Raw genomic sequence first — 57,671 nt, 5'->3', positions numbered from 1 at the left:
AGCCTATGGAAATCCGTTTCCTAATTTGATTGGATCAGAAGAGCCAGTCCAATACAAGGAGGGAAGGACTCTATCTCTTAGTTTCTCCAAAATTGGACTCCCAGGGGTTCGTTTGGGAATGATTATTTCGAATCCTGATACGATGGAAACCTTATCCTCTTATGCGGCTGTAGGGAATCTCGCTGTGGGAAATTTAGGTGTTTATATGATGGAAATCCTCTTTCGTAAGGACATTCTCACGAACCTTGCAAAAAACATCTTACGTCCGTTTTATGACAAAAAAAGAGAACTTGCCATTTCTATTTTTGAATCAGAATTTCAGAAACAGGGAGTCGAATATGAAATCCATGAACCAATGGGTGGATTTTTTCTTTGGATTCGTTTTCCCAAGTTATCAGTAACCAATCATAAACTGTATCACCTTTGCAAAGATAAACGGCTCTTTATTGTCTCTGGACATTATTTCTTTCCGGGATTAAACTCAGATTTTTCACACACTCAAGATTGCATACGTTTGACATATTGTCGTCCAGAAGAAGAATTAGCCAGGGGAGCCCATATCCTTGCGGAAATAGCAGCTTCTCACCAGGCGAAATCCAAATGAGCGAAGACAGCATTGATCTATCAGACACAGCTTTAGAAAACCCATCGTCCAAAGACGAAAGTTCTAATGATAGACCCTCGGCTCAGTCTTATATTTTTTTGTCTGATTCGGTAGGAAGCCTCACACCCACAGCACGTTGCATTTTAGATGAACTGAAAGACTGGCACAAACGTGTCGAAAAACACGGCAGTAAAGAAAAACATGCTTCTTACCTAATGACCGTAGATAAACTTCCCGAAGCACTCGGCAAGTATACAAACCTCGGAGCCCAAGGCCGTTCCGAAAATTCCATCTACCATGCACTGCGTCAAATTTTAGACATCGACCATCGTGGCCAAAATAGAGCTGCCTATGCTTATCCTTACCTCATTCGTACGGGCAGTAAAATCTCTTCCAAAATTGCACTCGTTGCCCCACAAAACGAAAATAAAACGGACACCCAACCTTATAGACAGGCTTGTTTTCGTTTTTCACAAGAACTCATCAAAGTGTTACTCGAAAACCGAGGTAAAAAAGGAAGGAACTGGGATGATGAAAATCCAGGAAGCCTTCTTTTACAAAAGAACAAAGAAGGAAACACATGGCTTTATCCTAAACTTGGTTCTCTCGAAGCAGAAATTTCTTCTTTGGTAAGAAAGGGATTTGGAAATTTACCTTATATCCCTATGCCAGACTTTCTCCAAGACTTCACTGTCTTTGCAAGAGAACAAAATTTAGCAATTCCCATTTTAGCTGATTACCATATTGTCATAGACGAACTAAACATTCTACCGGATGGAAGTTTCAAACGATTGCCAGAAGTGGTGAACCAAATCCTTGCACAGATGAATGGCTTGGAACATTTCACAAAAGACCAACTCACCAAACTTGCAAAAGACGCTAAATACGAATCTTTTCTTGCCACCTTTAGTGATTATATCTCAAAACCAAAATTTCCTTCTTTAGAATCTAAAATGAATCCAGAAGAAGAAGTGAAAAAGTTTTTATCGATCATCGAAAATTTTCCTTATCCTACAGAAAAAGGAAACAAATCACTTTCCGTGAAAGAAACCATCGATCTCAGTGTCAAAATTTTAAAACGACTTTCGGAAGAAAAAGGATCGGTTCTGACTCGTAAAGATGATAACATTTATGGAACCGTAAAAAATGCTGTTATCTCCCGAATCCCAGAACATACAAAAAACCATAACACATTACTCCGAATTGATTTTGAAGAAGAAGTAGCAAAAGCAGGAATCACTTCTGAAGAAAAAACTAACGAATACATCAAACGCTTGAAAGATGATGTGTTTTCTGATCATTCTTATTATGAAGAAAAACTTCCCGATGGAAAATCGGTTTATTATGTGGTGGATCATGGTTATATGGCCGCGGTCATCCACAAACTAGCGTTTGAAGGTAGAACCAATCCTGAATACAAAAAACAATTGGGTTACGCAAAAATCATCAACCATAAACTTTCCAATCCCAAACACCCGGAACTCAATAACAAACTAAAACCCGAGTTGATTGCAAAACTCAATGCCGATGTCAAAAACATGGAAGTGGAAGAATTGGAAAAAGAACGTTCCAATGAAATCCGCTCAAGGTTTAATGTCGTTCCAGGAATATTAACTTTTGTGGTAAGCACTCTCATTTTTATCACAGGAGCATATTACCTTCGTTCGGCGATGCCAATCTTTTTTGGTGTCCCCTTTTCTGTTGTTCTTGGGTTTATGGCAGCCATCTACTTCCGAGAAAAATCCACAGAGGAAATCCGAGAAGATATCAAAAATTCAGGAAAATTTTCTGGAGTGGGAGATTGGGGAAAACCAACTTACAATTCTAGTTCCACTTCTTCTTACGAAGACGAAGCAGAAACAAACAAAAAAGAAGAAAAACTTTCTCATATCTACAAAGCCGCAGATAACTTCGTATTTCCCAAACGATTCAACAAAATCACTGACAAAGTTTTGGATCCTAAGTCCTTACGTTCCAGGATCTACGAAAACTTGGACAATATCAAACGGAACAATATGACTCTCGGTAAAGAAAAGGATGACGACAAAGTGGCATCTACTGTGGAATACGCAGTTTTGCAGTCGGTTTCCACAATTCTCATTCCCGATGATGTTGCCATTAAGGATCTTCCAAATACCATTCTCATCAATCGTAACGACATGAAGTCTGCACTCTTTCGTGGGCAACTTGCCGACCACTACAGAGAAGAGATGAACAAAAAGAAATTCGATAAAAAACTAGTTAAATACTACACCTACCTCATCAACACAGTTGAGATGGAGTATTATAAATACCTTCCGAAAAAACGGGTCTAAAAACTAAAATCATTTGATTCCCTAGGGGTCACTCTTCCTATGGAGTTGATGTATCAAAACGGTATCGTACAATTTCCTATCATCATCATCGATGAAGATTTTCGTTCCGAAAATGCCAGTGGTCTTGGCATTCGAGCTATTGCAAAGGCCTTAGAAGGCGAAGGGATTGAAGTTCTGGGTGTGACCAGTTACGGAGATTTGACGAGTTTTGTGCAACAACAGAGTCGGGCTTGTGGATTCATTCTTTCCATTGATGATGAAGAGTTCACTCCTGAAACAGAAGGTGAAGTTCCTGATGCTCTCCGCCAACTCAAAGACTTTGTGACTCAAGTACGTCATAGAAACGCCGACATACCGCTGTTTCTTTATGGGGAAACAAGAACCAGTCGTCATATTCCTAATAGTATTTTAAAAGAACTCCATGGTTTCATTCATATGTTTGAAGACACGCCAGAGTTTATGGCTCGTGCCATTCATAGAGAAGTCAAATCTTACTTAGATAGTTTACCACCTCCTTTTTTTCGTGCCCTCACCCAATACGCACATGACGGAAGTTATAGTTGGCATTGCCCTGGTCACTCGGGTGGAGTTGCCTTTTTAAAAAGTCCCGTCGGCCAAATGTTCCACCAATTTTTTGGAGAGAACATGTTACGTGCTGACGTTTGTAATGCGGTGGATGAACTAGGACAACTTTTGGATCATACAGGCCCTATTTCTGCCAGTGAAAGAAATGCCGCACGGATTTTTCAATGTGATAGTTTGTATTTTGTAACGAACGGAACTTCTACATCCAACAAAATTGTTTGGCATAGTACGGTTGCCCCTGGCGACGTTGTGATTGTTGACCGCAACTGTCATAAAAGTATCCTTCATGCCATTACCATGACGGGAGCCATCCCTGTTTTTTTAATGCCCACAAGAAATCATTTTGGAATCATTGGACCCATTCCTAAATCCGAATTCAAATGGGAGAACATCCAGAAAAAAATTGCAGAACACCCGTTTGCCAAAGAGGTAAAAGGAAATCCAAGAATTCTTACCATCACTCAAAGTACTTATGATGGAATCCTTTACAATGTAGAAGACATCAAATCAGAGTTAGATGGAAAAATCTCGACTCTACACTTTGATGAAGCATGGCTTCCGCATGCATCCTTTCATAGATTTTATACGGGAATGCATGCCATTGGATCGGACAGGCCAAGACCAAAAGAAAGTATGATCTTTGCCACACAGTCTACTCACAAACTTCTGGCAGGTCTTTCCCAAGCAAGTCAGATCCTAGTGCAAAACAGTGAAAAAGAAACCTTAGATAGAAACCTTTTTAACGAAGCATTTTTAATGCATACAAGTACCAGTCCACAATACGCGATCATTGCTTCTTGTGACGTTGCCGCAGCTATGATGGAAGCTCCTGGTGGAAATGCACTCGTAGAAGAATCCATTGAAGAAGCCCTCGATTTCAGACGTGCCATGCGGAAAGTCGGCTTAGAACTAGAAGAAGATTGGTGGTTTAGTGTTTGGGGCCCTGAGGCTCTCATCGAAGAAGGTGCCGGAGAAAGAGACGAATGGATTCTGAAAGCCAATGACCGTTGGCATGGGTTTGGTGATATTGCAGAGGGATTCAATATGCTCGATCCCATCAAAGCAACGGTCATCACTCCTGGTATGAGTGTGGAAGGAGAATTTGCTGACTGGGGAATCCCTGCTCTCATTCTCACCAAGTACTTGGCAGAACATGGAATCATTGTAGAAAAAACTGGTCTTTATAGTTTCTTTATCATGTTTACCATCGGGATTACCAAAGGCCGATGGAATACTATGGTGACCGAATTACAACAGTTCAAAGATGATTATGATTCGAACCAACCTCTCTGGCGAGTGATGCCAAAGTTTACGACAACCTATCCTAAATACGATCGGATAGGATTACGTGACCTTTGCCAATCCATGCATGAAGTTTACCGAGCAAATAATATTTCTCACCTAACAACGGAGATGTATTTGAGTCCCATGATTCCTGCGATGAAACCTTCAGAAGCATTTTCCAAAATGGCACACCGTGACATTGAAAGGGTTCCAATTGATGAATTGGAAGGACGAATCACTTCTGTGTTACTAACACCTTATCCTCCAGGAATTCCACTTCTGATTCCAGGAGAAAAGTTCAACATGACCATCATTCGTTACTTACAATTTGCAAGGGAGTTTAACTCTAAGTTCCCAGGTTTTGAAACTGATATCCACGGCCTTGTGGAAGAAAAATCAGAATCCGGCATTGTGACTTACTATGTGGATTGTGTATCTGAATAAAAAATAAAATTCCAACTTCAGGCCAAACAAATTAGCCTGGAGTTGGTTTACTCCCATTCAATCATCTTCACTACATCTTTCAAACAATCTTCCCTAAATTCTTGGTTTGGTTTCAATGTAGGCAATCCAGAATACCACTTGCCATCAGGGTATTTCAAATCCACCCAAAAAGTAAAAAGAGTGGTTTCACCATTGTTATTTTTAATTTCAATGTTTAGAAGTTTTAAATCGGAAACACCTGTTTCTTTATAAAACACTTCTCCATTCCTAGTGCGGATTCGGATTTTTTTAGGAACCACTTCAAAGGTGATTCCTTTTTTTTCTTCTCGTTTTTGTTTCAGTTCCCAAGAGTCAATCCGCACCGAGTCCAGTTCGTTTACATTCAATTTCTTTTTATAAAGAATTCCATCTTTTGAATGTTCAAAAGCCATCGACTGACTGCCGCTAGACGACTCACCACGAACGGTTCGTCCGTCACAAAGAGTCAGGTTTAAAACTTTTGATTCGGAAGAATCTTTGTCTCCACGAGCATTTCTTGGTTCTTTGGACTCTTCCAAAGGGATGGAGGGAAGGTTTGGTTCCTTGGGCAATCGTGGTTCTCCAAGTACCGGAGAAAAAAATCCGAGGGTCCCTACCCAAAGAAAGAGTCGCAGTCGGATGAAGTTTTCCATATTCTGACCTTTATCCATGGATGCATTTCTTACTGCAACTTTTCAAACCCTTCCTTTGCCAGTTCTTTTACTCGTCATCATTGGCTCCATCCTTGTTTTAGGAAAAGCCGCTGACGTTCTAGTCGATGAGGCAGTTTCTCTCTCAACAAGATGGGGAGTTCCCAAAATGATCATTGGGGCCACCATCGTGAGTTTAGGCACAACCCTTCCCGAAGTTTCCGTATCTGTTCTTTCCGCTTTGGAAGGAAATCCAGGAATTGCACTTGGGAATGCCGTTGGTTCCATCATTTGCGATACAGGATTAATTTTAGGAATCGCTATCCTCATTTCCCCACCTGACATTGACAAACGACTAGTCAATCGCCAAGGTTGGATCCAAGTCCTCGCCGGATTTTTACTGGTGTTTGCGGCCCTACCTTGGACAAACCTAACATCCGTTTTTTCTACTGGTGGACGAATTGAGCAAGGAACCGGATTTGTATTTTTAATCCTACTTGCTGTTTATATTTATTTAAGCATTCGTTGGTCTCGATCCAAACCAGGGGAAGTCGAAGCAGGAATTGATGCCACAACCGAGTATGATGAATCTCCTTTTTGGATTGTTTTATTAAAACTAGTAGTTGCCATTACCTTGGTCATTTTATCTTCCAAGGTTCTCATCCCGTCTGTCCAAGAAACAGCCGTTCGCCTGTCCATTCCTGACTCCATCATTGGAGCCACACTGGTGGCATTTGGAACTTCCCTTCCAGAACTAGTAACTGCCATCCAAGCCTCACGTCGTGGGCATTCTGAACTTGCGGTGGGTAACATCATTGGCGCGGATATTTTGAATGTTCTATTTGTTTCCGGTGCCGCTGCTGCCGTTACGAGAAATGGACTTGAAGCTCCCGTTAGTTTTTTTACTTTCTACTTTCCTTCCATGCTCATCGTTCTTGTGTTATTTCGTTTAGGGATTGTTTTCTCTAAAGATAAAATCAAACGACCGTTTGGTGTATTTTTACTTTTTATTTATGTCCTAGCCACTGTCGCAGGATTTGTATTTAAAGGGTAAGGTCTAGATCCCATTTTCCATCTCTTCGAATTCCAGAAGGGATGGTTCGTTTGTTTTTCCATTCTTCATAACTCATCTCCTTACTTTCCAAAACCATTTTTTCTTTTGGGATTTTCATTTCAGAAAATAACCTTTGTGCACCTTGTCTTATGAGTAACCTTCCTCCTTCGTTATCAAATTGTTTGGGATGATCAAAAACAAAGATCTCACGGTTTTGTTCCATCGCACTATAGGCTGTAGAAATGGTTCCCGATTTCCTTCCTGATTCCATAATGTACACTTTGTCCGAAAGACCAGAGATAACACGATTGCGTTTGGGGAAAGTCCATTTGGCAGGTTCTGTTTTGAGTAAAATTTCGGTAATCAGAAGTTGGTTTGGGTCTTCTTTGATTCGTTTGTAAAGATCCCGATTTCCCGGTGGGTATTCCATTCCCAAAGTAGTTCCGAGAACTCCAATCACAGGAAGTCCAAATTCCAAAGCAGATAAAAATGCCTCCCGATCGATCCCAAGAGCCATACCCGAAACAACCGCCAAATCTTTGTTTACCGAAAGTAATTCTACGAGTTTCCTAGTAGCAGAAAGGGAAACTGGCGAAGACTTCCTTGTTCCAACAATGGCAACAAGAGTAGACTGCAACAATTGTACATTCCCCAAACAAACAAAAACGAATGGAGGATCGTAAATTTCCTTTAAATTTTTCGGATATTCAGGGTCATAAAAACTAACGAGTTTCCAATGAGAATCTTTTGATTTTTCCCATTGGATACATTCCGTGAGGCATTGGTTCCAAAAATCTTCTTCAAAATATTGAGGGAGGGTAACATAAAGTTCCGAAAAAGATTCGAAGTTCCGCCAAATTTTTGTTCTGCGAAGAAAAGAAGTAATCCGAGGATGGCCTAAAATCGATACAACCACAAATTAAGAGGTTAGTTTGATTTGTTTTGGGCCCCCAATTGGTTTAAGTTTTTAATGACATTGCGGTAAGAAGAATTTTCATCCAATGGTTCACGGATGGTTCCTTTTTCTTTCATCTCTTCTAATACAGATTTAATCCGCGAGTATTCATCATAAGCTAAATTCGATTTTCCCACTTGGTATAAAAAATTGGCCTTTGCAAACCGAGTGGGAACATTGTATGGCTCTTTGCGTAAAATTTGGTCGAGAAGGGAAAAGGCAGATTCTACTTCATCATAACCATTCGAAAGTTTTCCATTCCAAGCCTCATCCTTTAATGAGGAATCAAAATAAATGAGAGCCAATTGAAAAGGAAACCGAGAATCTTCTTTGTCTAGTTTGGAAAGTTGTTTAAAAAGTCCAATGGCCCGATTTCTTCTGATAGGTTCCCAACCCATATCTTTGGAAGCATTCGCATAAGCCACAGCCGTTTCATATAACAATTGTTTATCTAATTTTCCGGATTGGATGGCTTTTTCAAAAAATGGCAAGGCCGATTCATAAGAATGGATCTCGAATCCACCTTGTTTGGAATTGGGGAGCGTTTCTCCAATTGCCTCTTCATAATAATGGGCACCTAGGTCAGCCGAACCGGCGCGCATATAAGCCCTGGCAATTTTCCAAGAAAGGGCAGCCGATTGGTTGGACTTTTGGACCATTTTTCGAATCCGTTTGTCCATTTCTTCGATTTCCGCTTCTTCCAAAGCCAACTTTTCTTTCCAATTCACTATGTCTTTTTCGGAAGGTAGCTCCCCACCAATTCGTTTGCGGTATTTGGATTCGGTGAGTGATTTCAGATAGTCACAACCAGACAAGCTAAATCCAAGCAGGAGAAAAAGAATCGCCAGTGATAAGGAAACCAAAGAAAACCTGCTGTTTTTTGTGCCCATCAGTTCGATTTTAGTTTCTTTCTTTTGGATGAAAAGAAAAAAATGTGATTATGTCTCATAGTTTTCGAAGGCTGGGTGAATCCGATATTTCCCCACTCCTCCAATGGGAATCGTTATGTTTTCCTGGTGAGGAATGGACAGAAAAAATGATCCAAACTCACCTTGAATTCCATGTGGCTTTTGGTTTGGGAGATCCGGAAACTAAGAGTTATGCTCTTATTTGTGAAACTCCTTGGGAGATTGAAATCTTTAGGATAGCAACTCTTCCCAACTATCGAAAGTTAGGTTTGGCTAAAGAACTATTGTTGGCTCTATTTCTAGAATTTCCGAAAAAAGAATTCTTTTTGGAAGTGAAGGAATCAAATGTAGCCGCCATAAAACTTTATGAGTCTGTCGGTTTTATTGAATTAGAGAGACGTAAAAAATACTATCCGGACGGATCCACAGCTGTCCTAATGAAGAGGAATCCATCAGAATGAAAAATGCATATGTCACTGGCGCATCCCAAGGAATTGGAAAAGAATTTGTTCGTGCTCTTGCGAAAGACTATAATGTCTTTTTAATTTCCCGTACGGAATCCGATTTAAAAAAAGTAATTTTAGAATTAGAGCCAAAAGCTAGGGGGATTTTAAAATACTTCGCTTTGGATCTTACCAAAAAAAAAGATGTAGAAGAACTCGCTGAAATCATAACAAAAGACAAAGATGCAGAACTTCTAGTGAACAATGCGGGATTTGGAACTGTGGGTGAGTTTGCGGCATTACCTCTCGATAAAGAATTAGATGAAGTCAATCTAAATGTAAAAACATTAGTTCACTTAAGTCATGTAGCACTTAACCGATTCAAAAAAAACAAAAAGGGCTATTTGATTAATGTGGCATCTATCGCTGGTTATTTGCCAGCTCCAGGTAGTGCGATCTATGCAGCCACTAAAGCTTTTGTAAAATCATTTACCGAGTCCATCCATGAAGAAGCCAAACCACATGGAATTTATGTCCAAGCACTTTGTCCCGGACTCACGCATTCTGATTTTCACCAAAGAGCAGGAATTAACAAATCCAAATACCCATCGTTTATGTGGCAAGATGCAAGTGTTGTAGTGGAAGAATCTTTGGATGCCCTTCGTTACAATCAAGCAGTCTGTATCACTGGTTCCTTCAACCAAGGTGCCATCACAGTTTCTGAACTGATCCCCAGAGGTTTTCTACGCCGATTGAGTGGGAAATATTTAAAACTAGAAGAGGAATAGGATGGACGTTGCTAAATTAGACACCTGGTATCGTCGGCTCCTTGTCATTTTCTCCATCATAGGTGGAGGATTTCAACTTTACTACGAAGGGAATGTTTGGGTCAACGCTGTCTTTGTGATCCTTATGGCGGGAATGGTGGGATACTTTACCAATTTCCTTGCAATCAAAATGTTATTTCAACCTAAACATGGTAAGGTGCTCGGTTGGTCAGGGCTTGTTCCTAAAAACAAATCAAAAATTGCCAAATCACTTGGTGAAAGTATACAAAGTAACTTACTTCATCCCGATATTATTTTAACTTATATCTACGAACGCAACTTAGTAGAAACGGGAATCCAAAAAATAGTCAAAGAAATTGATGAAGCGATCCATAACGTAGAAATCAGAACGGTGCTTGTGACGAAGATCATTTCTATGTTAAAAGAAAGAGGGCCCGAAATTTTAGAAGTTATCTTCGACTTTTCAGAAGAAACCATGAAAAAAATGGCGGAACGTCCTGAGGAAGTTCAAAAACTTTGGGATTACACAAAAGAACGCCTAACATACTATTTAACGGAAGAAACCAACCGAGAAGAACTAGGAAAACAACTCCGAGTGGTGCTCCTAGAAGAAATGCCAAAACTTGCGAATTTACTCAATGAAGGTTTAGAAGATTATTTAAAAACAAGAAGTACACTTGGTAAAATTGGAATCGGTGTAAAAAAGATCTTTTCTTTTAACGAAGAAGCTATTCGTGAACTTTTAGAACGATTTGTGAAAGATCCAGAAACATCAGATCAGTTTATGAAAATGATGGATGAGATGATGGCTGGTCTCCAAGAACGATTGAATTCCAAAGAAACACAAGAATTCATTACAGGAAAAATTTCGAATTGGTTGGAAGCAAGTGGTGACTACGCCAGACAAAATCTTTTGCCATCGGGAATCGAAAGGTTACAAGCATATTTAGATGATCCAAACAACTGGCAAGAAATAGAAAAAAACTTTTTTCGTGCAGTAGATTGGGTAAAAAAACGCCTTCTCGAATTTATGAATAGTGAAGAAGGTAAAGTGTATCTAAAAACCAATATAGAAAAATTTGTTCACAATATCAATGTCACAGCACTTGTGGAAGAACGTGTGATGGCACTCGACACCGATGATTTAGAAAAAATGATTTTGGATAATACTGGCGGAAATCTCGTCGTAATACAATTCTTAGGTGGAATTTTAGGAATGATCGCAGGGCTCATCCAAGTCCATATCTATTTCTCGGTTCCTGTGGGAGCTCTTGTCCTGATTACCTACATTGCACATTACAGAAATCAAAAACGGATCCCCACCGAGGGATGATTTTTAAATATTTTACTCAGCCAAAAAATTAAAACAAATAATGATAAGATATCAGAGTTTCTTCATAAAATCTTTCGCCGTTAACTTCCACTCGAAGCTCATGCCGATTTGAAAATGCATACCGAACCTTAAAGGTGCCATAATATGTATTAAAGTTTTGACTGAGTTGGTAATTTTGAGCTGTTACGCCTGTAAAAACTTTCCAAGCACCCCATTCCTTTTGATACAACAAACTAAAATTGGCTCCGTACCGAACATCATTTTCAAACATCTTTCCGTTTTGTGCTTTAATTCCAACAAGAACACTCAAAACACCGAAACTCATCGGTGTTTTTCCAAATTCATTTGAAAAAGAATAGCCAAAACGAAAATCAAAATTACCAACTTGTTTGCGGAGAGTTTCATCGTTTTTTCGATAAACAGCCGTTTGTATTCCTGCGTCCACCATATATGTAAAATCTTGAGAGATAGAATTATATGGACTTATGGATGTCAATTTGATAATATTCACGGAAGTTAGTTCCGGCTTTTTATTTTCATAATCCCTTATTGTCGTATCAAAAAATGCTAACTCCGAATTAGGAGTGTGGCCTCTGCTCACATTCAACAAATCATGATAAACAATTCTATATCTAATTTCAGCAAAATTTCCTAAAGAAGATACACCGAAAGAAGTTGCCACTCGACTGAGCGGATGGGAATCCTCAGGCGGAGTCGATAAAGGAAATGTTTCCTTAACAGTATATTCATCATTTTGTTTGCTACGGAAAACGAGTAACTTGTCATAGTAGTCTTTATATTTTTTAGAGGCTTCATTGTTTATTGAATTACGATATCTAAACGTATCCAACACAGCATCAGTCACAAGAGAGATACGGAAATTATCTTCAGGACTAGGAAGGAAGGCATTTTCGAATCGAATCATATCAAAATAGGTTGTTCGTTCTTCTTCCGTCATTTCATTGATTTTATATTTAATTTTGGAATATAAGGAAGGACGATATTTTTTAGAAAGAACAAGTCCATCTTCTGCCATATATATTTTTATGGTATCACTAGGGGTAACCATCCAACCTAGTTTCTTACTCATATTTAGTTCTGGCATCGCAACTTCTAAAATTTCCATCAAATGGTAAGAACAGTTTTCGTTGATAAAATAATAATCAAAGTCTGCCCTTCCCATCTCCCAAAGGTGGCGCAAAAACCTTTCTTTTTCTTCAGGTTTCAGATTTAGTTTGTATTCCCAAATATCACGACTTTCCAAATCATTATATTCATTCACCTTCATATAATAAGGAAAAATAGAAAAGTTACCTGGATAACCTCCCATCAAACCTTTATAAACATAAGAAAAAACATCCATATCCCCTGGGTTAGCAGCATAATTGATTCCATAATCCAACAACTCTGCATTCTCATTTACTTTGTTATTCAATTTGATCAGTGTATGTCCAAACATTGAAGCAGGTGCTTGCATATAATAAGAGGCAAAAATAATCGATAAGGAATCAGGATTTAAAGATTTTTTCCAAACCTCAAACCTTTCACACCTAACTTCAGATAACCGATTAATATCAAAATGCAACTTCTCTTTTAACCAGTGGTATCTTTCTGGATAAGAACATTGTGGATGTAACAACCCATCAGGAATGCTATCTTCTGTAAAAAAACTATAAAGAGTTGCAATGAGTTCTTTTTCTGGATTGTATTTTCCTTCTTTAGAAAGGAAATAACGTTTGTTATCCACCTCGCTCTCCCAAAACCCCCATCTCGTTTTTTTAAATCTTAGTAACCGATACCAATGTGTTTCTTCTGCTAAATGTTTTTCTTTGGCTTCTGCAATTAACTCTTTCAAATATTGCTCTGCCCTAGAAGTTTTAGGAAGATTTTCCCCTTGTTTCCGAGAAGTTACAAAATCCAATTCAAGGAGATTCGAATTGCCCGAAGGTTCTGTGGCTCCAACCGTAGTGGTGAAAAAGAATAATAATGAGATAAGGAGGTAAAAAGGAAGAGAAAACACCAGAGTCACGAATATTGGAAAGTTCTGATTTTACACAAAAAACGCCAAACTGTAAAACAGTTTAGCGTCTCCCACTCACATTGACCAAAGGGAAATTCCTGCTCCTTTGATCAATTTTTTGAATTTTATGAATAGAATTCTATTCTTTCAAAATGAATGATATTTCAGAATTAATTAGACTCTACAGCTTTAAGAATTCTGTTCACAACAAGTTGAGAATATTGTGGAGTAAACTTTGAAATAAATTCAGGAGTTATATCATCATCGTAGGTAGTCATATAGAAACCACCCACGAATGCGATAATAGATGCTTCTAACCAACTAATTTCTGTCCAAGTTCTGTCGATTTCTGCTTGGCGGAAGTGGACTACTAAAGGAAGTGTGAAAGAGTCATTGAATTTCTTTTTTGTGAAAGAAATATTTCCTTTTGTTTCAATATCTGCTTTGTATCCGTAACCCCAGATTGCCGGAGCCCAGATTAAGAATCCTGGCCAGTTAATGAAAAAGTTGGACCATTTACCATCGTATTTTGTTGTTACAGAAAGATCGATTACCACGTCAACTTGGCTTGCGTGAAGGCTCGCTTTGTAAGGATAAACTACTCTTGATACGCTACTATTACGAGAAAGTGCTTCCGCAACGGATTCAATGTATTTTTTAGTAGCATAGTCATCCATTTGCGGAGAGGATAAACCGATTCTGAGTTGGTTTTGAAGTGGGAAACTAGAGCTAACATTTAACTCTTCTCCATTGGTGATTCTAAGCGAATGACTACAGTTTAAAATTAACAAACAGATGCTTGCTAATGCCAAAGACTTTTTAAAATTCATGTCTGACCTCATATGAAAATTTACCTAAAACTGAGGTAGAATTGTAAGGAATCAATCACTTTCAATTAGAAATTTAGAAAAAAAATCGTCTAACCTCTAATCTCCGATAAACTCAATTCCCGAATAGACCAAAACAGGTTTTTCTGCGAATTTTTTAATTTCCAATCTTTCTCCGAGGTTTCGACCGTATCCCAAAATCCGAAGGTTTGTAGCTGATTCCATCTGGCATGGTAAGGTGGTGGAGTAACTCAGCCCACCAAGCGAGTAGTTGATGGAAAACAAAAGAAAACCACGTTTGTCTTTTGCTAATTCCACTCGAGGGATTAGAGAATGGGGGTCTTTGGTCGAATAACGGGTAAAATAAGACTCCGCTGGCAGATTTTGGTTGGGTTGGAACCTGTGGGCAAATCCGAGACTTCCTTTTACCATATTAGTAGAGTATAAAGTAAAAATTTGCTCATGATCCCAAGTTTCAAATTCAATACGAAATGATTCCAAACTTTTATCTTTTATGGGAATCAAACCGAAAAACAACAGTAAATTAGTTCCAAAACGATTTTCTTTTTCCACCAAATCAAAATCAAATCCCATGATTTCTAGTTTGGGAGGATTTCCTTCCTTCAACTCATGGATTCCAAAAGGAGAAACATAAAGCCCAAAGTATCCATCCAATCGATTTTGATCTTTTCTTTTCGGAAGAGGAACTGGTTCCAAAGAATTTCCGGTTTTGTATTCAAACAAGATGTCCAAAATTTCTTTATTAGTTGGTTGGATTTCTGCAGTGGCAAATCCGGTTGTATTACCCGCGAGGAAACTAACAATTTCTGTTTCTGGATCATAAACCAAATCAGCAAAGTAAGGTGGGAGGGATCCGGAATGGCCCGAGATCCAAACTGTTTTCCCACCACTAATCTTTTCTTGAAGTAAAACCGGAAGCCCAAGTTTCATTTGAAAATTAGAACTTGGGCCTTTTTGGATGCGATGGAATTCCGCAAAACTTTCTTTTGAGAGTAAACCTTTTCCTTTTTTACTTTGAAACAAAGCTTTCATAAAAAAACCCATATCTTCCCCGGTGGAAGAAAGAGAACCCGCAGTTAAATCTCGAATTTTCTGAGGTTTTGTTTTTGTTTTCCAAAAAAAACCATGATAACCAGGAGCAAGATCTGATCCTTCATAAAACTCAAGTAAGGTGGAATGTTTCATTCCCGCTTTTTTAAAAATTTCCTTTTGGAAATATTCTTCAATTCCAAGACCTGACACTCGTTCGATCACAACTCCAAGAAGTCCAAATCCAAAATTAGAATAAGAATGGTTTTTGTGAGGTTCATTTCTTTCTATATGAATGAGATGTTTCGGAAGGGAACGAAAGGATTCCAGGATCTCTTTGTCATTTGCTTCAGGGGAAAGAAAAAAACCGGAGGCTAAGTCAGAGGGAAGTCCGGACTGGTGGGTGAGAATGTCCCGAAGGGTGATCTCAGGAAAATTTTTTCCCCTACTTTGTATCATTTTGATTTCGGGCAGATACTTAGAAACTTGGTCATCTAGTTTTAGTTTCCCCTTATCTTGTAATTGTAAAAGTGCAATCCCGGTAAATAGTTTAGTGATACTTCCGATTTTAAATCTTTGGATTTGAACACTTTCCTCTCCCCCTTGGTTTCCAGCATGAATCACTCCATCACCTAACATATACATATATGCCAAGGATTGGATTCCTGAATTTTGTAGTTTTTCTATTTTGGATAAAACCTCTGTCTCTGTAGTTACAAGGTTGTTGTGATAAACCTCCCTAGGTTTCTCTTGCAAAGAAGAACATTGGAAGAAAAATAAAATGTTAAAAAAAAGAAAAAAAGAAATTCGTTTGCGATTTGAAAATGGGGGGAGAGGAAAAAGTATAGGTAAAGGCCGGATGGGAAGAAGGTGGTCTTCTTTTTCCTTAATTTTGGTCTTAGGTTTACTTTTGATTTTAAGTGAGGACTTTCTAGTGGGTTTTGTTTTTTTGGGAGACCTAGACTTCATTCCTATAAAAAAATAAAGTTATAAATCTACCGCAAGCCCATAAAACAAGAAACTCCTCAAACCTACGGAATGAGGAGTGATCGCTATTCAAAAAAGAATCAGTGACATTTTTGCATCTAACACTGAATGGATTTTAGAACTATTTTAGTCTTGGATCACACTCATAGAGTATTCAGAAATTGCCTCTCTACGTTTTTCTGCATAGTCTTTGTGGAACCAAAGGTCTTGCGTATTTTTAGCCGTCTTTTTGTTTCCCACAGTGATTGTAGTCATACAATGATCGACGGCATATTTCATAGCCTCTTTTCCTGTTTCCCCAAGTCCCTTGTTTCGTTTTTTACGAGTGATCTCAGCGCCTTGTTTGTTCACACGAGCAACTAACTTGTCATAGTCGGAATCATCAATACAGAATACAGTTTCTTTTTTTGCATCCTTCCACTTCACATCTACCTCGTAAAGTGGTGCCGCAGAGATATTGATAAATCCTAACTCAAAAAGTTCCGGCCAATACTCGTAGAAAAAAGACAACATAAGAGACCTAATGGCATAACCATCAAAGTCCGCATCTGTGATGATACTAATTCGATCATAATGAAGTTCATCAATGGACTTTACTTTTTGGTCGAGAGGAAGGCCCACAATGGCGACGATGTTTTTCATCTCTTCGTTTTGCATTGCCTTAGCGAGAGACATCCCTTTGCAGTTGAGTGGTTTTCCCCGAAGAGGGAAAAGTCCATGTAACTTAGGATTTCTTGCAGGACGTAAACCCGCAATCGCTGAGTCCCCTTCCGCCACAAATAAAATTCGGCCTGGATCGCTTGGTTTGCCCGTTGGCGGCATCAGCTTAGGAATATTGTTCCGAGACGCCTTACGGAGGCCTTTCTGCGCGTCCTCGAGCTGTTTTAACTGGGTTCTACGTTCCATCACCATTTTGATTTCTTCGATAAGGCCCGTTTTCTTCAAAAGTTTATCCAAATGTTTATCGAGAGACTTTCGGATGTCCTCATTCAAATCATTGATGAGATAAGACTTATCTTGGGATTTAAAACGTGGATTGAGGATACGAAGGTTCACATACATATGGAAACAACTTCTCACATCGTTACGTGTACATTGTGTGTTGAGTTTTTTTTCTAAACTGACAATCTGAGATTTTTTACGAACCTCATCACAAAGTCTATTTTCCAAATACTCAATGGCCGATCCACCTTGCGGGCAAAAAATTGAGTTTACCCAAGTTAGGTTTTTGTTTTGGCCCAAAACCACATAAGTTTCCATATGGATTTGAGAAGCCGAGGTTTTATCGGCATAATCTAATTTATAGTAAACCATCTCGGAGTTACTAAAGATTTCATCAAAACCCTTTTTGAATTTATACTTCTCTTTTCCCGTTTTGTGAATGAATACAACTTCGAGTCCTGGATTCGACATAGCAATGTCTTGCAGGTATTGTTTCACCAAATTGATGTTAAAAGTAGTATCCAGGTTATTAAAATAAGCAGGGTTTAGTTCGAACTCAACAGTGGTTCCGTGGTCTTCTTTTTTAGCAGTTTCTACAACAGCGGTCATTCCTGTTTTATCACAAGGAGCTTTTAGTTGTTTGATTTGATCCGCGGAAAGAAGAGGACAGTCAGCAAAAGTTCCGTGTTCATCGAAATATAAAAATACTTTTTCCATATCTTCTTTAGGAAGTTTGAAACTACGAATGACTTTTTTAGCATCATCATGAATGCTAAACATCTTCTTGTAAGCTTTTCCACCATTGATGGTTTTCACTCTAAAAAAAGAAGAAACCATTCTCACAAGAGAGATCCCCACACCGTTTTGTCCGGCAACATGATCTTCTTTTGCAATATCATCAAAGTTTTCTCCATACATCAAATGGAGGTAAACACCTTCCGCATTGTCAGCGGGAATTCCACGGCCATTGTCTTGGATGGTCACTCGTTTGCGATCAGTAGACAATTGGATGATGAGCTTGTTCATCTTGTCTTTTTCTGGAATGGATTTGTCGTTTAAGTTTTTACGATACTCATCCACACAGTTCATACAGGCTTCATCTAAACATTTGATCTTAGCAGGAATGTCTGAAAGTTCTTCGTGGGACACTTCGTACGTTCCCGCGTTGTTTTTTGTGAAAAAATGTTGTTCAAAAGTGGAAAGGGAGTTTTGGCCAAGCCACATCCCTGTCCGCATCCGCACGTGTTCTACGTGAGATAATTTCTTAAAATTTCGCGAATTTCCTGAGGTTTTTTCAGTTTTTTGAGCCATAATGATTTATTTCGGATCCCATTTTTTCTTCAGTTCATCAAGTTCATCGGTCATAAAACCGGTGAGTTTTTTATCGTCTTTTTGTAATGTAGTGTACTCAGTGTATTTTGTTTTTGCTTCTACAATGGCATCTTCACATTTACGAACTTCTTCCAAAGTCATTCGATACACAGGAATGGAACTCAACCATTCGAAGTAAACGAACTTGGCTGCTTTCAATTTGTCTTCAAATTCTTTTTTAGATTTAATCCCTGTTACTTTCTCGTTCCATTTTTCTTTGATGAATCGAATGAGTTCTGAATTACGATCGATCTTTTCTTTTTCGAGTCCCGCCAAACGTTTGAAACGACGAATGAGATGTGTTTTTCTAAAATCACAGAATCGTTTGATGATTTCTTCAGGACTGAAGTTACGAAGTTTTCCTTCGTGAGTGATTACGTTGATAGTAAGCACTTCATTGTTTTCTTTGGAAAACAGTTCTTTGATTTCTTTCTCAGAAGGTTCTTCGCCCTTTTTGGCAATGAGTTCAATTTTAAACGTTTGGCTAGAATGATCTACATAGTCCTTTAACCAATTGTCTTTTTTCTCAATCAAATCATCTAGATAGTTTACAACCTTTTCCCGATTCCAGTTCATTGGAGAATCAACGAGAAACAATTTCCCATCTTCTTTTTTGAAAGCGAAGGTCGTGGACATCACAGTGCTACCATTGTCATTTTTGGACAACTTCACTTCCCCACCGTACCCTTTGTACCATGGTGTGACTTTTTTGGGTTTCCCTGTTTTTAAATAAGTCACTTGGGAATCAATAATATCGCTGAGCTTATGAGCGGGGATGAAACAACGGAAACCAGTTGCAATCCCTTGAATGTTATTTAAGAGTACAACTGGAACTTTTCCTACGAAATGGATGGGTTCATCTTCGGTTTCATCATAGTTTTTAACATAATCAATGTCGGGTAAACTTTCAAAGAATCCTAAATCCTTGGCAAAGTCGGAGAGTTTGACTTCCGTATAACGAGGAGAAGCAATTGCATTGGGGTCTAGAACATCCCCAAAGGTTCCTTCCCCATGCACTAAAGGATAATTATTAGCAAAAGCAAAGTCTTGCGCCATTTGCGAAAGGGCATCTTGGATGGAACGATCCCCGTGCGGATGGTACCCCATCGCAAGACCGGCAACTTTTACAGTTTTTGTGTGGCGGTTACGGGCATCAGAGTTCCACATCGCCCATAAAATCCTTCGTTGAACAGGCTTTAGACCATCAATTTCTTGCGGAATGGCTCTCGAATCGCATACGTAGCGAGAGTATTTCCTTTGGTCATCATTCACTTGGTCTTCAAAGGGGCGTTTTGGATACTGTTCTTCGTTCTTCATGGGTTCCAATGACACAGGGATGGGGTGAATTGACTTGTCAAGCGGTTTTCCCTTTTTAGACTGGCGATACGCACCGATCTATGTCCCCCGAAACTCAAGAATACTCCCGATTCTATTGGCTTTTTTGTATCTTGATTTTTTTTTCTGGATCCAACTGCCAGAACCTGAAATCACTCATCATTAGAGAGCCAATTTCAGAAATTCCCGCATCTGTCCTTTACCTAAAATCTCCGAGAAAAATGAGCCAATTATTTTTCAAAGAAGGGTCTTCTCACTTCCGATTCATCGAATGGGAACCGGGAAAATCCACCGGATATGCAGAGAAAATTGAACTCAGTTTTCTTGCTTACGAAGGTAATTTTTTATCAAAAGTTAAAGCAGAATTTGGAAACGAACCATTTGAATCCTATAAAATCATTTGGAACAAAAAAATAGGAAAATTTAAAAAAGAAGAATCAGAAAAACGAATTTTCTTTGTTTATACCGAATCATTTTTTTCAGAATCAAAAGGTTCTACACTCTCTACACTACTCGAAAACAAATTGAGTGCAGAAGAAATCAAAACAGAAATCGAAGAATTCGACACATTCGAATTAGGTGGTGACACAGGGACACTCATCGAGGAAGGAACTCGTTCCAAACTTGGTGGGGATAGTCGTTGGTCACATAGTTTAGGAAGTATCGAATTTTTTCCAAATTCAACTGTATTTATCAAACAAGAAAATAATACAATCAAATCGGAACATGTATCTAATTTTTACGATTACTTACAACTTCGTTATGAATTCAGTGAAACAGAAACCGACAAACTATTCTTCAAACTTATCTATAAAGAAAATAATACACAAATTTTCTTTGTTCCGCCGTATACCAATGGACTGACTACCAAAACTAAAGAACCATTTGGTTACAAGCGGATCGGAGACTTTTTACTCAAAGAGGAAATCAAATGACAGAAGTTCGCACTCGTTTTGCCCCGTCCCCCTCCGGATTTCTCCATGTGGGAGGAGCAAGAACGGCTCTATTTAATTATTTATACGCGAAAGCAAAAAAAGGAAAGTTTTTACTTCGGATCGAAGACACAGACCAAGACCGTTCCACAGAAGCATCTTTCAAAATCATTTTAGAGTCTTTGAAGTGGCTCGGAATGGAATGGGATGAGGGCCCTGGTGTGGGTGGTCCAAACGGCCCGTACACTCAGTCCGAAAGAATTCATATTTATAAAGAATACACAGACAAACTGATTTCGGAAAAAAAAGCTTATCGTTGTTTTTGTTCCGCAGAAGAACTCGACGGCAAAAAAAAACAAGCCGATGCCATGGGAATTCCATACATCTATGATGGAAAATGTTCGGATCTTACTGATGCAGAAATCAATTCCCAAATTGAGAAAAAAATTCCCTTTACTGTAAGATTCAAAACTCCGCATAAAATAGTCATCGTAGATGATATGATCCAGGGAAAGGTAAAGTTCGAATCCAAACTCATTGGTGACTTTATCATTGTGAAGTCTGATGGATTCCCTTCGTATAACTATGCAGTGGTGATCGATGATGCGCTAATGAAAATCACACATGTGATTCGCGGAGTGGGACATCTTTCCAATACTCCTCGCCAAATTTTAATTTTTGAAGCCTTTGGATTTCCACTCCCAAGGTTTGCTCATGCCAGTGAAATTGTAGGAACCGATGGGAAAAAACTTTCCAAACGTGCTGGTGCTACATCGGTTCTTGCATTCCGTGATTTAGGTTACTCCAGTGATACTATGCGTAACTACATGGCTTTACTTGGATGGACTTCTCCCGATGGTAAAGAATATATGAGTGATGCCGAACTTTGTTCCGTCTTTGATGTGGAACGCTGCTCAAAATCTCCAGCTACCTTTGATGTATTTAAAAAACTCAAAGAAGAAGAAAAGGAAACGGTTGATTTTAATAAGTTATCACTTCTCGGACTTGCAGAATATTTAAATCCAAAATCAAAACTCAATTGGATGTCGAACAAATACATTCGCGATGTAAAGATTGAAACTTTGGGAAAGGAACTCGAACCATTCTTAAAAGACTGCCAAATCCCAGAAACTTATAAGTCGGGAACAAACCCACAACTCCTCTCCATTTTAGATTCAGTGCGTGTGTATTTGGACAGACTCATCCAAGCTCCCCCCTACATTGAAGAATTCTTTTTAGAAAATCTACAATTTGAAAATGAAGAAGCCAAACAATTGGTTTTGGATGGGAACGGCAAAGCGGTAGTCTCTGCTTTTTACCAAGCGGTCAAAGCAAAACCGTTATCAAACCCGGATGAATACAAAGAAGCCATGACCAAGGCAGGAGAAACTACGGGTGAAAAAGGAAGGACACTCTTTATGCCGATCCGAGCCATCACTACGGGGAAATCCCATGGGCTCGAACTTCCCATTCTCTTTAGCCTTCTTGGCCAAGAAAAGCTCATCCACAGGATGGAACAGCTGGCGAAGGCACTCGGCATCGCGATTTAGGAAATTTTTTCTGACATGACGTCCCCAATCTAGGATTTTTGACTTTTTTTCTCCCTCTCTATCGTGTAATATGATTGGGAGAGGGGGAGATAGCGGCAGTTGACAGCACCATCTGAAGTTTTACCGTATTTATTATGTCCCTCACCTGGGTCGTATGCAATGTTCCTTCCTCCTGATATGTCCTCTGTCAAACATTTCAGAAAAGAGCTCAAAGGCACTTTGGAAGGAAATGGGTTTAGTGCAGACAATATCATGCACATTGAACTGGCCGCCGATGAAGCACTGACCAATGCAGTCGCAGCAAATGTCTCCTGTCATTGTGACGAAACCATCATCTGTCGTTGGAGGATCGATTCCTCAAAATTCACATTGTATATTTTGGATTATGGATCGGGTCTTTCAGAAGCAGGTTCCCTCCCCGACACTGACAAAGAACTCCTCCGTTCCAACCAATCACAATGTTTTAGTAACTTCCTTGACCATATCAAAAACCACCAAAGCAAAAAACCAGAAACCCTTCCTTACAATGGATCTGGCCAAAAACATAAGAACATGGGAAAAGGATTGAAAATTATCAATGCCATGATGGACTCCGTTAAAGTAATGTTTCACGGAGAAGGAATGGTAGACGAAGCTCCGGCGGGGTTCAAAGTTATGGGCTCCATCATCGCTCTCGAATACGACCGTTCCAAACACTTATAATTTGATCCTACATATCAACACTTCCCGCGAATGGCGTGGTGGAGAACAACAGCTTTATTATTTAGTCCAAGGACTGGCCAATTTCAAAATTCCACAAATGGTTGTCGGCCAACCAAATTCCCCTTTAGAAACCAAATGTAAAGAGAATGGTTATGATTTTTTTCCTATTGAAATGCGTGGCGAGTGGGATAGAAAAGCATATAAGAATATTCGATCTCTCTGTATTTCCAAAAACATAAAACTAATTCATACACATACAGCTCACGCACATACACTTGCCTTACTCGCCAAACGAAGCCACTTAAGCATTCCATTAATTGTTTCCAGGAGAGTGGACTTTAAACCCAAGTCTAGTTTTTTTTCCAGATGGAAATACCAACATCCGGCTAACGATTATTATTTGCCAGTTTCGCAAAAAATAAAAGAAATTATGATTGGTAGCAAAATTGCACCAGAAAGAATCATCACAGTTTATTCAGGAATTGATTTAAAACGTTTTTCAAAATCGGCTCCTCACGAATACTTAAGAGAAGAATTTCATATTCCCAAAAAATGTATTGTGATTGGAAATGTGGCAGCCCTTGTCGATCACAAAGACCAAGAAACTTTACTTAGCGCCATAGCAAAGATGAGAACAAACGTTGACTTTCGCCTGATGATTGTTGGTGATGGGAAGTTAGAGAACAAACTCAAAAACCAAGCAAATCAATTAGGAATCAAAGATAAAGTCATTTTCACTGGTTATCGTAAGGACATCCCTGCTTTGTTATCCTTATTCAATATCTTTACACTCACATCCAAAGAAGAAGGCCTCGGAACATCTGTTTTGGATGCTATGGCATCAGGTCTTCCTATCGTTGCCACAAATGGAGGTGGAATTGGTGAGATGTTGGATCATAATGAAGGAGCTTACGTTTGTTCGGTGGGAGATTCAGAAAGTATCGCCCAAGGTTTGGATAAACTAGTGGGATCGGAAGAATTAAGAACCAAGTTCGGAACCTTTAACAAAACTTCGGTAAAACGATTTTCTGTCACCAAAACGGTTGAAAAAACAAAACTAATCTATTATTCCTTTTTAGGAGATTCTTTGTACGGAGAAGGAACATGAGCGGAAGATTACTCATCATTGACGGCCATGCTTTGGCCTTCCGGGCATATTTTGCATTTGCAGCATCCAACCTTACCAACTCTAAAACGGGACTTCCTAGTGGCGCCATCTTTGGGTTTTGGAGGATGTTATTCAAACTCCTACAAGATGAAAAAGTATCTCATATTGCTTTTACTTTTGATCCCGGTACAAGACTCGAAAGAAACGATTTGTATGAGGATTATAAAGCTCACAGAAAACCGATGCCAGAGGATTTAAAACCTCAGATTCATAAAATTTATGAAATGTTAAAGGCATTAGAATTCCCTATGTACAAAATAGATGGAATTGAAGCTGATGATATCATTGGATCCTTATGTAAAAAGTTTGGAAAAGATTTTGAAGAAATCGTCATCCTTTCCAGTGATAAAGATTTATACCAAGTTCTAGACAAAAACATACATATGTTACGTGGGAAACGAGGAGTTTCCGAATTTGAAAAAATTGATCCTAAATGGGTTAAAGCAAATATAGGAATCACCAAAGAACAAGTCACTGATTATATGGGACTGTTAGGTGATGCCTCAGATAACATTCCCGGAGTCAAAGGGATTGGAGAAAAAGGTGCAGCCAAACTCATCCAAGAGTTTGGTGATTTAGAAACTATTTATAAAAAACTAGATAAGATAAAAAACAAATCACTCATCGATAAGTTGGCAGCTGAAAAAGAAAATGCTTTTTTATCACGGAAACTAGCGACCATTGTCACCAACCTCAAACTCGATATTAAAAAGAGCGACTTAAAACTTCCCAATTATTATGATCCGGCCAAAGTACAATACTTCAAAGACGAAGGATACAATGTCCTCCACCGTGACCTTGCCAAACAAGCTGGAATTCCCATTACTAGTGATGGAGATTCCAAAGATAAAAGTTCCGATTCGGAACCTGCTAAAAAAGGCAAAAAATCATCAAAAGATGCTTTAGATTCCGGAACAGAACCAAAACCAAACAAAGGCTCTGCGGTTTCTAAAAAAACTTATAAACGTATCCAAACCTTAGATGACTTAAAAAAAATTGTAGCCAAACTAGATTCCAAAAAACCAATCTCTGTCGATACAGAAACAACTTCACAAGATCCAATGCTCGCTGAGTTACTTGGAGTTTCCTTTTCTCAGGAACCAGGGGTTGCATACTACATTGCTTTCTCTCACCCGGAGTCCATCTATAGCCATTTACTCCCTTCTCCCGAAGAAGGACTTGCTGTTTTAAAACCAATGCTAACAGATCCCAAATGGAAAAAAGTGGGACAAAACATCAAATACGATCTTTTAGTGCTTCGGAATTATGGTGTTGAGTTAGCGGGAATTCATTTTGATACGATGTTAGCTTCTTACCTTTTGAATCCAGGGGAACGCCGCCACAATATGGATGACATGGCCGTTGACTATTTGGATTACAAAACCATCACTTACGATGAGTTAGTTGGAACAGGAAAGAAAAAACAAAACTTATACGATATTGATCCCGAAAAAGTTTCCGAATATGCTTGCGAAGATGCAGACATTACCCTACAACTTCATAATATTCTTTCACCAAAAATGGAAGAAGGAATTCACAAAAAACTTTTTTATGAAATTGAAATGCCAGTGTTACATACTTTGGCAGATATGGAATTTGAAGGGATTGCTGTAGAAAAAGGATATTTTGAATCTCTTTCCAAAATCTTTGAAACAAAAATCAAAGAACATGAAAAAAACATTCACTTCTATGCAGGAAAAACCTTTAATGTAAATTCAACAAAAGAACTACAAACGGTTTTATTCGAAGACTTAAGATTACCAGCTGAGAAAAAAACACAAACAGGATATTCCACCGATCATTCTGTTTTGGAATCTTTACAAGGGACTCATCCCATCATCGATGATTTACTCGGACTTCGTAAATTCTCAAAACTAAAATCCACTTATACAGACACTCTTCCCACACTCATCAATCCGAAAACAGGTCGTATCCATACCAGTTACAACCAAACCATTGCGGCGACGGGTAGATTATCTTCCACCAATCCAAACTTACAAAACATTCCGATCAAAGATGAGGAAGGAAGATTACTCAGAAAAGGTTTTATAGCCAAAAAAGGTTATGAGATTCTTTCTCTCGACTATAGCCAAATCGAACTTAGAATTATGGCCCACTATGCCAATGACCCTCAAATGATGGATGCTTATAAATCGGGAGCGGATATTCACAAACGAACGGCAGCCGGAATTTTCGGTATCCCAGAAGACAAGGTAACGCCCGATATGCGAAATAAAGCAAAGGTTGTTAACTTTTCTGTCATTTATGGAGTCACTTCTTTTGGTCTTTCGAATAATTTAAGGATCAGCCGCAAAGAGGCAAAAGAATTTATCGAAAAGTATTTTGCCACCTACACAGGCGTTCAAACTTATATGGAAGAAATTGTGGAGTTCTGCAAGGAACATGGATATGTGGAAACACTTCTTGGTCGCAGACGTTACCTACCCGATATCCATTCCAAACATAAAATGGCAAGTGAAGCGGCCAAACGTGTTGCGATTAACTCACCCATCCAAGGAACATCAGCAGATATGATCAAACTGGCGATGATCCAAATCCATAACAAAATCAAAAAGAACGGTTTTGATTCTAAACTCCTTCTCCAAGTCCATGATGAACTTGTTTTCGAAGTGAACCCGAAGGAAAAAAAGGAATTCTACCAAATGGCAAAAGAAGAAATGGAATCTGCGATGAAACTAAAAGTTCCGATTATCGCCCAAGGTAAGTTTGGCGGTGATTGGGATGAAGCACATTAGGCCATTCGCCTTAGTTCTCCTTTTTTTTACATTCTATCTTTGGAATACAAAAGTCCTATTCGAATCGGATAACCTCTATGGTCGTTTCGATTGGGACATGTATAGTTTCCATGCCCAATTTTTAAGAAAATCTTTTTTAGAATTTGGAAGTTTCCCATTATGGAATCCTTATTACGGTGCAGGGTTTCCAGTTTGGGAAAATCCAACGAGCAAAGTAGGAAGTATCACTCACTTACTCGCGATTCTTTTTACCACACTCACAGCATTAAAAATTAGTTTTCTCTTTTACTTTATCCTTTCAGGATTATTCAACTTTCACTCCTTCCGGCTTTATACAAAGTCCACCAACTTATCTTCATTACTCTTTGTACTTCTATTCCAATTTTCGGGATTTGTATTTCAAAAGTTTTATGCGGGTCATTTAAACCAAATTCCTGGATTATTTTTACCTTCCCTCGTGTTTTATATTTTATATTTTGTTCAAAATAAAAATTGGGAGATCGGAATCTTAATTGCCATTATCACCTACATTTTGTTATCTGAAGGAAGCATCTACCCACTCACACAAGGTATATTTCTTCTTTTCTTTTTGGTTCCCCGCGAAATTTATATCTCAAAATCCCCAAAACAAAGTTTCCTTCGTTCCATCAAACTTTCAGTTTTTGTTTTGGTTATTCTCGCCTTCAAATGGTTTCCCATGTACCAATTCATTCATTCAGTGGGAAGGCATTTCGTGGCTGACAAGTATCCTTTGGATTGGAAGGATTTATATCTTATTTTTTTTGGATCTTCCCAACACCCACTGCTTGCAAACACACTTTCCCAAATGCAATACAGACATTGGGAGTATGGAAACTATCTAGGTCAATTCCCACGCTATTTTTTCCCTCTTCTTTTTTTCATAAAAAAAAGAATGGTACCGGTTTTATTTTTACTAGGACTTGTTTTGTGGGTGATGATGGGAAATTTTTCTCCCTATTCACCTGCAGCAATCCTCGAACAGTTGCCCATTTATTCCTGGGAACGAGTATACCCGCGTTGGAGTCTCAGTGTTGTTTTTTTATATGTTTGGTGTTTGGCGGCTGGATTTCAAAATATTTGGAACTTAGTGCCGATTAGATTTCACCGCGTATTTAGTATTTTTGTCATTTTTTGTTTTCTCCTTCATACCCAAGACACAAAACGAATGAATACAAAATACTTATCTGAGATTTTTATTCTACCTTTACCAAAGCTAGAGATCAAAAATCCAAATACCTATCCAATCACTGTATCCACAGGCCCCGATTATGGTTCTGATTCGAGGATGTTGCCTACCATCCAAGCCAACCTATCAACCAATGATATCTATGAAAACTTAACCTTCTATTTCACAAATCAAACCATTACTGACAAGGATTACAAAGGAGAATTTTATCTTCTCTCTACAAAAAAAGATTTCAAACCTAAATCATGGAAACCGGATCGATATGAGTTTGATACCTTACCAAAAGGAGAAACTTTGATTTTCAATCAGAAGTATCATCCAGGATTTGTTACCTCCATACCAGGTTTAGAGCCATGTTCGTATGATGGATACCTTGCGATACAACCAACAAAGGAGATTCCAAATGTTACGATCTTTTATTCTTTTATTCAGAGTGTTTGGTATTTCCGAAAACCTTGGACAAACTGTAAAATATTCTGAAATAAAAAAAGTTTTCAAAAACCAACCAACCACCGATACATTTTAACTGTCACCAATTTGTAACAAACGAACAAACCATTCTATCAACTGATTTTCACCTTATTGTCACATTGTCGTAACGGATCCATTCTACTTTAATCAGTAGATAAACAAAAGGATACTATCCGATGAAACCAAATACAATTAACAAAACAGAACGAATCCTAGAAGTTCGTTTGGCTGAAAACCAACTAGAAATTGAAAGAGCACTTGCACTACGTTATGAAGTGTTCAACTTAGAAATGGGAGAAGGTCTGCCACAATCTTCTGCAACAAGAAAAGACCGTGATGAGTACGATTTGTACTGCCACCACCTAATTGTTATCGATAAATCCACTGATGACAAAAAAATTGTAGGAACCTACCGCATTTTAACACGCCAAAACGCAAAAAACGGAATTGGTTTTTACAGTGAAAACGAATTTGATATCACATCAATTTATAACCTACCTGACGAAATTGCAGAAGTAGGACGTTCTTGTGTTCACCCAGACTACCGTGATGGATCTGTGATCTCTTTACTCTGGCAAGGTCTTGCTGAATTCATGAACAAACATAATGTTCGTTATCTCATGGGTTGTGGATCCATCCATTCCACTGACGCGGGAGTTGCTTCACAATCTTACGGATTTTTAAAAGCAAAAGAAGCAATTGCTCCAGAAGAATTTCGTGTGTATCCAAACCCTGACTTTGTCATCCCTGGGTTTGACACTAATTTTCATGTAGAAGATCCGAAAGCGATCTCCAAAAATATCCCTCCACTTTTGAAAGGATACCTCCGAGTGGGTGCTAAAATCTGTGGAATTCCTGCACTGGATTCTGTTTTTGGTACTACAGATGTGTTTATTCTTTTCGACCGCAAGGAAATTACGGAGAGATATGCGAAACACTATATGAATGCATGAGCCTTAACCAGGAAATAGATTACCAGCACCCCACTAAAAAAGATCAAATTCGATTTTTCGGTTTTACCCTTTTTTTGGTTCTTACGATTTGTGCAGGTTATTTCCTGGGGTTTCCTCGGTATTATCTCGGATGGTTTTCTTTTGCGATTGCGTCGTTTTCTGTGGCCGGAAACGATGCAGTCCAAACCATCGGAACCTTTATCGAGAGTAAAAAATCGGTTCACTGGCTACAGAAGATTCTCGTTTTTGGCGGACTCTTATTTTTCGTTCATTTGATCGCTTGGTTTTTACACGGTGGCGAAATCCATTTCCATAGATTGGATTCAATCCCCGAAACCAAAGACTTCAACCTCCTCCAACTTTTAGCACCTGTTTTACTTGTTGTCATCACGAGACTCAGGGCACCCGTTTCTACAACATTTCTCGTATTAGGTTTGTTTGGTGGCAAAAGTATAGACCAAATGTTAACCAAATCGTTTTTCGGTTATGGCCTCGCATTCCTTGCAGCGATTGTGGTTTGGGCCATCCTTGTCAAAGTTGACCCACACGAATACCATGATGTCCACACCCCCGATCCCGTTTCCGAACGCCGGTGGTCTAGATTACAATGGCTTTCGACCATGTATCTTTGGGTGGCTTGGTTATTACAAGACACAGCAAACATTGCCGTATTTTTACCTCGTCAGTTGGGGATCATCGAATTCCTAACAGCAGTTTTGATTCTCATTGTCGCTTTACTCATCATCATTCGTACCAATGGTGGAACCATCCAACGAGTGGTTTCAGAAAAATCTGACATCCAATGGGCCAAAGCCGCAACGATTGTCGATTTGGTGTATGGAAGTTTGTTATTCTTTTTCCAATACGTAAGCAATGTCCCCATGTCCACCACCTGGGCCTTTCTCGGTCTCCTTGCCGGTCGTGAAATCATTCTAAATGTCATCACTTACAAGGATCTTCCCTATCTCGACACCTTCCGCAAAGTCGGAAAGGACGTGGTTCTTGCAACGATAGGGATTCTTGTTTCCATTTTGGTCTTCTTTCTCTCTTACTTCCTATACCCAGAACAAAGGGCCGAAATCCCGCTTGAATTTTGGAAAACGCCAGTCCAAGAAGATTCTCTATAATTTTCTTTGACAGTCCGAGCAATTGTCAGGGTAGTGTCATATATGAGATTCATTCTCACATAGACAACAGGAGCCATTATGTCCATAGCAATGATGTTAAGAGAAGGTACTGCCGATAAACACCAGGAAACTGAAAAGGTTCCTTACATTCGGGCCATTTTTAGAGGCGGACTCGACGCCCAAACTTATACCTACCAATTAGAAAGCCTACAAGCAGTTTATGCTGTGATGGAAGAACTCTACCGTCAAAACAAAGATAACCCTATCCTTGCTAAACTATATTTCCCAGCTCTCTTTCGTGAGAAATCTTTGGGAGAAGATATCGCGAGTTTCCAAAAGAAATTTGGAACCAAACTTCGTGGTTCTATTTCCAAAGCGACACAGAACTACATTGACCATATCAAAAATACTGCAAAAACAAAACCAGAACTACTTGTAGCGCAGGCTTACGTCCGTTACTTGGGAGATCTTTCTGGTGGCCAATCCATTAAAAAAGTAGTAGCAAAAACTTTTGAATTGGAAGGAAATGAAGGAACTGCATTTTATGAATTTCCTGAAATTGAAGACCTTATGGCCTTCAAAGGAATCTATCGCCAAAACTTGGACACTCTCCCTTTAAACGATACACAAAAAGCAGAACTATTGGCAGAAGCAAATGCCACTTTTGATTTGAATAAGTTTTTGTTTATTGAGCTCGATTCCGACCTAAAAGAAAATATAGGAATGGATCGTTACCAAACTCTTTTACCTGCAGGTTAATTTTTTGGGATTCCCGTACACCTTAGTCACTTTAGTTTTTTTATCTATGTTGCCGGTTACAATGATTGTACCGGTAGTCAAGGATGTTGTAAAGGACCGATTGCTTGGATCGAATTGGGAAGTTGCCTACTTCACAAGTATTCCCATGCTCGGTTCCTTTCTTTTTGCACCGGTTGCGGGAATCATTTCAGATCGTTTTAAAAACAGAAAGTACTTCATTAGTTTTTTCTGTTTTGTAGACGCAGGACTTTTTTATTCACTCACAGTTGTCACCGATATGGGACTCTTTCTTTTTTTAAGATTCTTGGAAGGTGCGGCTCATATCTTTATCATTGGACTCCTCTTAAGTTCTGCTGCCGACAGGGAAAATGATCCGGAGAACAAACGTTACTATGGCAAAGGAATCCTTATGGGGATCACAGGGATGTTTTTATCCCTTGGTGGTGCTTTCGGAATGCCACTTGGAATTCTCGGAAGGAAAAATCCCCTTTTGCCATTTTATGTAGGTTCTGGGATTTTAATCTTTGTTGGGTTAATGAGTTTACTCATGTTAAAAGACAAAGGAATCCATAAAGCAAAAGATTTCAAACTGAGTGATCTGAAAGTTGCCATTTTTGAAAATCCATTTTTGTTTGTTCCGTTTTTATTCAACTTCATTGACCGTTTTACAGTTGGTTTTATCATCTCTTCTTTTAATATCCACCTAAGAGAAACTCTCGCCTTCCATCCAGGAATGCTCGGTGTATTTTTGGGACTGGTTCTTTTCCCTATGAGTTTACTCTCTTATCCGTCGGCCCTCCTCTCTCGCAAAACGGGTGTTTTGCCCCTTGTGCTGATTGGTTCGACCATTTATGGAGTATTTCTCGGTCTTTCCGGAACCACCAATGAATATTGGTATCTCTTTACCTTTTTACTCATCTGTGGGATTGGAGCCGGAGTGATGTTTGTCCCTTCCATGATGCTTGCGAGTAAAATGTCAAAACCGGGTCTGACTGCGACCACAATGACTGCATTTACCGGTGTGGGTTCTCTTGGATTTATGTTAGGACCCGTAGTATCAGTCCAAATGCAATTGGTATTTGAATCGGTTTTACCACCAGCTTATAGTTTTTCTGCACTTTCCTTCTTTTTTGGATTTTTGGAGATTGGTCTTGTGTTTTTAACCATTCCTTTTTTCAAAAAGATTTTGGGAAAAATGAACCGAATCGATGAAGAAAGAGAAAAGATATCACTTGCCAACCCAGATCCAATCATGTAGAATCTTACCTTAGTCCATCTAAGGTAAGGGTATATGATCAAAAAACTTTTGATACTCAGCACGCTCGCTTCGGTTTTGTTTTTAGTTTCTTGTACGTCAGGAAATAAAGTCCAAGCAGGAAGCACTAAAGTTCATCCACACACAGCACTTCGTAAATTAGAAATCGATATGATTAAAGTGGGGGATGGTCTCGTAAAAACAGAAGCTGTTCTAGGCAAATCGACTGAAAAATCAATCGATCCAAGTGGAACCGTGATGGTATGGTATTTTGCAGAAGACCGTGATGTTCCAGAACAGTATTACACTTTGAAAGAAAAACCAGATACAGTAGAAAAATTTTTGAAACTCACATTTGATCCCAAAAACAAAATCACTGCTAAAGATTTTAAATTATAAAATCATTCCTCTGTTGTAGAATCAGTTTCCGCTTCAGTGGGAGCGGGGAAAGGAAAACCTGGGAAACTGGGTTTGACTTTTCCTTCTACATCATCATCTAACACGTCTATCGTGGTAAATCCGACTAAAAAATCAAAAGCCTCGGCAACGTTAAATCCAAGTCTCGCACCTCCGTAAATCCCTGCTGTGAATTCAAGATTCCAGGAATATCCAGGTGGGTAACCAAATGGTTTTTGGTCTTCAGGAGGAAGATACGCTAAAAACTCTTTATTCCCGGTGGAGTCCACTAAATCCTTGGTGAGTTCACGGCGGAAATGTTCCTTCTTCCTGGCTTTACGTTCCTTTACCGGATCATACCAATATGAATAATAACGCATTTTATAACTTTTGATATTGGCCCTTTCATCGTTTGTGAGAGGGATTCCTTTTTTATCCACAAGCCAATTGTCTTTGGCATCCAATGTAGGAAGGCCGGAATGAAAACTCTCACCACCTAATATCCCAAATACGAGCTGTTGCGAATGGTAAGTTCCCAATTGACCACCACGAAGCCCGGCTCCGCGACCCAGATCCTTTTTTCCCATTTCTGACTCCCCACCTTGGAAAAGAACTCCAATGGGTAAGGGCCCTACTTTAACAGCTGCTCCATACATTGGTGTTTCAACACCAACGGTCACAATGTCTTGGAAATCATTTTTACGATTTTTCCAATACGTTGCACATTGTAGAAAAAAAGAGAGGCTAAGGAGGAGACCTGTGATTCGCATTCTTTTCCAGTTTTTTTCATTTTCTACTTTTCGGAATCAAAAAAACAGACAATTTGGAGAGATATGGGTTCTTTTGAAGACTTTCCAATGATTGAAGTGAAAAAAATGAATGAGACGGAGGTTCGTCTCTTTGTTTTACTCTTTAATTTACTCCGTGAACCCAAAGGAATCAGTTTCCAAAAATTTCGGAATATCATGCCTCGGTTTTATAAAAATGAGGACATGGAATCCGATCGTAAAAAACTCTATCGTGACCTAGGCCAACTCAAAAGCCTTGGATTCAATATCAAGGTAGCCCAATTCGGTTACCAGTCCGAAGATCATTTCCCTTATTATTTAGAAAAAGAATCCATTGATCGCAGTTTAAAGTTCACCAAAGAAGAGTTAGAATGTCTTTCTAGGGTTTTGTTTGCCGCAGAAACAAGTTTGGAAGGAATTAGCCTTTCGCAAAAACTATTCTCACGTAATTTAGATCTCATTCCTAAATTTGCCAAACAACCCAAAGAAATTGAAAGTTTGGAAGAAACACAAGACTCATCTCATACAGAAAAAATCCTGCAAGCCATCAAAGACAAACGTGCACTCACCATTCAATATGGATATGATTTGGGCGAAAGGATCATAGAACCATACCGACTCGTGAGAAAAAATACAACGGACTTCTATTTACTCGCTTTTGACCGTGCGAAAAAATCCTTACGTAGATTTATTTTGCCAAAAATCACCGTGAAAAAAGAATCCAAGGAAGAATTTCAATCCAATCTCAAAATCACAAAAGAGGATTTGAACTTTCATCCTTTGTTACTAAAAAACCATGCCGAATTAGAATTTTCCTTTCAAATCCATCCTGATTATGAAGACCGTTGGAAGTTTTTTTTAGAAGGTGTTCCGTTTCAAAAAATAGAAAATGAATACAAAGTTTCTACCACAAACCAAAATGCTCTTTTCCAATTTTTTATCCTATCACCCGAGGCTTTGGTAAAAAGTTCCGAAGTTTGGAAGGAATCTTTTTTATCTTATACAAAACAATGGGAAAACTTGTATCAAGTTGTTTGATCCTACACTAACACCAGTTACCAAGTCGCAATTTTTACAATTTTTACGTTGTACGAATGCCTTTCATTTGGTAAGAGAAGGACTGGTACCAAAACCACCTTCCGCTTCTTTCGGTGGTCATCTGGAATGGGGCGATTTTTTACAAATTTGCAGAAGCCAATTTTCTAATTCAAATACCATCGAAAGAACTATGGAGAAAGAAGAGAGTTTTCATAAAACTTTAGAATGGATTTCGGAAAACAAATCCATCTTTCACGCCCACTTGCGATTCCAGAACTTTGTATCGACTGTTGAATATTTGGAATATGATATTGAACGTGAGGGTTGGATCCTTTGGGACTTCCGACCCATTGGTTCTGTGAAACAAGACATCTTACGTTCCTTTTACTTTCACAAAAAAATCGCGGAAGGGATGTCTTTAAATATCATTGGTTTCAAACTGATCCGTATCCAAACCAAATACATTTATCCGGGTGGGGAGATCCAACCAGAAGATTATTTACTGATAGAAGACATAACTTCTCGAATGGAAGCGGAGGCGGGAACTCGAGAATCAGAATGGGAACAGTTCCAAAAAGAAATTAGTAGAACAAACGAACAACCTGTACAGTTATCATTTTTAGATTCCAAACCCAGTTGCCGATCACTCAAAACTTGTTTGTCTCCAACTCATTGTGCAAAAGGAAAAGAAAATGCAAAAGTGATCTTTGATTTTCGAGACAGCTCTGAATTAGCAAAAGGCTGGTTTGCCCTTGGGTACAATTCGTACGAATCGGCTCCTAATTCTGAATTAAGTCCCATCCAAAGAATTCAAAAAGAAGCGCATATATCTGGAAATACCTATTTTGATAGGGTTTCCTTTGAAAATTACCTAACAAATGTTACAAAAACAGTAGCTTTTTTAGATTTTGAATCCATCAATCCTTACATTCCACTGTATCCACAAACAAGACCATTCCAACATGTTCCTTACTTGTATTCTTTACACATTTGGGATAGCGAAAAGGACATTCTGACTCATAAAACCTACTTACACGAAGATTTGGGAACTGACCCACGTGTTCCCGTTTTGGCCCAATTACAAAAAGACCTACCCTCTGGGATTACTATCTTCTCTTTTAATGATTTTTTTGAAAAACTCATCATCCAAGAGTCAGCAGAAGCCTTCCCTGAGTTTTTAGAATTCTGGGAGAGAGTCAAATCGATGTTTATCGACCTTGCGATGCCTTTTAAAAAACTTTGGATCTACCATCCCGGCCAAAATGGGAAAGCATCGTTAAAAGAAATTTTACCATGTTTTAGTTCGGAAAGTCACCTTGGCCTTTCCATCCGCGAAGGACAAGATGCAAATTACCAATATTTAAGATTAATAAAAAAGCAGGTGACAGCCGAAGAAAAAAAACGTGTTCTGGAGGATTTGATAGCTTATTGCAAACTGGATAGTTATGGTTTGTTTATAATCTATAGAATGTTACAAGAAAGATTATCGGTTATTTAATGTTAGGTATCAAAAAATCAGTCGCAAAACTTGTCTTTTCGTTACCGGAACATTGGATTTCCACTTTGGTTCGTAAGTCAAACCAACCAGAGACAAACCAATTGGATCCACACTGCGCTTTAGCATGTAACATTGCCAAGTTCCTTCCTAAAATGGAACAAATGAGTCCAGAAAAAGCACGTCGGCATTACCGCGATCAAATGCGGATCTTCGATGAACCGGAATTTCCGATCCCTCATATCGAAGACAAACTCATTCCTACTCCCAGTGCATCATTCATTCCTATTCGAGTCTACAACGCAAACCCACAAAAAAGAAATCTCCCCACCATACTCTTCTTTCACGGTGGCGGACTCACCATCGGCAATTTAGAAACACATGATAATTTTTGCCGTAAAATGTCTCATTACACAAAAAGCATTGTGATTGCCGTAGACTATCGTTTGGCACCAGAACATCCTTATCCAGCTGCTCACGATGATGTTTGGCTCGCATACCAATATGTTCGTAATTCTGCCTATCTTTTTGGCGGATCACCAAATGCCATTGCCGTTTGTGGCGATAGTGCCGGGGCCTTACTTGCCACTTCGCTTTGCCTTAGGGCCAAAAAAGACAAGGTTCCTGTTCCCATCTATCAAGCCTTACTCTACCCCATGCTCGACACTTCAAAAGAATCAGAGACTTATGAACTTTTTGGGGAGAAATATGTTCTCACTCGTTCTATCATGCGTTGGTTCATCCAAAACTATTTGCCCAACCAAAAAGATAGACTCATCCATACAAATTCACCCGTTCTCGCCGACCCCAAAGAATTAAAAGGCCTACCTCCTACCTATCTCGGGATTGCGGGTTACGACCCACTCCGGGAAGAAGGCGAAACTTATGCCAAACACCTCCAATCGGCAGGTGTGAAGGTGGAAGAACGCCATTTTCCGTCCCTAATCCACGGATACATCCAACTCACTGGCCTCATCCCCAAGGCCAAAGAAGCGGAACAAGACCTCTTCCAAGCCCTAAACCGTTTTTTTTCAACAAGAAAAATCTGATCCGTTCCATTCAAGAATCGACAAGGAAGGATTCGATACTATAAAAGACAGAATTCCTGAGGTACGTCATGATTTTACGATTCTCCATCGCTCTCTATTTCCTATTTGCGATTTCAAGCCTATACGCTGAAAAACCGGCATCTGCTACCTTAAAAGAACGTGAGACCCAAAAACAAATTGATCTTCAAAGAAAAAATGGATTTGGTGATAACGAAATTGATACTCTACACGCAAGTATTATCGGGAACCTTAAAAAAATCAAAAAACTCCAAGAGTTAGGTGTGGATAAAACTGCTGCGCAGTATTTAGCACATACTCCAGAAGAACACAAAGAACTGTATAAAAAAGATAAAGATGGAAAACCTTATATGGAAATCAAACTTCCGCAAGGGCAGTCTTACATTGATTTTCCGACAGTATTTTTGTATGATGGAGTTGCTTATATTTATCCAAAAGAAGACTTTAGCGACTTAGATAAAATCATTTTGGCATTTCGTCGAGTGAATGCAGATGGAACCATCCATGTAAAAGAAATGAGAAGACTTGTAAACCCATCTCCTAAATCAGAAGGCACAGAAAAAGATGAAAAAGGGGAAGCGAAGTTAGATACAAACTCGGATATCCGTTTGGAGTATTACAGGTCTCTTACTTCTGATACAATTTGGCCGAATGAACCTGTGCAACCTGCTGAACCGGACATTGCAATGGTTCTAAATGATGAAAAAGATCCTTTGCCTTATGACAAACAAAAGCACATTATGATGTCTTACAAAAAGATGTTGAGAAAGATTTCTAAACAAACTGCGTTTAAACTCAGAAACATTGAGTTAGACCAAAAACAAATGATTACCAAAATTTTGGATTACAATACGAATTAGTTTTGTTGTTTTTCCCTCCGACTGATGAGGAGCTGCGAAATCGTTTGCTCCTCGGTCACATACTTCCTCTTTAAATACGAAAGGGCATTGTTAATAAAACGAGGCACTTTTTTTTCAGCATCCAATAGATCCATCTTCGTCATCATCAGTTCATCTATGGTCGCGAGAGCCAAATTTCTTTGGCTCTGGTGCAATTCGAAATCGTCCTCGTCTTCTATGATCATGGTTTTTCTTGGAAAGCTTGGGCAGCTCCGACTCCCCTTTCCTCATTTACGAATAAATTAATGAGTAGTGATAGAAAATAAAAGAAAGCAACTACAAGGAAAGCATTTCTAAGAGTTACCAGTGTTTGGATGTATCCAAACAGAAATAATCCCGCTGCACCTGCAATTTTTCCAGAAAGTCCCCACATCCCAAAAAATTCTCCCGATTTGGACTCAGGACTAAAAATACCAACAAGGGCTCTGGAAGCAGATTGTGTGGAACCAAGTCCCATTCCTGCTAGTGAAGAAATAAAAACAAAAACCCACTGAACAGTCCAATTTTTACCAAGAACCATATTGATCAGGTTTGTCACATCATGTACATAATATATCAATCCACAGGTGACGAGCCAGAGAACAAGCGTAAGGTTAAATGTTTTTTTTGCTCCAATACTATCTTGGATCACACCAAAAGCAAGAGCTCCCACGGCAGCAAAAATTTGGATGAAGATAAACATGATCCGTTTGTGTTCTGCTTCAATATGAATCTCTTGAGAACCATAAATAAAAGCAAAAGAGATGACAATGGCAAGAGCCGCCATAGTGAAAAACAAAGAGACCAAATAGATCATTAAATCTTTGAAGTTTCGAGCATCCTTTAAGGTTTGCACCACTCGGTCTTTTCCAATTTTGAAATAATTGACACTATGAGAAACACCTAACGGTAAATGAGGTTCCTTTAGGAAAAGAAAAGTAGGAATGGCTGCGACAAGGAAGAAAATTGCAGTGTAAGGTCCAACTAACTTTAAATTTTGGAAGTTGTCTAAGGTGTAATCATCACCAAGAGTTGTCGCAAGGGCTACAGACCCAATCCCACCGAAGTAACCGATCCCCCAAGCATAACCTGAAATTTTACCTAAGTCTTCTTTGGATCCAAGAGAGGGCAAAAAACTGGAGGCAAAGTTTTCGCCCGAAGCAAAGAAAAAGTTCGAAAGGGCAACGAGAACCATCCCCAGCAAAACCATTCCTGGTTCCACAAAGTAGAGTGCAAATGTCGCGACTACGCAGCCAATATAACTGAGAAAAAGGAAGAGTTTTTTCTTGGAACTATAGTCAGTAATGGCTCCAAAAATGGGACCTGTCGCTACGACAAATAAATAGGAAGCGGCAAGCGCCCAAGCCCAAAGGGAATTTCCCATTCGGTACGGATTGTCCGATCCGATATCGGCAGGAACCACAAGTCTTGTAAAAATTTCACAATAAACGACACTGATGATGACTGTGGTATACGAAGAATTCGCAAAATCGAACATACACCATCCGAATATTTCACGGTTTTTTTTCTTTTTGGCTTCCGGGTTTTTGTCTTGGGACATAGAGGGTGATTGAATTTTCCTTGGTTGAAAGTAATTAAAGAGTTTCCCTCCCTTTCGTAAATCTGTCAAATGAATAGTTCAGGTATGGATCCTTTCGATTTAAATTCCCTTATGAGACCCAAACGGGTCTGTTTATGTCGAATGGTGACGGAAGATGAATTAGTTCGGGCCATCCATGCTGGCGCCGTGACCATGGAACAAATCAGAGAAACCACAAGGGCCTCTACCGGCTGCGGCACCTGCTCCATGCAGGTGTACCACATCCTCCAGCGCGAATTGCAGAATCTCTCACGGAGGAAAATTTCATGAAATTATCGATCAATATGGCCATGACCTTGGACGGAAAGGTCGTTCGACCAGATGGCCGTTGGTATGGACTCACGTCCAGTGAGGATAAAACACAAATGGATGTCTATCGTTCCCAATCCGATGCAGTCCTTGTAGGGAAAAACTCTATCATCAACGACAATCCCATTGTGAAAATCAGAGCGGTACCCAATGCCTTAAACCCAAGGCCTGTCATTTTGGTTCGCAAAGGAACTTTGCCCCCAGACAAACATGTTTTTGAAGAATCTGACCATATCCCTCTCATTATCTGCACAAAGACCAATTTGAAAGAAATCAAAACGAGCCTGGAAAACAAAGCCGAGATCTTTGCTTTGGATTCCGATGACATTGATCCTAAGAAAGTCACAGGAATTCTGAAACGAAAAGGTTATAAAAATGTCCTCCTCGAAGGTGGGCCCAAACTTAACTTTTCCTTTTTGGAAGCAGACCTGGTAGATCGAATTTATTTAACCATTGTGCCCTATATCATCGGTAAAACGGGACTTGCCGGGATTGCTGACCGAAATACGGAACTTCCAGGATTCGATAAGAATGGTTGGACCCTAAAAGACAATTTTACCAAAGGAAACGAAATCTTTCTAGTTTACGAAAAAGGCTAAAATTTTAGAAAAATTAGGATTGACGGATTTCGCCAGTATTAAGTAGTTTGATATTAAACTATTTAGCAATAAGAGGTTCTATGTTTTACAAATTACTCGCAACAAACAAAGACATTACACTTACCATCCTACGTGTAACACTAGGTCTCGTCATTTTCCCACACGGAGCACAAAAAGTTCTAGGTGCCTTTGGTGGATACGGATTCGAAGGAACAATGGGATTTTTCGGAAGTTTAGGAATCCCTTACATTTTTGGCGTTCTTGCTATCGTTGCAGAATTTTTTGGTGCGATTGGTCTCATACTTGGACTCTTCACTCGCCTTGCAGCGTTTGGAATTGCAGCTACTATGGTTGTTGCAGCAGTGCTTGTACACTTACCAAACGGTTTCTTTGTAAACAATAATGGTTACGGATATGAATACCACATCCTAGCAGTGGGCCTTGCGATTCCATTAATCATCAAAGGGGCAGGATCGTTCTCTTTAGATGATATCATTGCACATAAAATCGAAGGTTAATTAGAAAAATCAGGACTAAGACTAGCTAATAGTGTTAGCCAAACTTTGACCTCTCTGATTCCTTGTCTTAAATCATTGATAAGGAATCGGAGATGAACCAACTCAATCTATCTACTCTCCAGTCATTACTCCCAGAAGCAAAGTTTCACAATATAGAAAGCATCAGTTCTGTTTCTTTTACAGGACTCACTTCTCTTAATTTGGCAAATACAAATGAAATTTCTTTCGTTGCCGCTAAAACCTTTGTGAATGAAGCCAAAACATGCAATGCACGTTTACTCATTGTATCTCCTGATATAGTGGATTCCTTAACAGAAAAAGCCTTAATCATCGTCCCAAAAGTAGAACTTGCTACAGCAAAAATCATCCGCCAATTTTTTCCAGAAAAACAACCATCAGGCAAACATAGTTCACATATTGTTGTTGATCCATCAGCTAAGATCGGATCCAACACAGACATCGGACACTTTGTAACCATTGGAAAAGATTCTGTCATCGGAAATGATTGTATCATTGAAGATGGAGTCAAAATTGGAGATCGTGTTCATATCGGTGATGGTGCAAGGATTGGAAAAAACTGCGTTTTCTTCGATGATACAATTGTTGGGAAACGTTTTATCGTATTTGGAAACTCCAGTTTCGGTGGTGATGGGTTCGGATTTGTTTACGCAGAAGGCAAACATAATAAAGTCCCACAAGTAGGTCGTGTTGTGATTGGAGATGATGTGGAAGTAGGAAGTAACTGCACGATCGACCGCGGTGCCCTTACAGATACAACCATAGGTAATGGATGTAAATTTGACAATATGGTTCACATTGCTCACAACTGTAAGGTGGGAGACCATGTGATCATTGCTGGCCAATCTGGTCTTGCAGGAAGTGTTACACTTGGAAACAATGTCATCATTGGTGGTGCTTGTGCGATTAGTGACCACTTAACACTATTGGAAGGAACCATCATTGCCGGTGGGTCAAGCCTAAGAACTTCTCCAAAAACAAAAGATGTGTATATTGGTTGGGATTTAGGACTCACTTTCCCAGAGTTTCAAAAGTATCGTGTGAATATCAAAAACATCGTGAACCTTAACAAATGGCTCAAACGAATTGAAAATGTAGAAAAGAAAGTAGGAATCGAACCAAAAGAATCCTAACACTTCTAATTTTCAGGCACAACCGCCAAAATAGGTTGTGTCTGAATGAAAGAAAACGCCGCCAATTGCTATACCAACACAGCAAATAAAACCACTTCATTTAAATTCAATTTAGTCAATACCGTCATTTGATTGGCAGTGTTCCCTTATAAAATTTAACTTTATCGTAAATTATTTTAGACCCAGTCTCTTCTATTAGTTTGTATGAATAACCATCAGAAAAAGTTTCGGTGATATACAATTTACTCCGTTTATTTATAAGTTTTTTTTTGTAATCATCCGGGAATATTTCATCATTAATTTCGAGTGCGATTCCTTCGGCGACACAAGGAGAAATCCATTTAATAGATGATCTTATATATGAATTAGGATACACTCTGTAATTAATTTCATATGATTTATTTCTTACAATGATCACTTCCCCAAAGCTACTAGTATATACAAAAGTACCTAAATGAAATTTTTCACAATCGCTTTTAGCATTTAACGAATACGTAGACTTAGGATTTAAGAAAACTATGATTGTGATAAACAAGATTACTTTATTCAAAGTTAACCTGATGAAACGATTTATTTTTTGATACATATTTACTTTCTCATTTAAGAAATAGAATCCATATACAATTGGATTCGGTTTTGGATATCGATCAAAATGGATGGATCAGGAAAAGGAACTGGATTTCCTTCTGGATCTGTCCAATGGAACACATCCCCCTCCAGCTTTCGTAAACTCAAATAAAAAATAGGTGCGGGATTTCTTCGTTTTCCTTCCATATCACCTAATCTAAGTGTTACGGAACCCATGTCCGATACTACCCATTCGAACCTCTGACCTTTTTGTTCCATCATCCAACGAATGGGGAATTCGCTGGTCTCATTACCTTCCAATTGGTTCATAGAAAAAGAATTTTTCTTTTCTTCAGATTGATTGTCTTTCTTTCCTTGAATTAGATTCTTCTCGTTTTCGATCTCTGGATATTCGATAACCAACCAACGATACACACGAAGGGACTCTTCTTTTAAAAATGGTAAATCGTTTAAATTCAGAGAGCTCATATTTCTTTATTTACCGATCCAAGTTTTTGTCAGATTGATCTTTAACATTGCCATCAGGATTCTTATGGTTTGAGACTTTATTTTTTAGTTGCAACTTCGCTTGGTCCCAAAACAAATCAAGTTCCTCGAGGGAATGATCCTTTAAAGTTTTTCCCGTTTCTGAAACCAAATCTTCTACAATACGAAACCTAGTTTCAAATTTTTCATTGGCACGGCGAAGGCAGGTTTCTGGATCAATCGAAAGTTTCCTGGATAAATTCACTAACAAAAAGAAAAGATCACCTAACTCGTCTTCGACACGTTCATCATAAGGTAATTTTTTAGAACTAAGGGATCCTTTCGTTTGGAGTTCTGTATCTAGTTCTTTGATTTCTTCTTGGAATTTTTCAAACACACCAGAAACCGTTGGCCAATCAAACCCTTGTTTGGTTACCTTACTTTGGATTTTCTCTGAACGTTGGATGGCAGGGAGTGCCTTTGGAATTCCCGCAAGAATACTTCTGTCAGAATCTGTTTTTCCCTTTTTCTCTTTTTCTTTTTGTTTTAGCTGGTCCCACTGAGTCAGCACCTGTTCCCCAGAATCAATTCCATCTTTGTTTCCATAAACATGCGGGTGACGATAAACCAATTTTTGGAATACATCATTGGCTACATCCTGAAAACTAAAAGCCCCACGTTCCTTTGCCAGTTGGCTATGAAAAGTGATCTGAAAAAGTAAGTCTCCCAATTCTTCTTTTAAATGGTTGTCATCGCCCTGTTCAATGGTATCCACAACCTCGTAGGTTTCTTCGAGTAGATGGGGGATGACGGAAAGATGGGTTTGTTCTTTGTCCCAGGGACAACCTTCGGGACTACGCAAATCAGCCGTAAGAGCCAGGAGATTTTCCAAGGGTGAATCGAAATTAGGAGGGTTCACTGATTGTATTTTTCCCGAACCTTGCTGGAAGCAAACGGAAATTTTATCTTGCGAAAGGCCCCCCCCTTTACGAGTCTATCCCTATGTTCCAATCTCGTGTCTCCGTTGCCATCCTAATGGTGATCGCTACTGTCATCAGCCGTATTCTACCACACCCACCGAATTTTACGCCTATTTTGGCAGTTTCTTTGTTTGCGGGTGCTTATTTGACAGACAGACGACTTGCTCTTTTTGTTCCTATCTTAGCGATGTTTGTTTCCGATTACTTCATTGGGTTTCATGACCTTATGCCAGTGGTTTACGGATTTATGATTTTAGCAGTCCTCTTTGGAAAACAAATTGGAACTTCACTCACTAAGTCTTTTGGATTTACCGTGGTTGGATCGGTTGTCTTCTTTGGCCTCACAAACCTAGCGGTTTGGGCAACCAGCGGAATGTATACTTTGGATGTTTCGGGCCTCGTGACTTGTTTCACACTCGCCATTCCTTTTTTCCAAAACTCCATTGCTGGCGACTTAGTTTATTCAGGAATCCTTTTTGGATCTATGGCTTTCCTCAATCGCACTGTTTTTGTTACAGCAAAACAAAACGCTTAAAAACAGATTTCTTTTTACAACTCTTGAAACATTCGGTGGATCCTGTCTTTGGGGCCATCCGCCGAATTCTGAATCCTCTCCACTAACTGCAAACGATCTCGTAACCCCATCCGATTCGCAATTTGAATTCCAAGCCCTGGTCTTGCATTCATTTCCAGTAACAACGGCCCTCGCGTTTCATCGAGTACGATATCTACTCCCAAATACCCGAGACCAGACATATCATAACAACGAGATGCCATCTCCAAAATAGTTTCCCAATGAGGAATCACTCTTCCGCTTAATGTTTGTTTGGTGTCCGGATGTAGATGGATGATTTTGTCATTACATACTGAGTGAGTCAGAGTTCCTGTGCGAAGTTCTACACCCACACCAAGTGCCCCTTGGTGAAGGTTGGCCCTTCCCCCTGATTCCATTGTAGGCAAACGCAACATAGCCATCACAGGATAACCTAAAAACACAATGACCCGAATGTCAGGAATCCCCCGAAAAGAAATTTCCCGAAAGAAGGAATGGCATTCCAATCGTTCTTGTAATACACAAGAATCAGAATTACCATCCAAGGAATAAAGTCCCGATAAAATACCCGATATATGATGTTGGAGTTCTTTTTCAGAAAGAGTTTTGTCATCTACTTTGTGATAACGAACCAAACCATTAGATCCTTCTGACTCACGAGCTATAACCAGGATCCCATTTCCCATACCACCGTTAGCTGGTTTCACAACAAAACCGGGCTTGTTTTGGACGAGTTCTCGAACATTCCGTATCCCACCGAAGGCGTCTACAATTCCATAATGATGGGGCATGGGAACATGAAACTGTCTGGCTAGTTCAGCCGTTTTCCATTTATCATCCACTAATGGATAATACTCTCTTGGATTATAAGGTAAAATGTATTCACCCACCCTACGATTAATTCCGAGAATTCCTTCTTCCTCAAATTTTTTGAAAAGAGAAATCACGATTTAAAAATTTCCTTAAAACGGAAAAGTTCTGAAACTCGATAACCTTTGTATTGCCCAAGAAGGATTTGAACGGCAATGACAACTAACAATAATTCTGGATGAGTAAAAAAGAGAATTTGTAAAGAACCAAAAAAGAAAATCATATAACTGATGAGTGCAATCAGTAAAGTTCCAGCAAGAGTGACAAAGGTATTCAATACACCTTCCTCAATGATCATAATTGAAAAACGTTCCACAAAAATAGTGGTGATCACAATAGGAAACAAAGTAACGCTCATTTGATTGAAAAACGAAATTTCTTCATTCAAAACAGAAAATAAAATTAAGGTAATGACGGTAATGGTGAGTAGGATGGAAAGTCTGGGCACTGCGAGTAGATAGTATTTATCCAAAGCGTACCTTTCGAAAAATCCAAGTCCAATCATCAAAAGAAAAAAACAAATTCCAAATAAGAGATTTGTTTCATAAAAAAACATAGCAAGTAAAATCGGTGTAAAAATTCCAAAGGTGGGAATCCCAATCATATTCCTAGCCACAGACAAAACCAAAGCTCCAATAGGAATCAAAATCACCAACCGAAACAAATTCTGTAACGGTGTCGGTAAACTATACAAGGAATAATATCTGAGGAAACTATTACTCGATGCCACTTCCTCACTATATTCTTTAAAATTATAACGATTTACATTCGATTTGGTAATGTAGGAAGTATAACGAAAAGTAGCCGGATCTTCACCGAGAGATCTTCTTTCTTCTACGGATTTCCAGAGTGGCAAATAACCATTTACATGCCCGGCAAATATATTTTTGTAAGTTGAAACAAAATACCATTTCCCATGAATTCGGATTTCATTCCAAAAAGTAAGTTTTGTTTTATTGTCCTTTCCGTTTTGTTTTGATAAATCAAAACCAGCAACTGTCCTCGCTTGGATTCCTTTCATTCGACAAAGTAACGAAAACAAAATGGCCTGCGTATACGCATTTCCATTATTCAGACGAATCGTATCAGCAAGTGTGATCTCTTTTGTGGTATTGATAACTTCTTCTGAAATAAAATAATAAATTTGTTTTGCAGCGGCTACATTGTCTTTGTCATAAGGATGAATTTGCTCAAAGAGTTTTTTTGCTAAACGAATTTCTTCTGGAGAGAAGTTTTTTAGAGATAGGTAATACGGTTCTTTGGCTGGTAGTTTTTTATTTTCGGTAACAATTTCTGGTTCTGGATGAGAATGTGTGTATGGTAAAATTTTTATCTTTGCGTAATAACCAATAGATGAATTCCAATCTTCTCCTTCCCAAATTCCCAAATGCCCAAATTGTCTTTTTTGCATTCTAAAATCCAAATCTTCTATTTTCGTATTGGATTTTAAAACTTTGGCTTGGATGAATTGTTTGGGAACAGGAAATGTTACTTCTGAAACGGCCACATTTTCTTTAGGAAGAATCACCACTTGTAAATTGACTGTGTCATCAACTTCTACAGGTAAAAGTGAAAGATCGGCAACATTTAACTTATAAAGAATCGAAATTATAGGCAAAATAAACAAGATCGAAACAGTAATAAAAGTTTTACGATCCAAACTAATCCCCTAATGCGTGTGATAAGGACACATCTACTAAAAATTTTCCCATAAGAAAATTTCGACCAATCAGTATTGGATAATTCAAATTGGTTCTATCATTCAAATTAATGATGACATCTTCTTTGATTTTACCCATCTTCATAACTTCTCGAATCATAATTCGTTTTTCAGAAATTCCAGAAGTGCTAGAAACTTTTGCTTCTTTCACAAATCGACTTTTTAGTTTTACTGGTTTTTCATCCACAAAGGTTTCAAAAACTACAAACTCTTCCCCATTTTCAGTGATCTTTTCAATATTGACCGCATGGATGGAACAAGATTTGGCCCCAGTATCGACCCTGGCTCGAAGTTTGAGTTTCCAATTGGGGAATTCAACCCATTCCACTCTACCCACAATGGGTTTTAAATATTGTGGCGGAATGACAATGGGTTTGATATGAGAATCAGGTTTTTTCTCCACTACTTGTCTTGATCCAAAACAATTAATCACCAGAGCCGTAATCCCAAGGAATACAAAAAATGATAAACGTGGAATCAATTGGTAAATTAGAATATATAAAAATTTCATAAAATGATTAGAGTATCTCATACTGACTTACGTTGTTTATTTTTCACTTCATTTTGGTAGGCATTGAACAAATCAATATACCTCAAATAACCCAGACATTTACCATCTTCAACAATCGCAAGTTTGTCGACATCATATTCTAAAAGAATTTGTAGAGCTTTGCCCAATGTGTCATTTCTGTTAACAGAAGGAACATCTTGCACAATTTCTCCGCAGGTAATGAGATTTTTTAAATCTTCTTCAAATTCTGGAAGGATTCTATTTTTTCGAAGAGATACAATTCCCTTATATTCTTCTCCTGATCCAATGAGAATGAAATCGCTGGCCTGGATCCCTGGTGCATTGGATTGTAATTCAGTCAAAGAAACATGTTCTGAAACCATTGCATATTTTCTAAATTCCGAAAAATGATCGGTGATACGAATCCGATCCATAATGTCTTGGTTCATATCCCAATGGTGAGAAGGTGACAAAAATCTGTTTTTAATTTGGTTTCTGTAAATAGAAAACTTATGAGATAAAACGACAGCAATCACAGAAACAATCATGAGTGGAGGTAAAAGTTCATAACTTCCAATCATATCACATACCATAACCATTCCAGCAATGGGAGCCCTCGCGACACCGGCAAAAAAAGAACCCATCCCCACCAGAAGAAATGGAAAAATAATGATACCTAGTTCTGGAAATAAAGTTTGTGCCATCGCACCAACAAAGGCACCTAACATACCACCAATGGCAAAAGAAGGACCGAGTAATCCACCCGAACTCCCCGAACCCACAGTCACGGATGTAGAAAAAATTTTAAACAAGGCGACCGCCAATAAAAAAAATGGTCCAGAAAAACTAAAACTAGTAGATTCTAAAACTTCACCGTTGATCATTCTTTGGATGAGTCCAAATCCTGAACCCAAAACTTCAGGAAATAATAAGGCAATACAACCAACAATTAGTCCACCAAACGCTGGTTTTAAGAAATTTGGTAAGGGAAGTTTAGAAAAAATATCTTGTACTAAATGATAGACCTTCACAAAGAAAAAACCCACCACATAACAAAGTAGTCCAAGAACAATGTACAAAGGAATATGCCTGTAATCATTAAGGCTATATTCCTGAACGGAAAATATAGACCCACTTCCTGCAATGCTTGTATAAGTTAGATAAGCAGTAACAGAAGATAAAATACAAGGAACCAGAGAGTCACTTTCGATGTCTTCTTGGTAGACCATTTCAACGGCAGTGATCGCACCACCGAGAGGAGCGCGAAAGATCGCACCAAGTCCACCCGCTGTTCCCGCTAACATCAATGTCCTACGAGCCCGAGCACCTGCGCCTAAAAATCCGGCCAAACTAGAACCAACCCCTGCCCCAATTTGTGCCGTTGGTCCTTCCTTCCCTCCTGATCCACCGGAACCTAACGTAAGTATGGTGGCGAGAGCTTTATAAAACGGAACTTTGGCCTGGATTTTTCCTTCTTTGAAATGAAAGGAATAAATGAGTGAATCGGTTCCACCACCTTGGGCTTCCGCACAAAAGAAACTTGTGATGATGCCAACAAAAAGTCCACCAATGGCCGGTAAAAAAAGGATCCAGAAAGGGGAAATCGATACGACATTTCCGATGGAGTGGAAATGCATATCACCGGAAGGAATACCGGGATTGTAACCCATAAGGCTACCGAAAGTAAATGATTCCGTCCAAGTTAAGACCCAATTGAACCCATAGGCGCCAAAACCAGAGAGAAGACCGATAAATAGAGAATAGACATAAATCGACCTCGGTCCCTGGATAGAAAACACTCCTCTTAGACCGAAAATTGAACCCATTCGTCAAGTTTCTGATTTTGTCTAAATTTCCCAAGGAAATTCTGAATCCTCTTGACCAAAGAATGAATTCCTATGACGATTGGATGGTATGTTCCGATTGATTGTTATCCTTTTGGTATTTTCTTCCGTTTTTGCTGCTTGTGGACTTAAAAACGAAAACAAAGCAGAAATATCGCTCCTTGCCGATGGAGAACCTGCTCTCTACTTTTTAGGGGATGTGGATAGCGATATCACTACGAGTTGTGGACAAGCCACTCCAGCAACCACTACGACCACCGGAACTGGCACAACAGGAACCACAGGGACTACATCAACCACAACTAACACACGTTTCACTGTCATTTCGCAGCTTATTTTTAAAACCAAGGAAACTTTAAACCTTCGTTTTACCTACGATAGCACACAGATCCAAGGTAAAATTGATCCCCAACAAGGGTTTGTTCTAGCTGGTGGAGCGTTTGGAAAAACAGTGCAAGGAACACAAGGGACAGTGGAATGGTTCAACCAAGGAATCAACATTGACACTGCTCTCCAAAGTGCCCAACAGATTTCCTTCTTTAATTTAGAAATTACTTTGAATGGAACTTATAGTAACATTGCATCATCTGCTACAACCATTCTCAACTCATGTAATACCTTAGATAGTGTAAACTGTACGTCAGGAACTTCTACAACTCAGTGTTTCACTTCCGACAACAAAACTTGTTTGGTTCAGAACACAACCACTGATGCTAAGTCTGTGATCATTAAAGGAACACTCAAGTGTAACGCACCAAATATCGTTCCACAGTAATACCAAACCAACATAAGTTAAAGTTTGTATCGAATTCTTTTTTTCCTCTTTTTCCTTCCTCTTTCACTTTGGGCGGAAGGAAATTTAGGACTTTGGCATTTAGGAACAAAACCTGATTCAAAACTTTCTGAATTATCTCCCAAAGACTACAACAACCACTTTTACTTCGGCTTCACAGAAAACTATCATTACTACCAAATCCAATTAGAAGAAAATGCATCTAGATATTTCCATTTCGAAAACGGAATGATATCAGAATTAGATCTGACCCTTTTTCAAAATGGTAAACCAGTCTCTAGTATCCAAACAGGACTATTAAGAAAAAAACATCCAGATGTTTTATTTACAGGAGGATTTGTTTTACCTGCAAAAGAAAAAGGAACTTACCTCTTTAAAATTCATTCTGATGATGCACATAGAATCAATTTTACAATTCGAGACGAATTTAGTTTATTTAAGTATACTAACTCTTTATCTCTTTGGCAGGGATTTCATTTAGGACTTTGTATCTTAGTCTGTTTACTTTCCGCAACCCAGTTTGTATTACTTAGGGAAAGAATTTATCTATTACTTACCTTTGCAACTTTATCCATTTTATTCACAAACACCTTACGATCTGGTCTTTTGTATGAGTATGGTGCCAGTAATTATGAATGGTTTTATCGGTATGTACCGGGACTCATTTCTTTAACACCATTTGGTCTTGTGATTTTTTTACGTGAGTTTTTACATACCAAAGAAAAATATCCAAACGCTGATAAATATTTTATCGTTTATGCAACATTTTTGTTGGTTTCCATTCTGATTGTGTTCATAGATTTACAAATCTACTTTCGATTTATTTATTCCAATAGTTTGATTTTGACTACTGTTACTTTTGGATATGCAGTTTATAGTTTGGTGAAAAAGAAAGAAAATGCTAACGTTTTATTTTACGCTTTTTTTGTAAGGCAAGTTAGTACGGGCCTGCTGATTCTAACTAATTTAGGTTTATTACCATCTTACCCTTTCTTAAGTTCAGCCAATGAAATTGGCGCAGCTCTACAAATGACAATTTTTACAATTGCCATTTCAAAATTTCAAATCCAAACAAGAATCAAAAAAGAAGAATCGGTCACCAAAGAAAATGCAGAATTAGAAACGATGGTGTTGGAACGTACAAAGGAAATCCAAACCCAAAAAGAAGAACTGGAAAAGGCTCTATTACAGATTCGTCATACGGAAAGTAAACTTGTGTTTTCAGAAAAAATGTCGGAGTTAGGGAAACTCATTGCTGGTGTGGCTCACGAAATCAACAACCCCTTAAGTGCGATCAAAGCATCCATAGAAACACTCATTGAATCAAAAGAAAATGAAATTAAGAATTTAGGTTCCAAAGAAAATATTTATTCTTCGCTCACAACGTCAGAAATCAAAACCATGAAACAAATATTAAGTTTCCAATCGGACTTTGGACTTGTTGCCAGTTATACAGAGCGGAAAGACAAAAAATCCAGTCTTAAAAAAATCTTCAAAGACAATGATTTAGAATATGAAGAAGCCATAATAGAAAGATTTTTAGATGTAGGGATTACAAACTTATACGAAGAAGAAATCAAATTACTAAAACGGGGACAAGAAAAACTTTCGAATCTAATTTTAGAAGAAAAAAACTTTAGACTTCATTTATCCATCATACAAATCGCAGTAGATCGTTCTTCCAAAACTATTTTGGCTCTTAAAAATTTTTCCCGAGTCACAAAGGCAGAAGAAAGACGAATTTTTACCTTACTTGATAATATTGAAACGGTTCTTACGATTTACCAATATAGAATGCGCGGAAAAGTTTCTCTGAAAAAAACTTTTATCACCGATGCGACCATCCTTGGCTGGCCAGAAGATTTGATCCGAGTCTGGACCAATTTGATTTTAAATGGATTAGAAGCCATGAACCAAAAAGGAAACCTGATGATCACTACGGAACAAAAGGGAAACCGAGTCGAAGTCAAGGTGATTGACAATGGACCTGGAATTCCATTAGAGATTCAGAACAAAATTTTTGACCCCTTCTTCACAACAAAAAACCATGGAGAAGGAACTGGGATGGGACTTGGAATTACAAAATCAATTATTGAAAAACACAATGGGAATATCTACATTGAATCCGAACCAGGTAGAACTTGTTTTTCGGTTTTGTTACCGGTCATTGAATTTATAGATCCGGACGAACCTTTTGTGGAAGAAACTTAAGTCAAACGTTCCAATTGCTCCACAAATAACTGACGTTCTGCGCTTCCTGGAAACTGGTTTAGAAAACCAAGTAGATAGTTTTTTTCAGCACTTAACTCTTTATGAAGTTTTTCAGAAATCTTTTTCGATTCCATGAGGCCAAGAATGTAAGTTTCATCAGCTGCAGTTCTTTCTTCTTTTTTAAAAACAGATTCTAATTTTCTTTTTTCTAGTAGATTTAAGTTTTCTCTCAGAACAAGAACTGGATAAGTATAGAGTCCATTTTTAAAATCTTTTAAAAATTCCTTACCGCTCACACTAGAATCTACAAAATAATCCAAACAATCATCTTTCTTTTGGAATAGTTTTCCAAGCCTAACACCAAAATCTCGGATGAGTGCCTTGTCCTTTTTGGGTTTGCCAGCAAGGATGGCCGCAGACTCAGTACATACTCCAAATAAGGAAGCAGTTTTTCCGTAAATAATGGAATCGTATACTTTCAAAGAAATTTTAGGATTTTTTTCCCATTCCATTTGCAAAAGTTCACTCACAGAAAGATCCTTTAAAACTTGGGAAAAAATTTCCATAAGTTCTGGATTTCCAAGGGAGTTGAGTCGACTGATTCCACAAGCTAACAAGTAATCGCCGGCAAGGATGGCGGTTTTGTTTCCAAACAATGACCCAATGGTTGGTTTCCCGCGCCGAATAGGTGCGTTGTCTACTACATCATCGTGAAGTAAACTGGCGGCATGAATGAGTTCGGCAACACTTCCTACATCAAGCCAACTAACATCTTTTATATTTAAAAATTGGCAAAAAAGATAATGAGAAAAGGGGCGAATTCGTTTTCCACCAGAACTGATGACATGTTTTTTGATTTTTTTGAGAATAGGAATGTCTTCTTTGATGATTCCATCTAAATTTTTATCAAACTTTGCTAATATGGATTGGATACGAAGGTTTGGTTTCATTCGTTATTCCACGTGAGTGGATCGGCTTTCTAGAATCTGCAGGTGATCCTTAATGGTATTTTCCATTTCTTTGGTTTGGTTGTCTCTGTAGATATGGATTAGATTTCTGCACATCCGTTTGATCATGGAAAGAGTAGATGCTTTTGTGAAATACTTAGGTGAATTGGTATATCCATTTGCTTCTAAAAACTTTTCACAGGTAAATTTATCCAACAAAACACCACCATGAAATGGATCGATGTAAGTAAAATATCCTTCTGATTCATATTGCAAAAGAAAATGAAGTGGTAAATTGGTTCCATAAAGTGGAAGCCCCAACCTTTGACCAACTAACAAATACACTACGGAAAGTGAAATAGGAATTCCTAACCTACTTTTGATTACCTGAAATAAATAAGAATTACCGGGATCATTGTAGTTTTGGATATTTCCAACAAACCCTTCTTCTTGGAATAAAACTTGGCAAAGGATTTGCACTTTTAACTCATCTGTCAAATATCCCGAATGATCATCATATAACTCAGACACACGAAGTGCGATACGATCCAATTCTTGTTTGATTTCCGCATAGTTTTGGTCAGGAAAACCAATACTAGAAAGTTGGACACACATCTCTTCTAAATCTTTATAATGATTTGTATTCCCACGTAACGTGAGTTTGAAGAAAGAATGACGAAGTCTATGCCGTGTGATTTCTGATTTTAAACTACGAGCTTGCACTCGAAGGTAAGGATCTTTTACTTCTTCCAATGCAGATTCTAATTGAATCTGCCAAGGAACCCTGGATGCGATGAGTTTTAATAAAAAACGTTTTTTCTCAGGTGGAGCAATTTCCCAATCATACAATAAACGAGTGATATCGTCTGGATAAAAATCAGGAAAAGAAGTTTGTCCCATTAGAAAAACTATCTATATAAAAACAAAATTGTCAATCGAATCTGAAAGATTAAACTAATTCTGCAAGTGCTTGTGCTTCTTGTTCTTTGTTCGGAGGAGTTCCATGCCATTTAGGATTGTTTTCCATATAAGAAACACCTTTACCTAAAATAGTTCTAAACACGATGAGTGTTGGTCCACCGGTATGTTGTTTTGCTTTTGCAAATGCAGCAAAGATTTCTTCCATATTATGTCCGTCTGCATTGATTACGTTCCAACCAAACATCTCAAACTTCTTATCCAATGGTTCTAACTTCATTACTTCTTCAGTATTACCATCAATTTGAATGTAGTTACGATCCATAAAAGCAATGAGGTTATCTGTTTTGAAGTGAACAGCCGATTGTGCTGCTTCCCAAGTCATTCCTTCACCACATTCACCATCAGAGATGCATGTATAAATTTTATATGTCTCTTTTTTTAGTTTCGCACCAAGAGCCAAACCTACAGAAACAGAAAGACCTTGTCCAAGAGAACCCGAACTAGATTCGATTCCCTTCATATAACGAGTGGATGGATGTCCTTGGAGATAAGAATTGATATTACGAAATGTAAGCAAATCTTCTACGGGGAAATAACCGGAAAGTCCCATGGATGCATAACGAACGGCACAAACGTGGCCATTCGAAAGAATGAGGCGATCTCTTTCTGGCCATTCAGGATTTTTTGGATCGTGATTTAATATGGAAGTATAAAGAGCCGCATAGATATCAGCTAAACCAAGCGGACCACCTGGATGACCAGAATTAGCAGCAGTCACCATTTTAATGACTTGGATTCGGATATCTTTTGCAAATTTTTTAGCGACTTCAATTTTTTCCATGAACATTCCTTAAAGCGGTTTTGATTGAAATAAAAACAGACCGGAGATATAAACAATCGTGTACAATGGCAAAAAGATGTAATGCAATTTTACATGTAAGTTCCGTTTTCTTTGCCATCCTAAATATCCCATATACAACATAAGAACAAGCGCTATCGCGGCAAAAAAACGATGGATATGAATCACGATTTCCGGGGCCGTTGGATAAATTTGGTGGATGGTTATACCACCTAACAGATACTTCATGCTCAGAAGATAAACAGCAGCAGAGAGATTTGCCAAAATCCCAAGTGAATTGAAGAACCTATGCCTTTTTTGGTCTCTCTTTCGAAAAAAATACCCCAAATAAAATCCAATTATGGAGATCGTCATTAGAGAATTGACCCAAAACAGTGCCATCTCCTGTCATTCTGAAAGAAACCTTCTCCACTCAAAGAATTTTTATTTGACCTTAACCGCTTTTCACAAAAATTGGATATGCATGCCGCCTTAGCTCAGTGGTAGAGCAGCTGTTTTGTAAACAGCCGGTCGGAGGTTCAAATCCCTCAGGCGGCTCCATGCAACTTCTTCGGGTAGGTACTCAAGTGGCCAACGAGGGCAGACTGTAAATCTGCTGGTTTTACCTTCGAAGGTTCGAATCCTTCCCTGCCCAAATAAAGAAGTCTTAACCACAAACAATTCCCCAACTAACAACAAACCGAAGGATTCGAATAGAACCCGAACGACTGCGACCCCGCGAAGCTTTTATAGAAAGCGTAGGCGAGGTTGGGTGTCGAAGACAACCAAGGGTGGAAGGAGAAGTTTCCGCATGGATGCGGAAAAGATCGACGACGGGCCCGCGCGAACGTAGCCAGGATGGCGAAGCGAAGGGTGGGCGAATGCCTTCCCAGCCCAAACTAAGTACCTGTTATGCGTGGTCGCCCATTTATAAAAATCAATTTTTAATTAAATGATTAGCCCATTTAAAAACAAGTTCAGCTAATTCAATTGCCTTTGCATATTCAGCTTCAAAAATTTCTTTATAATCACCTGGATACTGAGTAGAGAAAGCTAAGTCTGTAAAAATTGCAAGCTAATCGAAGAAACTAGGTTTTTCAATTCGATCAGGTAAAGAAAGTATTAGAGTTTTAATATTGTGAGTAAACAGAAATTCGACATTCTCTTTAATCAAGACAGCTTTTAAAGATTTTTCAGCAGTTTGTTGAGCATGAAAGCAAAGTTGGTTCAGTAAAATATCATTTCTATCACCAAGTTTTGCAAGAAGTAAGTCGCTTTTTGCATGAACTAACCAAGCCTCTGGAGAACCTGGGTCATCATGCTGCATAAAGTTCTAAACCATCTTGAAGAGCATGAAAATAAATTAAATAACGGTTATTTGAATATTTTTTGAGAGTTTCCGGAGTTGCCACTACAATATCAAATGAGATTTTGATATGATCTACCTTCTTATAAAGATATTGTGCGATTTCTCTTTTATTTGTACCATCAGGCATAATAATTAAAAGATCGTAATCACTATTCTTTCCGGCAGTGCTAGTGGCTCTTGATCCAAAAAGGATAATCTTTAATGGATTTACGAGTGAAATAATTTGGCTTTTTAGAATTTCCAACTCATCTTCCATAGCCAAAGAATACAACGATTTAATAAAAAATCAAGTAGGAATCCGTGATTCTTTTCATCTTAATTGATTCAGTATGATCAAACAGTTTGCCATATCAATTGACATAGATTATGTCAATTTCAGATATTTCAAAAAACAAATTCATTCATAAAAACCTGGGAGGTATTGATTTT

The 57,671-nt window shown here is 38.6% G+C and carries 52 protein-coding genes, 2 tRNA genes and 1 pseudogene (1 of these 55 running past the window's edge); 31 read left to right on the top strand and 24 right to left on the bottom strand.

Annotation, left to right across the window (positions count from 1 at the left end; genetic code table 11):
* The 3 genes in view from EHQ24_RS14705 to EHQ24_RS14695 are tightly spaced (at most 48 nt apart) and all read left to right on the top strand, a layout consistent with a single transcriptional unit that may run on beyond the window.
* Nucleotides 1-604: the end of a valine--pyruvate transaminase gene (locus tag EHQ24_RS14705; protein ID WP_135602313.1), read on the top strand. The gene continues 671 nt to the left of window position 1, outside the view; the window shows 604 of its 1,275 coding nt (coding positions 672-1,275); its start codon lies off the left edge, out of view; the stop codon is at nt 602-604.
* Entirely contained in the window at nt 601-2,919 is a 2,319-nt protein-coding gene (locus EHQ24_RS14700; RefSeq protein ID WP_135602312.1) for a hypothetical protein, read from the top strand. Before EHQ24_RS14705 ends, EHQ24_RS14700 begins: the two co-directional genes overlap by 4 nt.
* 48 nt (nt 2,920-2,967) lie before the next feature.
* Entirely contained in the window at nt 2,968-5,232 is a 2,265-nt protein-coding gene (locus EHQ24_RS14695; RefSeq protein WP_100743348.1) for an arginine/lysine/ornithine decarboxylase, read from the top strand.
* A 47-nt stretch (nt 5,233-5,279) separates the two neighbouring features.
* Here EHQ24_RS14695 and EHQ24_RS14690 read toward each other — a convergent pair whose 3' ends face one another.
* A complete protein-coding gene (locus EHQ24_RS14690) occupies nt 5,280-5,921 on the bottom strand; it encodes a hypothetical protein (protein WP_135602311.1) in 642 nt (213 codons plus the stop codon).
* On the opposite strand from EHQ24_RS14690, the gene EHQ24_RS14685 reads away from it, so the two are divergent.
* Nucleotides 5,920-6,954 (top strand): calcium/sodium antiporter, encoded by a 1,035-nt coding sequence (locus EHQ24_RS14685; protein WP_135602310.1) that lies wholly within the window; start codon nt 5,920-5,922, stop codon nt 6,952-6,954. The genes EHQ24_RS14690 and EHQ24_RS14685 overlap by 2 nt on opposite strands.
* Here the strand turns inward: EHQ24_RS14685 and dprA are convergent.
* Together dprA and EHQ24_RS14675 are read right to left on the bottom strand one after the other, a co-directional pair.
* Nucleotides 6,944-7,870, bottom strand: coding sequence for a DNA-processing protein DprA (gene dprA, locus EHQ24_RS14680; RefSeq protein ID WP_135602309.1), 927 nt, complete (start codon nt 7,868-7,870; stop codon nt 6,944-6,946). The two genes, EHQ24_RS14685 and dprA, sit on opposite strands and share 11 nt — an antisense overlap.
* 11 nt (nt 7,871-7,881) lie before the next feature.
* A complete protein-coding gene (locus EHQ24_RS14675) occupies nt 7,882-8,799 on the bottom strand; it encodes a tetratricopeptide repeat protein (RefSeq protein WP_135602308.1) in 918 nt (305 codons plus the stop codon).
* A 50-nt stretch (nt 8,800-8,849) separates the two neighbouring features.
* Here EHQ24_RS14675 and EHQ24_RS14670 point away from each other — a divergent pair, with 50 nt between their 5' ends.
* From EHQ24_RS14670 to EHQ24_RS14660, 3 genes are read left to right on the top strand one after another with little or no spacing between them, the layout of a single operon-like run.
* Nucleotides 8,850-9,278: a GNAT family N-acetyltransferase gene (locus EHQ24_RS14670; protein WP_135602307.1), complete on the top strand. Its 429-nt coding sequence runs from the start codon at nt 8,850-8,852 to the stop codon at nt 9,276-9,278.
* Nucleotides 9,275-10,048 carry an SDR family NAD(P)-dependent oxidoreductase gene (locus EHQ24_RS14665; RefSeq protein ID WP_135602306.1) on the top strand — a complete coding sequence of 258 codons (774 nt, stop codon included), beginning with the start codon at nt 9,275-9,277 and terminating at the stop codon, nt 10,046-10,048. The genes EHQ24_RS14670 and EHQ24_RS14665 overlap by 4 nt, the downstream gene beginning before the upstream one ends.
* A 1-nt stretch (nt 10,049) precedes the next feature.
* Nucleotides 10,050-11,381: a DUF445 family protein gene (locus EHQ24_RS14660; protein WP_135602305.1), complete on the top strand. Its 1,332-nt coding sequence runs from the start codon at nt 10,050-10,052 to the stop codon at nt 11,379-11,381.
* Between the two features lie 28 nt (nt 11,382-11,409).
* Here the strand turns inward: EHQ24_RS14660 and EHQ24_RS14655 are convergent, their stop codons facing one another.
* The 5 genes from EHQ24_RS14655 to EHQ24_RS14635 form a co-directional block, all read right to left on the bottom strand.
* Entirely contained in the window at nt 11,410-13,236 is a 1,827-nt protein-coding gene (locus EHQ24_RS14655; protein WP_244310437.1) for an Lnb N-terminal periplasmic domain-containing protein, read from the bottom strand.
* 335 nt (nt 13,237-13,571) lie between these two features.
* The gene (locus EHQ24_RS14650) at nt 13,572-14,231 is read right to left on the bottom strand and encodes a hypothetical protein (protein WP_135602304.1); all 660 of its coding nucleotides are present in this window, start codon (nt 14,229-14,231) and stop codon (nt 13,572-13,574) included.
* Nucleotides 14,232-14,327: 96 nt separating this feature from the next.
* Complete coding sequence (locus tag EHQ24_RS14645; protein ID WP_135602303.1) at nt 14,328-16,247, bottom strand: serine hydrolase domain-containing protein; 1,920 nt, start codon at nt 16,245-16,247, stop codon at nt 14,328-14,330.
* A 144-nt stretch (nt 16,248-16,391) separates the two neighbouring features.
* On the bottom strand, nt 16,392-18,518 hold the full coding sequence (locus EHQ24_RS14640) for a toprim domain-containing protein (protein ID WP_135602302.1): 2,127 nt from the start codon (nt 18,516-18,518) through the stop codon (nt 16,392-16,394).
* A 6-nt stretch (nt 18,519-18,524) separates the two neighbouring features.
* Entirely contained in the window at nt 18,525-19,895 is a 1,371-nt protein-coding gene (locus tag EHQ24_RS14635) for a DNA gyrase subunit A (protein WP_135602301.1), read from the bottom strand.
* Between the two features lie 239 nt (nt 19,896-20,134).
* Between EHQ24_RS14635 and EHQ24_RS14630 the strand changes: the two genes are divergently transcribed.
* From EHQ24_RS14630 to EHQ24_RS14580, 11 genes are all read left to right on the top strand, one after another.
* Entirely contained in the window at nt 20,135-20,848 is a 714-nt protein-coding gene (locus EHQ24_RS14630; RefSeq protein ID WP_135602300.1) for a hypothetical protein, read from the top strand.
* Entirely contained in the window at nt 20,845-22,395 is a 1,551-nt protein-coding gene (gltX, locus tag EHQ24_RS14625; RefSeq protein ID WP_135602299.1) for a glutamate--tRNA ligase, read from the top strand. Before EHQ24_RS14630 ends, gltX begins: the two co-directional genes overlap by 4 nt.
* A gap of 99 nt (nt 22,396-22,494) precedes the next feature.
* Nucleotides 22,495-23,097, top strand: coding sequence for an ATP-binding protein (locus tag EHQ24_RS14620; protein WP_244310436.1), 603 nt, complete (start codon nt 22,495-22,497; stop codon nt 23,095-23,097).
* A gap of 1 nt (nt 23,098) precedes the next feature.
* The gene (locus tag EHQ24_RS14615) at nt 23,099-24,205 is read left to right on the top strand and encodes a glycosyltransferase (RefSeq protein WP_135602298.1); all 1,107 of its coding nucleotides are present in this window, start codon (nt 23,099-23,101) and stop codon (nt 24,203-24,205) included.
* Nucleotides 24,202-27,021, top strand: a complete 2,820-nt coding sequence (gene polA / locus EHQ24_RS14610; protein ID WP_135602297.1) for a DNA polymerase I — start codon at nt 24,202-24,204, stop codon at nt 27,019-27,021. Before EHQ24_RS14615 ends, polA begins: the two co-directional genes overlap by 4 nt.
* Nucleotides 27,008-28,708 (top strand): hypothetical protein, encoded by a 1,701-nt coding sequence (locus tag EHQ24_RS14605; protein ID WP_135602296.1) that lies wholly within the window; start codon nt 27,008-27,010, stop codon nt 28,706-28,708. The genes polA and EHQ24_RS14605 overlap by 14 nt, the downstream gene beginning before the upstream one ends.
* Before the next feature lie 167 nt (nt 28,709-28,875).
* Entirely contained in the window at nt 28,876-29,652 is a 777-nt protein-coding gene (locus EHQ24_RS14600) for a GNAT family N-acetyltransferase (RefSeq protein ID WP_135602295.1), read from the top strand.
* A complete protein-coding gene (locus EHQ24_RS14595) occupies nt 29,649-30,779 on the top strand; it encodes a hypothetical protein (protein ID WP_135602294.1) in 1,131 nt (376 codons plus the stop codon). Before EHQ24_RS14600 ends, EHQ24_RS14595 begins: the two co-directional genes overlap by 4 nt.
* 78 nt (nt 30,780-30,857) lie before the next feature.
* Nucleotides 30,858-31,538 (top strand): biliverdin-producing heme oxygenase, encoded by a 681-nt coding sequence (locus tag EHQ24_RS14590; protein WP_135586495.1) that lies wholly within the window; start codon nt 30,858-30,860, stop codon nt 31,536-31,538.
* A gap of 4 nt (nt 31,539-31,542) precedes the next feature.
* On the top strand, nt 31,543-32,796 hold the full coding sequence (locus EHQ24_RS14585; RefSeq protein WP_135602293.1) for an MFS transporter: 1,254 nt from the start codon (nt 31,543-31,545) through the stop codon (nt 32,794-32,796).
* 33 nt (nt 32,797-32,829) lie between these two features.
* Nucleotides 32,830-33,192, top strand: a complete 363-nt coding sequence (locus tag EHQ24_RS14580; RefSeq protein ID WP_135602292.1) for an LIC13410 family lipoprotein — start codon at nt 32,830-32,832, stop codon at nt 33,190-33,192.
* A gap of 2 nt (nt 33,193-33,194) precedes the next feature.
* On the opposite strand, the gene EHQ24_RS14575 is transcribed toward EHQ24_RS14580, so the two are convergent.
* The gene (locus EHQ24_RS14575) at nt 33,195-33,959 is read right to left on the bottom strand and encodes an LIC13411 family adhesin (RefSeq protein WP_135602291.1); all 765 of its coding nucleotides are present in this window, start codon (nt 33,957-33,959) and stop codon (nt 33,195-33,197) included.
* A 63-nt stretch (nt 33,960-34,022) separates the two neighbouring features.
* On the opposite strand from EHQ24_RS14575, the gene EHQ24_RS14570 reads away from it, so the two are divergent.
* The 4 genes from EHQ24_RS14570 to EHQ24_RS14555 all read left to right on the top strand — a co-directional run bounded on the left by EHQ24_RS14570 (nt 34,023) and on the right by EHQ24_RS14555 (nt 38,437).
* The gene (locus EHQ24_RS14570; RefSeq protein WP_135602290.1) at nt 34,023-35,015 is read left to right on the top strand and encodes a helix-turn-helix transcriptional regulator; all 993 of its coding nucleotides are present in this window, start codon (nt 34,023-34,025) and stop codon (nt 35,013-35,015) included.
* Nucleotides 35,008-36,513, top strand: a complete 1,506-nt coding sequence (locus tag EHQ24_RS14565; RefSeq protein WP_135602289.1) for a DUF2779 domain-containing protein — start codon at nt 35,008-35,010, stop codon at nt 36,511-36,513. The genes EHQ24_RS14570 and EHQ24_RS14565 overlap by 8 nt, the downstream gene beginning before the upstream one ends.
* A complete protein-coding gene (locus EHQ24_RS14560) occupies nt 36,513-37,559 on the top strand; it encodes an alpha/beta hydrolase (protein ID WP_135602288.1) in 1,047 nt (348 codons plus the stop codon). The genes EHQ24_RS14565 and EHQ24_RS14560 overlap by 1 nt, the downstream gene beginning before the upstream one ends.
* 68 nt (nt 37,560-37,627) lie before the next feature.
* Nucleotides 37,628-38,437, top strand: a complete 810-nt coding sequence (locus EHQ24_RS14555) for an LIC13212 family protein (RefSeq protein ID WP_135602287.1) — start codon at nt 37,628-37,630, stop codon at nt 38,435-38,437.
* Here EHQ24_RS14555 and EHQ24_RS14550 read toward each other — a convergent pair.
* Both EHQ24_RS14550 and EHQ24_RS14545 read right to left on the bottom strand, forming a co-directional pair.
* On the bottom strand, nt 38,434-38,661 hold the full coding sequence (locus EHQ24_RS14550) for a hypothetical protein (protein WP_135602286.1): 228 nt from the start codon (nt 38,659-38,661) through the stop codon (nt 38,434-38,436). The genes EHQ24_RS14555 and EHQ24_RS14550 overlap by 4 nt on opposite strands.
* Nucleotides 38,658-40,016 (bottom strand): MFS transporter, encoded by a 1,359-nt coding sequence (locus tag EHQ24_RS14545; RefSeq protein ID WP_208725783.1) that lies wholly within the window; start codon nt 40,014-40,016, stop codon nt 38,658-38,660. Before EHQ24_RS14545 ends, EHQ24_RS14550 begins: the two co-directional genes overlap by 4 nt.
* Nucleotides 40,017-40,085: 69 nt before the next feature.
* On the opposite strand from EHQ24_RS14545, the gene EHQ24_RS14540 reads away from it, so the two are divergent.
* The 4 genes from EHQ24_RS14540 (at nt 40,086) to lpxD (ending at nt 42,632) form a co-directional block, all read left to right on the top strand.
* Nucleotides 40,086-40,325: a (2Fe-2S)-binding protein gene (locus tag EHQ24_RS14540; protein ID WP_322113120.1), complete on the top strand. Its 240-nt coding sequence runs from the start codon at nt 40,086-40,088 to the stop codon at nt 40,323-40,325.
* The gene (locus EHQ24_RS14535; protein ID WP_135602284.1) at nt 40,322-40,963 is read left to right on the top strand and encodes a RibD family protein; all 642 of its coding nucleotides are present in this window, start codon (nt 40,322-40,324) and stop codon (nt 40,961-40,963) included. The genes EHQ24_RS14540 and EHQ24_RS14535 overlap by 4 nt, the downstream gene beginning before the upstream one ends.
* A gap of 80 nt (nt 40,964-41,043) precedes the next feature.
* A complete protein-coding gene (locus tag EHQ24_RS14530; RefSeq protein ID WP_135602283.1) occupies nt 41,044-41,481 on the top strand; it encodes a DoxX family protein in 438 nt (145 codons plus the stop codon).
* A gap of 92 nt (nt 41,482-41,573) precedes the next feature.
* A complete protein-coding gene (gene lpxD / locus EHQ24_RS14525) occupies nt 41,574-42,632 on the top strand; it encodes a UDP-3-O-(3-hydroxymyristoyl)glucosamine N-acyltransferase (RefSeq protein ID WP_135602282.1) in 1,059 nt (352 codons plus the stop codon).
* Nucleotides 42,633-42,756: 124 nt separating this feature from the next.
* Here lpxD and EHQ24_RS14520 read toward each other — a convergent pair whose 3' ends face one another.
* The 3 genes from EHQ24_RS14520 to mazG are packed head-to-tail and all read right to left on the bottom strand — an operon-like array spanning nt 42,757 to nt 44,604.
* Nucleotides 42,757-43,218, bottom strand: coding sequence for a hypothetical protein (locus tag EHQ24_RS14520; protein WP_135602281.1), 462 nt, complete (start codon nt 43,216-43,218; stop codon nt 42,757-42,759).
* 14 nt (nt 43,219-43,232) lie between these two features.
* Nucleotides 43,233-43,688 carry an LIC_13241 domain-containing protein gene (locus EHQ24_RS14515; protein WP_135602280.1) on the bottom strand — a complete coding sequence of 152 codons (456 nt, stop codon included), beginning with the start codon at nt 43,686-43,688 and terminating at the stop codon, nt 43,233-43,235.
* A 10-nt stretch (nt 43,689-43,698) separates the two neighbouring features.
* Complete coding sequence (gene mazG, locus EHQ24_RS14510; protein ID WP_135602279.1) at nt 43,699-44,604, bottom strand: nucleoside triphosphate pyrophosphohydrolase; 906 nt, start codon at nt 44,602-44,604, stop codon at nt 43,699-43,701.
* Between the two features lie 83 nt (nt 44,605-44,687).
* On the opposite strand from mazG, the gene EHQ24_RS14505 reads away from it, so the two are divergent.
* Complete coding sequence (locus EHQ24_RS14505) at nt 44,688-45,200, top strand: DUF6580 family putative transport protein (RefSeq protein WP_135602278.1); 513 nt, start codon at nt 44,688-44,690, stop codon at nt 45,198-45,200.
* A 14-nt stretch (nt 45,201-45,214) separates the two neighbouring features.
* Here the strand turns inward: EHQ24_RS14505 and EHQ24_RS14500 are convergent, their stop codons facing one another.
* From EHQ24_RS14500 to EHQ24_RS14485, 4 genes are read right to left on the bottom strand one after another with little or no spacing between them, the layout of a single operon-like run.
* On the bottom strand, nt 45,215-46,165 hold the full coding sequence (locus EHQ24_RS14500; protein ID WP_135602277.1) for an alpha-L-glutamate ligase-like protein: 951 nt from the start codon (nt 46,163-46,165) through the stop codon (nt 45,215-45,217).
* Nucleotides 46,162-47,748, bottom strand: a complete 1,587-nt coding sequence (locus tag EHQ24_RS14495) for a 7TM domain-containing protein (RefSeq protein ID WP_135602276.1) — start codon at nt 47,746-47,748, stop codon at nt 46,162-46,164. The genes EHQ24_RS14500 and EHQ24_RS14495 overlap by 4 nt, the downstream gene beginning before the upstream one ends.
* 1 nt (nt 47,749) lies before the next feature.
* On the bottom strand, nt 47,750-48,319 hold the full coding sequence (locus tag EHQ24_RS14490) for an ATP-dependent zinc protease family protein (RefSeq protein ID WP_244310435.1): 570 nt from the start codon (nt 48,317-48,319) through the stop codon (nt 47,750-47,752).
* 17 nt (nt 48,320-48,336) lie between these two features.
* Entirely contained in the window at nt 48,337-50,145 is a 1,809-nt protein-coding gene (locus tag EHQ24_RS14485; RefSeq protein ID WP_135602274.1) for a chloride channel protein, read from the bottom strand.
* An 88-nt stretch (nt 50,146-50,233) separates the two neighbouring features.
* Here EHQ24_RS14485 and EHQ24_RS14480 point away from each other — a divergent pair, with 88 nt between their 5' ends.
* On the top strand, nt 50,234-50,938 hold the full coding sequence (locus tag EHQ24_RS14480; protein ID WP_135602273.1) for an LIC10920 family plasminogen-binding lipoprotein: 705 nt from the start codon (nt 50,234-50,236) through the stop codon (nt 50,936-50,938).
* Between the two features lie 24 nt (nt 50,939-50,962).
* Nucleotides 50,963-53,167: an ATP-binding protein gene (locus tag EHQ24_RS14475; RefSeq protein WP_135602272.1), complete on the top strand. Its 2,205-nt coding sequence runs from the start codon at nt 50,963-50,965 to the stop codon at nt 53,165-53,167.
* Here the strand turns inward: EHQ24_RS14475 and EHQ24_RS14470 are convergent.
* From EHQ24_RS14470 to EHQ24_RS14455, 4 genes are read right to left on the bottom strand one after another with little or no spacing between them, the layout of a single operon-like run.
* A complete protein-coding gene (locus EHQ24_RS14470; RefSeq protein WP_135602271.1) occupies nt 53,164-54,117 on the bottom strand; it encodes a polyprenyl synthetase family protein in 954 nt (317 codons plus the stop codon). The genes EHQ24_RS14475 and EHQ24_RS14470 overlap by 4 nt on opposite strands.
* A 3-nt stretch (nt 54,118-54,120) precedes the next feature.
* Nucleotides 54,121-55,014 carry a transglutaminase-like domain-containing protein gene (locus EHQ24_RS14465; protein WP_135602270.1) on the bottom strand — a complete coding sequence of 298 codons (894 nt, stop codon included), beginning with the start codon at nt 55,012-55,014 and terminating at the stop codon, nt 54,121-54,123.
* A 49-nt stretch (nt 55,015-55,063) separates the two neighbouring features.
* Nucleotides 55,064-55,876, bottom strand: coding sequence for a transketolase (locus EHQ24_RS14460; RefSeq protein WP_100741966.1), 813 nt, complete (start codon nt 55,874-55,876; stop codon nt 55,064-55,066).
* Nucleotides 55,877-55,885: 9 nt separating this feature from the next.
* A complete protein-coding gene (locus tag EHQ24_RS14455) occupies nt 55,886-56,275 on the bottom strand; it encodes a hypothetical protein (RefSeq protein WP_135602269.1) in 390 nt (129 codons plus the stop codon).
* Between the two features lie 84 nt (nt 56,276-56,359).
* Between EHQ24_RS14455 and EHQ24_RS14450 the strand changes: the two genes are divergently transcribed.
* Nucleotides 56,360-56,434: transfer RNA gene (locus tag EHQ24_RS14450), tRNA-Thr, on the top strand.
* 12 nt (nt 56,435-56,446) lie between these two features.
* A tRNA-Tyr gene (locus EHQ24_RS14445) sits at nt 56,447-56,528 on the top strand.
* Nucleotides 56,529-56,810: 282 nt separating this feature from the next.
* Here the strand turns inward: EHQ24_RS14445 and EHQ24_RS19435 are convergent.
* Both EHQ24_RS19435 and EHQ24_RS14435 read right to left on the bottom strand, forming a co-directional pair.
* Nucleotides 56,811-57,200 (bottom strand): annotated as a pseudogene (locus EHQ24_RS19435) (HEPN domain-containing protein).
* Complete coding sequence (locus tag EHQ24_RS14435) at nt 57,190-57,498, bottom strand: nucleotidyltransferase domain-containing protein (RefSeq protein WP_208725781.1); 309 nt, start codon at nt 57,496-57,498, stop codon at nt 57,190-57,192. The pseudogene EHQ24_RS19435 and the gene EHQ24_RS14435 overlap by 11 nt, the downstream one beginning before the upstream one ends.
* Between the last annotated feature and the right edge of the window lie 173 nt (nt 57,499-57,671).

The organism is Leptospira noumeaensis, from assembly GCF_004770765.1.
In the GTDB taxonomy this organism is placed as follows: Bacteria; Spirochaetota; Leptospiria; order Leptospirales; family Leptospiraceae; genus Leptospira_A; species Leptospira_A noumeaensis.
Note: the sequence above shows the minus strand (reverse complement) of the source record. Positions and strands in the feature narration are given on the sequence as shown.

Excerpts from the sequence above, each read along its gene's own strand:
- EHQ24_RS14700 (WP_135602312.1), top strand. The coding sequence starts at position 601 with ATGAGCGAAGACAGCATTGATCTATCAGACACAGCTTTAGAAAACCCA.
- EHQ24_RS14695 (WP_100743348.1), top strand. The coding sequence starts at position 2,968 with ATGTATCAAAACGGTATCGTACAATTTCCTATCATCATCATCGATGAA.
- EHQ24_RS14685 (WP_135602310.1), top strand. The coding sequence starts at position 5,920 with ATGGATGCATTTCTTACTGCAACTTTTCAAACCCTTCCTTTGCCAGTT.
- EHQ24_RS14690 (WP_135602311.1), bottom strand. The coding sequence starts at position 5,921 with ATGGATAAAGGTCAGAATATGGAAAACTTCATCCGACTGCGACTCTTT.
- EHQ24_RS14675 (WP_135602308.1), bottom strand. The coding sequence starts at position 8,799 with ATGGGCACAAAAAACAGCAGGTTTTCTTTGGTTTCCTTATCACTGGCG.
- EHQ24_RS14670 (WP_135602307.1), top strand. The coding sequence starts at position 8,850 with ATGTCTCATAGTTTTCGAAGGCTGGGTGAATCCGATATTTCCCCACTC.
- EHQ24_RS14665 (WP_135602306.1), top strand. The coding sequence starts at position 9,275 with ATGAAAAATGCATATGTCACTGGCGCATCCCAAGGAATTGGAAAAGAA.
- EHQ24_RS14660 (WP_135602305.1), top strand. The coding sequence starts at position 10,050 with ATGGACGTTGCTAAATTAGACACCTGGTATCGTCGGCTCCTTGTCATT.
- EHQ24_RS14650 (WP_135602304.1), bottom strand. The coding sequence starts at position 14,231 with ATGAATTTTAAAAAGTCTTTGGCATTAGCAAGCATCTGTTTGTTAATT.
- EHQ24_RS14645 (WP_135602303.1), bottom strand. The coding sequence starts at position 16,247 with ATGAAGTCTAGGTCTCCCAAAAAAACAAAACCCACTAGAAAGTCCTCA.
- EHQ24_RS14640 (WP_135602302.1), bottom strand. The coding sequence starts at position 18,518 with ATGGCTCAAAAAACTGAAAAAACCTCAGGAAATTCGCGAAATTTTAAG.
- EHQ24_RS14635 (WP_135602301.1), bottom strand. The coding sequence starts at position 19,895 with ATGAAGAACGAAGAACAGTATCCAAAACGCCCCTTTGAAGACCAAGTG.
- EHQ24_RS14630 (WP_135602300.1), top strand. The coding sequence starts at position 20,135 with ATGAGCCAATTATTTTTCAAAGAAGGGTCTTCTCACTTCCGATTCATC.
- gltX (WP_135602299.1), top strand. The coding sequence starts at position 20,845 with ATGACAGAAGTTCGCACTCGTTTTGCCCCGTCCCCCTCCGGATTTCTC.
- polA (WP_135602297.1), top strand. The coding sequence starts at position 24,202 with ATGAGCGGAAGATTACTCATCATTGACGGCCATGCTTTGGCCTTCCGG.
- EHQ24_RS14605 (WP_135602296.1), top strand. The coding sequence starts at position 27,008 with ATGAAGCACATTAGGCCATTCGCCTTAGTTCTCCTTTTTTTTACATTC.
- EHQ24_RS14600 (WP_135602295.1), top strand. The coding sequence starts at position 28,876 with ATGAAACCAAATACAATTAACAAAACAGAACGAATCCTAGAAGTTCGT.
- EHQ24_RS14595 (WP_135602294.1), top strand. The coding sequence starts at position 29,649 with ATGAGCCTTAACCAGGAAATAGATTACCAGCACCCCACTAAAAAAGAT.
- EHQ24_RS14590 (WP_135586495.1), top strand. The coding sequence starts at position 30,858 with ATGTCCATAGCAATGATGTTAAGAGAAGGTACTGCCGATAAACACCAG.
- EHQ24_RS14580 (WP_135602292.1), top strand. The coding sequence starts at position 32,830 with ATGATCAAAAAACTTTTGATACTCAGCACGCTCGCTTCGGTTTTGTTT.
- EHQ24_RS14575 (WP_135602291.1), bottom strand. The coding sequence starts at position 33,959 with ATGCGAATCACAGGTCTCCTCCTTAGCCTCTCTTTTTTTCTACAATGT.
- EHQ24_RS14570 (WP_135602290.1), top strand. The coding sequence starts at position 34,023 with ATGGGTTCTTTTGAAGACTTTCCAATGATTGAAGTGAAAAAAATGAAT.
- EHQ24_RS14560 (WP_135602288.1), top strand. The coding sequence starts at position 36,513 with ATGTTAGGTATCAAAAAATCAGTCGCAAAACTTGTCTTTTCGTTACCG.
- EHQ24_RS14555 (WP_135602287.1), top strand. The coding sequence starts at position 37,628 with ATGATTTTACGATTCTCCATCGCTCTCTATTTCCTATTTGCGATTTCA.
- EHQ24_RS14550 (WP_135602286.1), bottom strand. The coding sequence starts at position 38,661 with ATGATCATAGAAGACGAGGACGATTTCGAATTGCACCAGAGCCAAAGA.
- EHQ24_RS14545 (WP_208725783.1), bottom strand. The coding sequence starts at position 40,016 with ATGTCCCAAGACAAAAACCCGGAAGCCAAAAAGAAAAAAAACCGTGAA.
- EHQ24_RS14540 (WP_322113120.1), top strand. The coding sequence starts at position 40,086 with ATGAATAGTTCAGGTATGGATCCTTTCGATTTAAATTCCCTTATGAGA.
- EHQ24_RS14535 (WP_135602284.1), top strand. The coding sequence starts at position 40,322 with ATGAAATTATCGATCAATATGGCCATGACCTTGGACGGAAAGGTCGTT.
- EHQ24_RS14530 (WP_135602283.1), top strand. The coding sequence starts at position 41,044 with ATGTTTTACAAATTACTCGCAACAAACAAAGACATTACACTTACCATC.
- lpxD (WP_135602282.1), top strand. The coding sequence starts at position 41,574 with ATGAACCAACTCAATCTATCTACTCTCCAGTCATTACTCCCAGAAGCA.
- EHQ24_RS14520 (WP_135602281.1), bottom strand. The coding sequence starts at position 43,218 with ATGTATCAAAAAATAAATCGTTTCATCAGGTTAACTTTGAATAAAGTA.
- EHQ24_RS14515 (WP_135602280.1), bottom strand. The coding sequence starts at position 43,688 with ATGAGCTCTCTGAATTTAAACGATTTACCATTTTTAAAAGAAGAGTCC.
- EHQ24_RS14505 (WP_135602278.1), top strand. The coding sequence starts at position 44,688 with ATGTTCCAATCTCGTGTCTCCGTTGCCATCCTAATGGTGATCGCTACT.
- EHQ24_RS14490 (WP_244310435.1), bottom strand. The coding sequence starts at position 48,319 with ATGAAATTTTTATATATTCTAATTTACCAATTGATTCCACGTTTATCA.
- EHQ24_RS14485 (WP_135602274.1), bottom strand. The coding sequence starts at position 50,145 with ATGGGTTCAATTTTCGGTCTAAGAGGAGTGTTTTCTATCCAGGGACCG.
- EHQ24_RS14480 (WP_135602273.1), top strand. The coding sequence starts at position 50,234 with ATGTTCCGATTGATTGTTATCCTTTTGGTATTTTCTTCCGTTTTTGCT.
- EHQ24_RS14470 (WP_135602271.1), bottom strand. The coding sequence starts at position 54,117 with ATGAAACCAAACCTTCGTATCCAATCCATATTAGCAAAGTTTGATAAA.
- EHQ24_RS14465 (WP_135602270.1), bottom strand. The coding sequence starts at position 55,014 with ATGGGACAAACTTCTTTTCCTGATTTTTATCCAGACGATATCACTCGT.
- EHQ24_RS14460 (WP_100741966.1), bottom strand. The coding sequence starts at position 55,876 with ATGGAAAAAATTGAAGTCGCTAAAAAATTTGCAAAAGATATCCGAATC.
- EHQ24_RS14455 (WP_135602269.1), bottom strand. The coding sequence starts at position 56,275 with ATGGCACTGTTTTGGGTCAATTCTCTAATGACGATCTCCATAATTGGA.
- EHQ24_RS14435 (WP_208725781.1), bottom strand. The coding sequence starts at position 57,498 with ATGGAAGATGAGTTGGAAATTCTAAAAAGCCAAATTATTTCACTCGTA.